Genomic DNA, 43,612 nt, shown 5'->3' on the forward strand with positions numbered 1-43,612 from the left:
CTTCGGTGGCGATAAACGCTTTTATCAGCTCAGGCGGCATTTGCTGCAGCGTGACGGGAATACGGCGTTTTTCGCCATATTGCGCAATCAGCTCGCCATCCGCGCTATAGACCTGCATCGGGATCTGCAGGCGCACATCCTTCAGGGTTGCGACGTCGGGGAGCTGCGGCTCTATATATTTATAGAGACCAAAAATCGAGCCTGCTCCCAGCAGTACGCAACAGACTGCAAGGATAAAAAGATACTTTACGAACTTCACCGGAGATTTCTCATTTAGTTTTCATTGGGCAGTTTATAAACAAACGCGCAGTAGTATAAAGGCAAGCCTGGAGCATTGATATAGCGAAGCATATCGGCGGATAAGGAGATCGTAGGCATGGCTTTTAGAAACTGGCGCATAGGAATGCATATTCAGCAGGACCATATTGCTATCGTCGCGTTATTACTCGAGCGTTCACGCTGGGCGCTACGTCGCTGGTGGAGTATCCCGCTGATGCCCGGCACCGTGCGGCAGGGCATCGTGGTGGACGTTGAGTCGCTGGCCCGCCAGCTGCAGCCCTGGCGGCGGGAGCTGCCTTTGCAGCATCAGGCGTGTATTGCCTTCCCGGCGGCGCGAACGCTGCAAAAGCAGCTTCCGCGCCCGCAGATTTCATTACGAGAAAGCGAGCAGGCGACCTGGATCGCCAGCGCGATGGCGCAGCAGCTGGAAATGCCCGCGTCATCGCTCTGCGTCGATTATGTGGACGCCAGAGCGGCCGATGGCTGGCGGGTCACCGCCGCGCAGCGCCTGGATATTAACGTCCTCGGCCAGCTGGCAAGCCGCCTTAAGCTGAAGGTGGTCGGAATTGTGCCGGACGCCAGCGCGCTTGGCGCCTTTTTCCCCTGGCTGCCCGTCGAGGTTCAGGGGCTGGCGTGGCGTGACGAAGCGAGCTGGCTTTGGGCGACCGCCGATAGCTGGGGATGCTGTCCATGCAGCGACGTACCCTCTTTTCCCGGCCTGGTTTCCCGGGTGAACGCCGGAGAGTTTCGCCTTTGCAACTCTGCCTCGCTCGACGAGCAGAATTTTGACGCATGGAGCGTCATTCATCGCCTGCAGCCCCCGCTCCCGGCCCGTGGCGATAGCTTTACCGTTGCCCTCGGCCTGGCGCTGGGAGCGGGTCAGCCATGAGCCACATCGTTAACTTCCTTCCCTGGCGCGAAACGCGTCGACGGCAACGTCTGCGGATGGCAGGACTGCTGATTGTGGGTTTGCTACTTATTCTGCTTGCGGCGATCCTCGCCTCACGGCTCAACAAACGGGCCAGCCACTCCCTTGAAACGGCGAGGATAAGCGCTGACGACCTGCTTTATAGCGCATTACAGCAGCGTGAACGCGCCATGCGCCAGCGCCTGCAGCAGCAGGAACAACGGCGCCTGCGCTATCTGCGGCGCGAGAGAACCGCAGCCTGGCAGCCAACGTTACAGGCGATAGCGTCGCGTATGCCGGAGCACGCCTGGTTAACGCTGCTGGAATACCGACAGAATACCCTGGTACTGAGCGGACTCACGTTGCATCTAAAGGGGCTGGCTGAGCTTGAAAAGGCGCTGGGGAGCGTTGCCGGCTTGCGTCCGCCAAAGGCGGGAGAAACGCACCGCGACAGCGAAGGGCGCTGGTTATTTCACTTTTCCATGGCCGAAGAGGACGACAATGCAGTGGGACGTTGAACGTTGGCTGACGGGGCGCAAATATCTGTTCATGATATCCGTCGCTCTGGTCCTCATCGCCGTAATCGGGTTCTGGCTACTGCTGCCTCTCCAGGCAGAAACGTCGGCGGGGCGCTCGCCGCAGGTACAGGCGCAGTGGCGAAAACTGCTGCCGCTGCGTAGCGCTTTACAGACCGCCGGCATGGAGGAAGACGCGACCCAGGTTTTTACGCCTATTGATCTTCCGATTGCCGGGGCGACGCTTATCGCCTGGCGGCCAGGGGGCTCCGCAGGCGAGATGCAGCTGGCGGTTGACTGGCAAGCGGTGCCCGCGCTCTTTTCCTGGCTGGCTCGCTGCGGGATGCGCGCTACGGCTTTCTCCCTGCAGCCGGAAAAGCAGGCGTTACGGTTGACCCTGCATCTGGAGGCGGAAGATGCGCCTTAAATGGTGGTGTTGGCTGCTGTTCCCGCTCCCGCTGCTGGCTGAAGAGCGCGATCCGTTTCAGCCCCCGGTGGACCGCTGCCGGACGGCGCAGCTTAGCCAGTGGCGCTACGGCGGTGCTATCGGCGATTCGCTGGCGCTTATGGGGATCGTGCAGGATAGCGCCGGGAAATGGCGTCGCGTGAGGGCGGAGGCGATTTTGCCCACGGGCTGGCGGGTGACGCGCCTGACGCCAGAGAAAATGACAATATCAACCGGTCCTGGGTGTGAACCCGCACAGTGGGTCTGGCTGCGAAAGGGAATAAAGAATAATGCGATGGACAAGCCTGCTGTTTCTGCTCCTGCCGCTGATGGTCGTCGCGGCCAAAAAGGATCTTCCCGTGTCGCTGGTCGTCGATGATGCGCCGGTGTCCCAGGTACTGCAAACGCTGGCGGAGCTGAAGCAAAAAAATCTCGTGGTGGCTCCTGACGTCAGCGGTACGGTATCTCTTCATCTGAAGGAGGTGCCCTGGTTACAGGCGCTGCGCTCGGTTATCGACAGCGCCGGTCTGGCCCTGACTCAGCAAGGTTCGGTCCTGTACGTGCACACTCAGGCGTGGCAAAAGGCGCAGCGGCTGCAGCTGGAAGCGGAAAAAGCAAAGCGCCTGCAGAATCTTCCTTTGCAGGGACATAGCGTGACCTTGCATTATGCGGATGCAGAAGATTTAGCGAAGGCGGGTGAAAAACTGCTCAGCGCTCGCGGGCATATGATGGTCGATAAGCGAACCAACCGCCTGTTGATTCGTGATGATGCCCGGCACCTCCCGGCGTTAAAAGCGTGGGCCCGGGAAATGGATGTGCCCGTCGGCCAGGTTGAGCTGGCGGCGCACATCGTCTCAATGAGCGAAACCAGCCTGCGCGAACTGGGCGTTAAGTGGAGCCTGGCCGACGCCAGCAGCCCGCCGGGCTCCGGTAAATTAACCACCTTGAGCAGCAACCTCGCGGTAGGGGATGCCAGCACGAGAGCCGGGTTTAACATCGGCCGCATCAGCGGGCGGCTTCTGGAGCTGGAACTTTCCGCGCTTGAGCAGAAGCAGCAGGTGGACATTATCGCCAGCCCTCGGCTGTTGGCTTCCCATATGCAGCCCGCCAGCATTAAGCAGGGCAGCGAGATACCTTATCAGGTCTCCAGCGGCGAAAGCGGGGCGACCTCCGTTGAGTTTAAAGAGGCGGTGCTGGGGATGGAGGTGACGCCGACGGTGCTGCATCACGATCGCGTGCGTTTAAAACTCAGGATTAGCGAAAATACGCCGGGCCAGGTGCTCAAACAGGAAAATGGTGAAGCGCTGGCTATCGATAAACAAGAAATAGAAACGCAGGTTGAAATGAAAAGCGGCGAGACCCTGGCGTTAGGCGGGATCTTTGCGCAGAAAAATAAAACGTCTCGCGATGGTATTCCTCTCCTTAGCGACATCCCCTGGCTTGGTCAGTTATTTCGCCGTGACGGTAAGGATAACGAACGACGTGAACTGGTTGTCTTCATCACTCCACGTATTCTGGCAGTGCATTAAGCGGGTTTTTCATGCTAAACACGTTTCAGGTGTTTGACGTGAGGACGGATTTAGCATACAAGGGGTACCGATTTGAGAGTCGGGTACGACATCAATCCTCCCTTTCTTGTCCGGTGATTTATTCTGTTGCCAAACCAGCCGGAGTATTGAGATAATTTTTAGTCTGACTCTCGCTCTAATTGCATATGAGGTTTCAGTTCATGTCCTGCTGCGCTGGGTGTCTGCGAAGCGGGTTTACCATTAACGAATAGTCTTAGTAGTACCGAAAAAATGGCAGAGAAACGCAATATCTTTCTGGTTGGGCCTATGGGTGCCGGCAAAAGCACTATTGGGCGCCAGTTAGCCCAACAGCTCAACATGGAATTTTACGATTCCGATCAAGAAATTGAGAAACGCACTGGCGCAGATGTGGGTTGGGTCTTTGATGTAGAAGGCGAAGACGGCTTCCGCGACCGTGAAGAAAAAATCATCAATGAGTTGACGGAAAAACAGGGAATCGTGCTGGCAACCGGCGGTGGCTCTGTAAAATCCCGTGAAACGCGTAACCGTCTCTCCGCCCGCGGCGTGGTGGTCTACCTGGAAACAACTATCGAAAAGCAGCTTGCCCGTACGCAGCGCGATAAAAAGCGTCCTTTGCTGCAGGTTGATGCTCCGCCTCGCGAAGTACTGGAAGCGCTGGCGGATGAACGCAATCCGCTGTACGAAGAGATTGCAGATGTCACTATCCGCACTGACGATCAAAGCGCGAAAGTGGTAGCAAACCAGATTATTCATATGCTGGAAAGCAACTGATTCTGGCTTAATAAAGTGCGTCAGAGTAAAAGCAACTGAGGTGGACGTCGCGTTATGGAGAGGCTTACTGTAACCCTCGGGGAACGTAGTTACCCGATTACCATCGCGGCTGGTTTGTTTAACGATCCAGCTTCCTTCCTGCCACTGAAATCAGGCGACCAGGTCATGCTGGTCACCAATGAAACGCTGGCGCCGCTTTATCTGGATACCGTACGCTCCGTACTTGAGCAAGCGGGCGTAAAAGTCGATAGCGTGATTCTTCCCGACGGCGAGCAGTTTAAAAGCCTGGCGGTGATGGATACCGTTTTTACCGCGCTATTGCAAAAACCACACGGCCGCGACACGACGTTAGTGGCGCTCGGCGGTGGGGTGATTGGTGATTTAACGGGATTTGCAGCGGCCAGCTACCAGCGTGGCGTGCGCTTTATTCAGGTTCCTACCACTCTGCTGTCGCAGGTGGATTCTTCGGTAGGCGGCAAAACGGCCGTCAACCATCCTCTCGGCAAAAACATGATTGGCGCCTTCTGGCAGCCGGTTTCTGTTGTTGTCGATCTTAACTGTCTCAAAACGCTGCCGAAGCGTGAGCTCTCTTCCGGCCTGGCTGAAGTGATCAAGTACGGCGTTATTCTTGACGGCGAATTCTTCGACTGGCTGGAAAATAATATTGATGCATTGCTGGCGCTGGATGAAAAAGCGATGGCGTACTGTATCCGTCGCTGCTGTGAGCTGAAAGCTGAAGTTGTCGCCGCCGACGAGCGCGAAACCGGGTTACGTGCTTTACTCAATCTTGGCCATACTTTTGGTCATGCTATCGAAGCTGAGATGGGCTACGGTAACTGGTTACATGGTGAAGCGGTCGCTGCCGGTATGGTGATGGCGGCGCGTGCATCCGAACGTCTGGGGCGGTTTAATCCGCAGGATACGCAGCGCATTATTCATCTGCTGCAGCGTGCTGGCTTGCCGGTAAGTGGCCCGCAGGAGATGGCAGCAGAGGCGTATTTGCCCCATATGATGCGTGATAAAAAGGTGCTGGCGGGCGAGATGCGGCTGGTGCTACCTCTCGCGATAGGGAAGAGCGAGATACGCGGCGGAGTCCCGCATGATGTTGTTCTTGGCGCGATTGCTGATACTCAGCAGGCGCAACAATAAGAAGGTCTGGCCGCGTTCGCGCGGCGTTATCATTTCGGGTGACGTGCAATAGTCGTGAGCATAAGCCTTTTAGTGGGGTGTTAAATGGATGAATTAAAACCAGAAGACGATATGAAAGCCGATCGCAGCGATCGTCGTACTGGTCGTTCTCGTCAGTCTTCAGAGCGTGATGCCGATCCGCAAATCAATTTTGATGATGTCGAACTTGATGATGCTGACGATGGTCGCCCGACGCGCGGCAGCAAAGCACGCCGTGAGCGCGATGAAGAACAGTATGAAGAATACGAAGAAGAAGTAGAGTCTGACGAAGACGATGACGAAGAGCGTCAGGTTGAGCGTCGTCCTCGTAAGCGTAAGAAGGCGCCTGCGAAACCGGCTTCCCGTCAGTACATCATGATGGGCGTGGGGATCCTCGTTCTGCTGCTGCTGATCGTTGGCGTGGGTTCCGCGCTGAAATCACCATCCTCATCCAGCGAGCAAACGGCTTCCGGCGAGAAGAGCATCAACCTGTCCGGCGAGCAGGACAATAATAATACCCAGCCTGCTGCTCAGGATTCATCAGCGGCAAACAACGCGCAGCCGCAGGATGTTTCTCTGCCGCCTATCGCGTCTAACCCGACTCAAGGTCAGGCGACGGCTGAACCCCAAGGCCAGCAGCGCGTTGAGGTTCAGGGCGATCTGAACAATGCGCTGACCCAGCAGCAGGGTCAGATTGATAGCGCGGTCGCGAATTCTACTCTGCCAACTGAACCAGCCACCGTTGCGCCAGTGCGCAATGGCACCGCGGCCCCGCGCCAGGCGACGACAGAGCGTCAGACGGCGGCGACACCGCGCCCGGCGGAGCGTAAGCATACGGTTATCGAACCGAAACCGCAGGCCACGGCGAAAGCGCCGACCCAGCCGAAGCCGGCAGCGGTCCAGCCTAAGCGTGTCGAAAACGTCGCGACCACGGCGCCGGCAGCCGCGCAGCCGACTAAGCCTGCCGCAACTGCCCAGGCCAAACCAGCCGCGACTACCGCGCCTGCTGCGACCGCGACCACCGCGCCAGCAGCAACTGCCGCTGCCGCTCCGGCTGCTACGGCCGCTGCGGGTAAAAGTGCGGGTGACGTCAGTTCGATGAAATCTGCGCCGTCCGGTCATTACACGCTGCAGCTCAGCAGCTCTTCTAACTACAACAACCTCAACAGTTGGGCGAAGAAAGAGAAGCTGGAAAAATATGTTGTCTATGAGACTACGCGTAACGGTCAGCCCTGGTATGTCCTGGTGAGCGGCATCTACGCTTCGAAAGATGAAGCGAAACGTGCTGTTGCTACGCTGCCAGCAGATGTACAGGCAAAAAATCCGTGGGCAAAACCGCTGCATCAGGTTCAGTCTGACCTGAAATAATGCCGCAGTGTAGTCTGAAGCGCAGGATGCTGTCGGAGCTTTCTCCACAGCCGGAGAATGTGTAATTAGTTAGGCAGCATGAAAAAGAATCGCGCTTTTCTGAAATGGGCAGGGGGTAAATACCCCCTGCTTGACGATATTAAGAAGCATTTGCCGCAGGGCGACTGCTTGATTGAGCCTTTTGTGGGCGCCGGGTCGGTATTTCTGAATACCGACTTTTCTCGTTATATCCTCGCTGATATCAATAGTGATTTGATTAGTCTGTATAACATCGTCAAGCTGCGTACCGATGACTATGTTACGGCGGCGCGTGAGATGTTTACGCCAGAGAACAACGTCGCAGAGCAGTATTATCGGTTCCGTGATGAGTTCAACCAGAGTCAGGAGCCGCTGCGTCGCGCGGTGCTGTTCCTGTATCTGAATCGTCATGGCTACAATGGCCTGTGTCGCTACAATCTGCGCGGTGAGTTTAACGTGCCGTTTGGTCGCTATAAGAAGCCCTATTTTCCCGAAGCTGAGCTGTATCATTTCGCGGAGAAGGCGCAGCATGCAGAGTTTCATTGTGAATCTTATGAAGAGTGCATGAAGCGGGCAGATAACCGCTCCGTTGTTTACTGCGATCCGCCCTATGCGCCGCTGTCATCAACGGCGAATTTTACGGCTTATCATACGAATAGCTTTAGCCAGGAGCAGCAGGAGCTGCTGGCTAAAAAGGCGGAATCGCTGATGAAAAAGCGCATTCCAGTGCTGATTTCAAACCATCGCACGCCGCTCACTGAGGAGTGGTACAAAAACGCCGCTGAGACGCATATTGTGAAGGTTCGACGCAGCATCAGCAGCAACGGTGGTACACGTAAGAAGGTGGACGAGCTTCTGGCTCTGTACCGTCCGCCCAAGACCAAATAAATTTCAAGGAGATGCGGATGAAGCAGTATTTGATTGCCCCTTCGATTCTGTCGGCTGATTTTGCCCGTCTGGGCGAGGATACCGCCAATGCGTTGGCTGCGGGTGCGGATGTTGTGCACTTTGACGTGATGGACAACCACTACGTGCCGAATCTGACCATTGGTCCGATGGTGCTTAAATCACTGCGAAATTACGGTATCACCGCGCCGATTGATGTGCATTTGATGGTCAAGCCCGTTGACCGCATCGTTCCTGATTTTGCCGCCGCGGGCGCCAGCATCATTACTTTCCATCCGGAAGCTTCTGAACACGTTGACCGCACGCTGCAGCTTATCAAAGAGCACGGCTGTAAAGCCGGTCTGGTGTTTAACCCGGCCACTTCCCTGAGCTACCTCGACTACGTGATGGATAAGCTGGATGTCATCCTGCTGATGTCCGTCAACCCAGGCTTTGGCGGTCAGTCTTTTATTCCGCACACCCTGGAAAAACTGCGTGAAGTTCGTCGTCGCATTGATGAATCCGGCTACGACATCCGTCTGGAAGTCGACGGCGGCGTAAAAGTCAGCAATATCGCTGAGATTGCCGCAGCCGGTGCGGATATGTTTGTTGCCGGATCGGCCATTTTCGATCAGCCTGACTACAAAAAAGTGGTCGATCAAATGCGTAGCGAATTAGCAAAGGTTAGCCATGGATAAGTTACAAAATATTCGCGGCGTGGCGTTCGATCTCGACGGGACGCTGGTAGACAGCGCGCCGGGATTGACCGCTGCCGTTGATAACGCCCTGTATGCGCTGGAACTGCCGATGGCGGGCGAAGAGCGCGTCGTGACCTGGATTGGCAACGGCGCTGACGTTCTGATCCAGCGGGCTCTGACCTGGGCCCGTCAGGAGCGCGCGGCGCTGAGAGCGGCGCAGGGTAAACCTTCCGTCGATCATGACGATATCCCGCAGGCTGAACAGCAGGCCATTTTGCGCAAGCTGTTCGATCGCTACTATGGCGAAGTGGCGGAAGAGGGGAGCTTTTTGTTTCCCGCCGTTGCCGATACGCTGGGCGCGCTGCACGCAAAGGGCCTGCCGCTGGCGCTGGTAACCAATAAACCGACGCCGTTTGTCGCGCCGATTCTGGCGTCGCTGGATATCGCGAAATATTTTACCGTTGTTATCGGCGGCGATGATGTAAAAAACAAAAAACCGCACCCGGAACCGCTGCTTCTGGTCGCGGAGAAACTGGGGCTGCCACCCGCGGATCTGCTGTTCGTTGGCGACTCGCGCAACGATATTCAGGCCGCGAAGGCCGCGGGCTGCAGCTCGATCGGTCTGACCTACGGCTACAACTACGGCGAGCCGATTTCGCTGAGCGAGCCGGATTATATCTTTGACCAATTTAATGAACTCTTGCCCGCTTTCGGGCTACCGTACAGTGAAACTCAGGAATAAAAAATGACTAAGCCCATCGTTTTTAGTGGCGCACAGCCCTCCGGTGAATTGACCATTGGCAACTACATGGGTGCGCTGCGTCAGTGGGTAAACATGCAGGACGATTACCACTGCATTTACTGCATCGTTGACCAGCACGCGATTACCGTTCGTCAGGACCCGCAGCAGCTGCGTAAGGCCACGCTGGACACCCTGGCGCTGTATCTGGCGTGCGGTATCGACCCGCAAAAAAGCACCATCTTCGTTCAGTCCCACGTGCCGGAGCACGCGCAGCTCGGCTGGGCGCTGAACTGCTACACCTATTTCGGCGAACTGAGCCGTATGACCCAGTTTAAAGACAAGTCATCGCGCTATGCGGAAAACATTAACGCCGGTCTGTTTGACTATCCGGTACTGATGGCTGCCGACATTCTGCTGTATCAGACTAACCAGGTCCCGGTTGGCGAAGACCAGAAACAGCACCTGGAGCTGAGCCGCGATGTCGCCCAGCGTTTCAACGCTATCTACGGCGACGTGTTTAAAGTGCCGGAACCGTTTATTCCAAAATCCGGCGCGCGCGTGATGTCGCTGCTGGAGCCGACCAAAAAGATGTCCAAGTCAGATGATAACCGCAACAACGTTATCGGCCTGCTGGAAGACCCGAAATCGGTGGTGAAGAAGATCAAACGCGCGGTCACCGACTCCGACGAGCCGCCGGTTGTTCGCTACGACATCCAGAACAAAGCGGGCGTCTCCAACCTGCTGGATATCCTCTCTGCCGTTACCGGTCAGAGCATTCCAGAGCTGGAGCAGCATTTTGAAGGCAAAATGTACGGTCACCTGAAGGGCGAAGTGGCTGAAGCCGTTTCCGGCATGCTGACCGAACTGCAGGAGCGCTATCACCGATTCCGCGGTGATGAAGCATTCCTCAATCAGGTCATGAAAGAGGGTGCGGAGAAAGCCAGCGCTCGCGCTTCCGTTACCCTGAAAGCGGTTTACGAAGCGATTGGTTTCGTCGCTAAGCCCTGAGCAATTTGTTGGTCTCAGCGCAATAAAAAGCCGGGTGCAATGCATCCGGCTTTTTAATTTGTGAGCGGTTTTGAGCTACATCAGCGTCATTAATGGTTGGAGAACCAGTTTAGCTTATCGCGCAGGCCGACCACGCGGCCGACAATAATCAGCGCCGGGCTGGCCATTTGCTGGGCCAGAATATCCAATTGCTCTAACGTGCCGGTGACAACCTTCTGCGTTATCGCCGTTCCGTTTTCAACGATGGCTGCGGGCATATCCGCCGCCATGCCGTGGGCAATCAGTTTTTCCCGGATCGCCGGAGCCTGGTTCAGGCCCATATAAAACACCAGGGTTTGCTTTTCAACCGCCAGGTTTTCCCAGTCCAGCTCGCCGCCGGTCTTAAGGTGGCCGGTAACCAGGCGCACGCCCTGGGCAAAATCCCGGTGGGTCAGGGGAATGCCCGAGTAGGCGGAACAGCCTGAGGCCGCGGTAATTCCCGGTACAACGGAGAACGGAATACCGGCATGGCACAAGGTTTCCAGCTCTTCGCCGCCGCGGCCAAAGATAAACGGATCGCCGCCTTTCAGTCGTACAACGCGTTTCCCCCCCTGGGCTTCGCGCAGCAGAATCTGGTTAATCTCTTCCTGCGGTACGCAGTGGTAGCCCGAGCGTTTACCCACGAAGACCCGGTCGGCATCGCGGCGCACCAGATTCATAATGTCGTCGGAGACCAGGCGGTCATAAACCACGACATCGGCCTGCTGTATTTGCTGCAGGCCTTTGAGGGTCAGCAGTCCGGCGTCGCCGGGGCCTGCACCCACCAGTACCACTTCACCGCGATGATCCAGCGGCTCGGTCAGCAGCTGCTCCGTGGCGTCAGCGACGGCCTGGCGGTCCTCGTTGGCCAGCGACTGCGCCAGCCTGTCGTTAACAAACAGTTTCTCCCAAAAGCGTCGGCGCTCGCCGACGGTGGCAAACTGTTTCTTTACTCTTGAGCGCAGCTGACCTGCGTAGTGGGCCAGCTGGCCTAAATGCAGCGGTAAAACTGACTCCAGCTTTTCGCGCAGCAGGCGCGCCAGAACCGGCGAGGTGCCGCCGGATGAGACGGCCACCATCAGCGGCGAGCGGTCGATAATCGACGGCATAATAAAGCTGGCCTGCTGAGGGGCGTCGACCACGTTACAAAATATTCGCCTTTCTTCCGCTGACGCGCTGACTCGTTGATTAACCGCTTCGTTGTCGGTTGCGGCAATGGCCAGCCAGCAGTTATCCAGCAGAGCAGGATTAAACTCGCCCTGAACCAGGGTCAGCATGTTTGCATCGGCCCATACCTGGAATTGCGGCACAAAATCCAGGGCATTGACCGTTAATCTGGCGCCAGCGTCCAGTAACAGACGAGCTTTACGCTCAGCCACATCGCCGCCGCCGACTAACAGGCAGTCGCGATCGCGTAATTGGCAAAATATAGGCAAATGGTCCACGACATTCCCTCTTAATTATTGGCAGCAGCCTTAGAATCTGGCTATCAGGCTATCTTATTTATCAGGTTGAATCTGGGCAATGTTCAACCTGCCTGCACCGATTACGTCTACTGAGCCAGACTCTTAGTCTCGTTAGTTTTTTCCGGGGCGGGGCGCTCCGATTGCGGCGTAGCATACCAATAACCCAATCCCATAAATACGACACCGGACAAAGTATTGCCGAGTGTTACCCATAACAGATTGTGACCGATTCCCGCAAGCGTGTAGGCATCGCTATGATGGCCAAACCAGGAGAGGGCAAACAGCGTCATGTTGGCGACGGAGTGCTCATAGCCGGACGCGATAAACGCCAGCAGACACCACCAGATAGCAATAAATTTTGCCGCGCCTTCGGTACGGATTGCCATCCAGATCGCCAGACACACCAGCCAGTTACACAGTGCGCCTTTGAAAAAGAGCGCCATCGCGGATTGGCTGGTTTTTGCCAGCGCGACGGTGTGGACGAGGCTGGTATCGACCGGCAGCAGGTTGCCGCCGCCCCAGCTATACAGCAGCGCCACGAAAACGGAACCCGCAAGGTTACCCATCCAGGTTTGCGGCAGAATCGCCCACATCTGCCCCTGGCTGATGGTCCCCGTCTTCACGCCCAGGGTCAGGAACATGGTGTGGCCGGTGAACAATTCAGAGCCGGCGATAATCACCAGCGTTAACGCAATGCCAAAGGTGGCGCCCATCACCAGCGGGCGAACGGCAGGGTCGAGCAGGTTGCCGAGGGTGAATATAAGGATGATACCGAGGCCGACGTAGGCGCCCGCCATCATGGCGCTGACCCAGAAGCTGAGTGGATGATTGGCCGAGAGGCGCGCAATGCGCCCGGCGTTGGCCGCGCACTTATTTATTGTGTCCGTAAACATAGGAGTTCCTTTAGCACCACATCCCTTGCGCTGGCTCTTGGTTAGCTGCCTTCGCGATGCAGTACAAATGACGTTGTGCCATCAATTGAAGAAAAAAATGCAAAAAAAGGGAGGCGTTGCGCCTCCCGTAAAGTGATTAACCGCGTAGCTGCACGACGCCGTCTTTCACTCGGGCTTCATAGTGCGCCACCGAATGGCTTTCATCTTCCATACACAGGCCGTCGCGCAGGCGGAAGCGCTGCTTTTTCAGCGGACTGGCAACCCACAGCTCGCCCTGATGCTCGGCGATCAGGCCGCGAGACAGGACGCTGGATTCAAAGAACGGGTCGATATTGCTAATCGCAAACACCTGGTCGCCGTGATAGGGGCGGAAAATCGCCACCTGTTTGTCGCCTAACAGCGCGCAGACGCCGGTTTCCGGCAGGATGTCATCGAGTTTGCAGATGTTTTTCCACTGGCTCATGCGTTTTCCTCCACCAGAGTTACCGGGATACGTTCGTAGGGCGCGGCCGGGCGATGCTGTTCACGCTCAGGGACCACCTGGACGTTTGGATCGCGCTTATCGCTGTTGATGAAGTGTTTAAAGCGCACCTGGGCCGCTGGGGTGTTAACGGTTTCCGTCCACTCGCAGACTACCGCTTCACGCAGGCGGGCCATCTCTTCTTCCAGATGTTCGTTCAGGCCCAGCTTGTCGTCGATGATGACCGACTTCAGATAATCGATGCCGCCTTCCAGGTTATCCAGCCACGGCGCGGTACGGGTCAGTTTGTCGGCGGTACGGATATAGAACATCATGAAGCGGTCGAGGTATTTCATCAGCGTTTCGCGGTCAAGATCCGCTGCCAGCAGATCCGCGTGGCGCGGCTTCATGCCGCCGTTGCCGCAGACGTAAAGGTTCCAGCCTTTCTCCGTGGCGATGATGCCGACGTCTTTACCCTGGGCTTCCGCACATTCGCGGGTACAGCCGGAGACGCCAAACTTCATTTTATGCGGCGTACGAATGCCTTTGTAGCGGTTTTCCAGCTCGACGCCGAAACCCACGCTGTCGCCTACGCCGTAGCGGCACCAGGTGCTGCCTACGCAGGTTTTCGCCATCCGCAGCGCCTTGGCATACGCGTGACCGGTTTCGAAGCCCGCGTCGATAAGTTGACGCCAGATTTCCGGCAGATCGTCTTTTTGCGCGCCGAACAGGCCGATACGCTGAGAGCCGGTGATCTTGGTGTACAGATTAAATTCGCGGGCGATACGGCCGACGGCCACCAGGCCTTCCGGCGTGATTTCGCCGCCCGCAGAGCGCGGGATAACGGAGTAGGTGCCGTCTTTCTGGATGTTGGCCAGGAAGTTGTCGTTGGTATCCTGCAGCGGGGTATGCTGCGGCTTGAGGATATATTCGTTCCAGCAGGAAGCCAGCAGCGAGCCCACGGTCGGTTTACACACTTCGCAGCCGTAGCCTTTACCGTGTTTCGCCAGCAGCTCTTCAAAGGTTTTGATGCCTTCCACCCGGATGAGGTGGAACAGTTCCTGACGGGAGTACGCAAAGTGCTCGCACAGGTTATTGTTGACTTCGATGCCCTGTTTCGCCAGTTCGGCGTTGAGCACCTGAGTCACCAGCGGGATACAGCCGCCGCAGCCGGTACCGGCTTTGGTTTCCGCCTTCAGCGCCGCCACCGTGTGGCAGCCTTTATTAATAGCGGCAATCAATGCGCCCTTGGTGACGTCAAAGCAGGAGCAAATTTGTGCGCTGTCCGGCAGTTTATCGACGCCGATGGACGGCTTACCGCTGCCCGCGTGCGCTGGGAGGATCAGCGAGTCCGGGTTTTCCGGCAGTTCGATAGCGTTCAGCACCAGCTGCAGCAGGTTGCCGTAATCGCTGGTATCGCCCACCAGCACCGCGCCGAGCAGGGTCTTGTTGTCAGGGCTGACGATAAGGCGTTTGTAGACCTCTTTGCTTTCGTCGAGGTAAACGTAGCTGCGCGCGCCCGGCGTACGACCGTGAGCGTCGCCAATGCCGCCGACGTCAACGCCCAGCAGCTTCAGCTTGGCGCTAAGATCCGCGCCTTCAAAGGCGTTTTCGGTCTGGAGGATATGGTCAACGGTAACCTGAGCCATTTTGTAGCCCGGGGCGACCAGGCCGTAAACGCGGTTATTCCAGCTGGCGCATTCACCGATGGCGTAGATATCCGGGTCAGAGGTCTGGCAGGCGTCGTTAATCACGATGCCGCCGCGCGGAGCGACTTCCAGACCGCACTGGGTGGCCAGCTTATCGCGCGGGCGGATACCGGTAGAGAAGACGATAAAGTCGACTTCCAGCTCGCTGCCGTCGGCAAAACGCATGGTTTTACGCGCTTCGGTACCTTCCTGAACGATCTCTTTGGTGTTTTTACTGGTGTGCACGCGCACGCCCATGCTTTCAATCTTGCGACGTAGCTGTTCGCCACCCATCTGATCCAGCTGTTCCGCCATCAGCATGGGCGCGAATTCAATCACGTGGGTCTCAACGCCGAGGTTTTTCAGCGCGCCCGCGGCTTCGAGGCCTAACAAACCGCCGCCGACGACCGCGCCGCGTTTGCTGCGGCGGGCGCAGGCTTCAATCGCGTTAAGGTCTTCAATGGTACGATAAACAAAGCAGTCCTGGGTTTCAGAACCTTTAATCGGCGGGATCCACGGATAGGAACCGGTCGCCATAATCAGCTTGTCATAGAAAACGGTACGCCCCGCGCTGGAGTGGATAACCTTCTCCTGGCGGTTGATGGTGATGGCGCGTTCGCCGACCAGCACCTTAACGCCGTGCTTCTCGTAGAAACCTTCCCGTACCAAAGAGAGTTCTTCGGCGGTATGGTGAGAGAAGTAGGAGGAGAGGTGCACGCGGTCGTAGGCGATACGGGGTTCTTCACAGAAGACGGTAATATCGAACAGGCTGGCGTCGGATTTATCAAGAAGGTCCTCAATAAAGCGGTGGCCGACCATACCATTACCAATGATAGCGAGTCTGACTTTGCTCATTTTTGCCTCGATTTCTTTTATATTACCGCCTACCTTAACGATTCAGCCGCGACACTTATTGATGCAAATCAATTACACCTTTACCTACTACTTAAGTGGTATGTTTATGATTTGTCAGTATTTTTATAAGTAACGGAAAACGCTGGCTTTTCCTTTTTGCTTTTTTTATGTACAAAATTAGCAACGGATACCCACGGCGGGTTGAGTAAAACTTCAGCAACAATTACGGGAGTCATCGATATGACAGCAGCGCCGCTTTGGTTAATTGAGAACGTTCGTCTGCCCGATCGCGAAGGGTTATGGCAGATAGCGATAGACAAGGGGCGCTTCGGGGATATCACCCCTATGGGGGAGGCGCGCAAAGAGAATTTTGAAGTGCTGAACGCCCGCGGCGGACTGGCCATCCCCCCTTTTATTGAGCCGCATATCCACCTTGATACGACCCAAACCGCCGGAGAGCCGAACTGGAACCAGTCCGGGACGCTGTTTGAAGGGATTGAGCGTTGGGCGGAGCGTAAGGCTTTATTGAGCCATGAGGACGTTAAAGCCCGCGCGTGGAAGACGCTGAAGTGGCAGATCGCCAACGGCATCCAGTTTGTTCGTACCCACGTTGATGTTTCCGATCCGACGCTGACCGCGCTCAAAGCCATGCTGGAGGTAAAACAGGAGGTCGCGCCGTGGGTCGAGCTGCAGATTGTCGCCTTCCCCCAGGAGGGCATTTTATCCTACCCCAATGGTGAGGCCCTGCTGGAAGAGGCGCTGCGTCTGGGGGCCGACGTGGTGGGCGCGATTCCGCATTTTGAATTTACGCGCGAATATGGCGTGGAATCCCTGCACATCGCTTTCCGTCTGGCGAAAAAGTATCAGCGGCCTCTGGATATCCACTGCGATGAAATTGATGATGAACAGTCGCGGTTCGTTGAAACCGTGGCGGCCCTGGCGTTAAAAGAGGGGATAGGTCCGCAAGTGACCGCCAGCCATACCACCGCGATGCACTCCTACAATGGCGCCTATACGTCACGTCTTTTTCGTTTGCTGAAGCTCTCCGGCATTAACTTCGTCGCTAACCCGCTGGTCAATATTCACCTCCAGGGACGCTTTGACGACTATCCGAAGCGTCGCGGTATCACGCGCGTGAAGGAGCTGATGGCGGCGGGCATTAACGTCTGCTTTGGCCATGACGATGTATTTGACCCCTGGTATCCGCTGGGGACCGGCAATATGCTGCAGGTGCTGCACATGGGTCTGCACGTTTGCCAGATGATGGGCTATCAGCAGATTAACGAGGGACTGAAGCTGGTCACGGAAAATAGCGCGCGCACGTTTGGCCTGAGCGATTACGGTATTGCGACGGGGAACACGGCGAATCTGGTGATTCTGCCCGCGGAAAACGGGTTTGAGGCCGTGCGTTGTCAGGTTCCGGTGCGTTGGTCAATCCGCCAGGGGAGAGTCATCGCCACCACGCAGCTGGCGCAAACCTGGGTTCAGATGGATCGGGGCGGTGAGGAGCTGTTCTTTACCCGAAATAGCCCCTTTGCCGGAACAAAGGGGCCTGAGGCTTAGTGCGATTCCGCTGCCGCGTTGTTCTGACGGTGGCGGGAGACGAAGCCGAGGATCAGACACATCACAAACACCACGGCATAGAGGCCGTTAGCGGTATGCAGCGCTGCCAGCGGACCGCTGGCGGCAACGATAGGGCCGGTCACGACGAAAGTCAGCATAGTACCCACGGTGCCGCAGGTCAGAATGAAGTTCACCAGCTTCGGCGACGACACTCGGGTTTGCTGTGAACCCAGGGTGATGATCGACGTATAGATGGCGCTGGAGAAGAAGCCGAGGGTCAGAATAAACCACGGCATATGCTCCGGCGAACCGTTGATAAACAGATACATCAGTACCGTCGCTACGCCCGCCAGCACGGTCAGAATACGCTGCAGGTCGAAGAAGCGCAGGATGAAGCTGAAAGACCACATGCCGATCATGTACGACATCCAGAAATCGCTTACCAGTTTACCCGCATCGCCAAGGCTCATGCCCAGGCCTTTGGCGTATTCCGGTACCCAGGAGATGAAACCCAACTGGCCGAGGATGTAGCACAGGGCGGCGATGGAGAGAAACAGCACGCCGATACCCCATTTCTCTTTCACGACCGGCTGGCTATCCTGCAGGGCTTTTTTGCCCAGGACCGGGAATTCGCAGCCGAAGGTCAGAATGAAAATAGCGACGTACACCAGGCCGATGCAGGCATAAACCCAGTACCATTCGATGCTGCGCGCCAGCAGATAAGCGGCCAGCATCGGGAAGATCATCCCCGCCATGCTGAAGAAGGAGTCGGTGAACAGCAGACGCGCCCCGCGCTGACGGCCTTCATACATATGGGTGATCAGGAAGGTACCTATCGACATGGTAATCCCGCTGACCAGGCCAAGCACGAACATCGACGCGGAAAACAGCGCCAGGCTGTGGCTGAACATTAAACCCGCGACGGCCAGAACCATCAGGATAAAGCCAAAACGCAGCTGGGTTTTCAGCGGAACAATTTCCATCAGCCAGGCGTTCAGGAAGATAGAGATCAGGATACCGGCATTAAGGAAAGTAAAGGTGTTGCTCATACTGGAAACGGGCAGATGAAAATAATCTGCGATATTTCCCATCACCATCCCGGTGACAATCACCAACGCGCCGGTCAGGGCGTAGGAGAAGAAGCTGATCCATGTGAGCTTGATACGATTGCTGTTAGTCATGACTGGCCTGTGAATAGAAATGTAAAGCGCGTTGACTCTGCGCCGGGCGGACAGATTTTATGCGTTAGCGTGATTCAAGCAAACGTTTATTCTGAAATTTATATCTTTTTGCAATTCTTAGTGTGACTAATATCACATTTATCTATTTAGCCGATCGCCAGGCCCACCGTTACAACTGTTTCAGCTAAGTAAAATTAGGTAAAAGGCTGGCCCAGGATGCAAAGGCTCTTTAGAATCAAAGCACTCGGTTTTTATTCTGCTCCGTTAAGGAATTTCCATGCTCAAATCAACTCTCGCGGCGGTGGCTGCCGTTTTCGCCATTTCAGCATTCTCCCCGGCCATGGCGGCAAAAGGGGATCCCCATGTGTTGCTGACCACGTCTGCGGGCAATATTGAGCTTGAGCTGAATAGCCAGAAAGCACCGATCTCGGTGGATAACTTCCTCAAGTACGTGAACAGCGGCTTTTATAACAACACCACTTTTCACCGCGTGATCCCGGGCTTTATGGTGCAGGGCGGCGGCTTTAACGAGCAGATGCAGCAGAAACAGCCTAATCCACCGATTAAAAACGAAGCCGACAACGGCCTGCGCAATACGCGTGGCACCATCGCCATGGCGCGTACCGCCGATCAGGACAGCGCCACCAGCCAGTTCTTTATCAATATTGCGGATAACGCCTTCCTCGATCATGGCCAGCGTGATTTTGGCTATGCGGTGTTTGGTAAAGTCGTTAAAGGTATGGACGTGGCGGATAAGATTTCTCAGGTGCCGACCCATAACGTTGGCCCGTATCAGAATGTACCGTCCAAACCTATCGTGATCCTTTCCGCAAAAGTTCTGCCGTAATCTTATTTTGCGCGGGTAACCCGTACCCGCGCAGCCCCCGCTTCCCTGCGAAATCGTTTTTTGCCGCTTATACTTGTGGCAACTGCGGACGCGTCAGGGAGGTGTTAAATGAAAAAGCTCACCGAAAAACAGAAATCCCGTCTCTGGGAGGATCGACGTAACGTGAATTTTCAGGCCAGCCGACGGCTGGAGGGCGTCGATGTTCCGCTGATAACCCTTACCCCCGAAGAAGCCCTGGCGCGCATTGCGGCGTTAAGGAGTCACTATGAGCGATAAATTCGGCGAGGGGCGGGACCCCTATCTCTACCCCGGTCTTAAGGTGATGCGCAACCGCCTGGGGATTCGCCAGGCTCAGCGACTTGAGCAGGCGGCGTGGGAGCTGACCGCATTACGCGCGGCAACCATTGAACTCGGGCCGTTGGTGCGGGGATTGCCTCATCTCTGCGCTATTCATCGCCAGCTCTATCAGGATGTCTTCGACTGGGCGGGGCAGCTGCGTGAAGTGGATATCTATCAGGGCGACACCCGCTTCTGCCATTTCGCCTATATCGAAAAAGAGGGGAACGCGCTGCTTCAGGATCTTGAAGAGGAAGGTTATCTGGTGGGTCTCGCGCAGGATAAATTCATTGAACGTCTTGCTCATTACTACTGCGAAATTAACGTCCTGCATCCTTTCCGTCTCGGTAACGGCATGGCGCAACGCATTTTCTTTGAGCAGCTGGCTATCCATGCGGGCTATACGCTGGATTGGCGCGATATTGCGGTCGATGCGTGGAACCAGGCCAACCAGAGCGGAGCGATGGGCGACCTTTCTCCACTGCGGACGATATTTCGCAAAGTGGTAAGCGAAGCGACGGAAACTGAGTAGAATAGCGCGGTTCTTTGTTCCCGGAGCCGCTATGATCCTGCTTATCGATAACTACGATTCTTTCACCTGGAATTTGTACCAGTATTTCTGCGAACTTGGGGCGGAAGTGCTGGTCAGGCGTAACGACGAGCTGACGTTAGCGGACATTATTTCCCTGGCGCCAGCGAAAATAGTTATCTCGCCGGGCCCCTGTACGCCGGATGAGTCGGGGATTTCACTGGCGGCGATCCGCCATTTTTCCGGCCAAACGCCGATCTTAGGCGTTTGCCTCGGCCATCAGGCCATCGCCCAGGTTTTCGGCGCCGCTATCGTACGAGCCGCCAAAGTCATGCACGGAAAAACGTCCCCCGTTAGCCATACCGGTCAAGGGGTGTTCCTTGGACTGAATAACCCGCTTACGGTGACCCGCTACCACTCCCTGCTCATTGATCCGCTAACGCTGCCTGAATGCTTTGAGGTGACCGCCCGCAGCGAAGAGGGGGAGATCATGGGCATTCGCCACCGCGTGTTCGATCTCGAGGGCGTGCAGTTTCATCCGGAGAGTATTCTCAGCGAGCAGGGCCACCAGCTGCTGGCAAACTTCCTCAATCGGTGATTTGTAGTTGCCATGGGTTGATTTTTTATGCATATTTTGTGATTAGATTATCATAATCATTGCTGCATAACGTAAAGGATGGGCACCACATGGCAACTGAACAACCGGCAATCACCCGCGCTACATTCGATGAGGTCATTTTGCCGATTTATGCACCGGCAGAATTTATTCCGGTGAAGGGTAAGGGAAGCCGGGTATGGGATCAGCAGGGTAAAGAGTACGTTGATTTCGCCGGTGGGATTGCCGTGACCGCGCTCGGTCATTGCCATCCGGCGCTGGTGGCGGCACTGCATGAGCAGGGTGAAAAGCTGTGGCATACCAGCAACGTTTTTACCAACGAACCCGCCCTGCGACTCGGGCGGAAGCTGGTGGATGCGACTTTTGCCGATCGCGTCGTGTTTATGAACTCCGGTACGGAAGCTAACGAAACGGCTTTCAAGCTGGCTCGCCATTACACCGTGACCCGCCATAGCCCGTACAAAACCAAAATCATCGCTTTCCATAATGCGTTTCACGGTCGCTCGCTTTTCACCGTCTCCGTCGGCGGTCAGCCGAAATATTCCGACGGGTTTGGGCCGAAACCGGCCGATATCGTTCACGTGCCGTTTAACGATTTACACGCGGTGAAAGCCGTGATGGACGATCATACCTGCGCGGTGGTGGTCGAGCCGATTCAGGGTGAAGGCGGAGTGACGGCGGCGACGCCGGAATTCCTGCAAGGATTGCGCGATCTCTGCGACCAGCACCAGGCACTGCTGGTGTTTGATGAAGTACAGTGCGGTATGGGGCGCACAGGCTCGCTGTTTGCCTATATGCACTACGGCGTGACGCCGGATATTCTGACCAGCGCCAAGGCGCTTGGCGGCGGCTTCCCTATCAGCGCGATGCTGACCACCCATGATATCGCCAGCGCTTTCCACGCCGGTTCTCACGGCTCAACCTACGGCGGTAACCCCCTGGCCTGCGCGGTTGGCGGAGCGGCCTTCGATCTGATTAACACGCCGGAAGTGCTGGACGGCGTCACCGCGAAGCGCGAGCTGTTTGTTGAGCACCTTCAGCGCATTGACGCGCGGTTCGATCTGTTCAGCGATATTCGCGGCATGGGTCTGCTTATCGGCGCCGAGCTGAAGCCGCAGTATCACGGGAAGGCGCGCGATTTCCTCTACGCCGCCGCAGAGGCGGGCGTCATGGTGCTCAATGCCGGACCGGACGTGATGCGCTTCGTACCGTCGCTGGTGATTGATGATAGCGATATTGCTGAAGGCATGGCGCGCTTTGCCCAAGCAGTTGAGCGGGTGCTTAGCGCTTAGTGGCGCGCAGCCAGATGCCATGATGCGGACGCTGACGCCATGCCACCGATGAAATGGTGTGCATGGTGTTCAGATGCCCGAGAATGCGCTGCAAATGCTGCTCCATCGTACTGAGCGGGCCGCGAGGAACCTCCGCATCCTGCGCCTCCATAATGTTCACATCCCCCGCGCTGCCCGGCCCGTCGGAATCCAGCCGCTGCTGGCAGCGCTGGAGCGCAATCTCGCAGGATTCCAGATAACGCTGCGCCAGATCCGGCGTCAGCATATTGTGCTCGCGCGCCAGAGTGGTCATCGCGTTAATATGCTCGACAATAAACTGGCTGTGGGTCACCCACAGCTTCATGTCTTCCAGATAGTGCGAGTTAAAGCCGGGTTCCTGCATCGCCTGATTCAGCGAGTTAAACAGCGCGTTATGCGCCTGATTAACGCGCATGCGCTGGTAGGCCAGCGCCGGGGCCTGATGATCGTCGCTGAGGATCAGCCTGATCGCTTCCTGATCGGCTTCCAGCGCATCGTGGGCATTTTTGCGCAGCAGCCCGCTTTGCCACTGCGGCCATAGCCAGACCATTCCGCCGAAGGCGATCAGACAGCCAATCAGCGTATCAATCAGTCTGGCGATGATAAACTGCTCGCCGTTCAGAGTGAGCAGCTGCAGAGTGTACACCGCCGTCACCGTAAACCCGACCATCGCCCAGCCGTAGTGCTTGCGGATAATCAGATAGCTTAACAGCGTGATGAACAGCATCGCGGTCAGCGTATAGCCTTCAGGAACGTGAAAGTGCAGCGTGAGCCCGGCAATGACCAGTCCCGCAATGGTTCCGGCAGCCCGATGGACGATACGTACCCGGGTTGCGCCGTAGCCGTTTTGCGTCACGAACAGCACGGTCATCAGGATCCAGTAGGGCTTAGGCAGATGCAGCGCGCTGCCCATCAGGCTGGCGACGCTCAGCATCACGCTGATACGCGCCGCGTTTCGTAACGCTGGCGACTTAAGCGACAGATAGTTTTTCAACGCGGGCAGCAGCGGCAGGCGGCGGGTTTTATCCGCCATCAGGTTACGCGCGTATAGCGGGCGCTGGGTGCGCAGAACCCTGGCAATGCGGCTGAAGTGCCAGGCGCAGAACTGGCCAACCGGATTATCCGGATGCTGCCAGGCGATTTTTTCCAGCGCGCCGATCTGTTTATCCATCTGAAAGCGCTGAGGATAACGGTGGTAGAGGAGATCGTCCGCCAGCTCCCGCAGGCGGGCGGCAACGGTTTGCGCGTTCCAGCGAATCACCGCTTCCGCGTGGCTGCGCTCCACCAGTTTCTGCACCTCTTCCGGCTGATGAAGACTGACGGAAATATGTTCCTGAAGGTCCAGTCCAACCTGGAAAGCGCGCAGCAGGCGTTTGTGATCGCTGCGCTGGTTAGCCGCCAACATATGCATCTGCTGATAGCACTGGGTAATCAGATCCACCACCTTCTGCTGGCGGTTGAGCAGCGGCGGCAGCGATGTGGCGGGGTCCGTATGCTGGGTAAGCAGACTGTATTTGGCCTCGCAGTAGTTGGCCAGCTCCCGGTAGAGCAGGCTTAATGATTCGCGCAGCGGCTGTTCGCGCCACAGCCAAAACCAGAACCAGTTAAACACGCCATACCATAAGGTGCCCATGGCGTAGATTAACAGCGGCTCCCAGATAGGCATATTGCCAGCGAGACTGAGGGTAAAAATAGCCGCGATAAGCGAGGCGGGCAGCAGCCGAGCGTGCAGGGAGCTGATTTCGGCGGTGACGCCGAGGATGAGCGCCAGACCCGTGAGGATCAGCGGCAAAGGGATGTCTCGCTGCAGAAGGAGCTGAACGATCAGGCTACAGCCGGCAAACAGGCTGCCGCCGATAATCAGGCGTTTAAAGAAGCGTTTATGCGGCGTATCCAGCCCGGCAACGTTGCAGCAGGCGGGAACAAGAGAAAACAGCAGCCCCTGCTGGAGATGACCGAGCAGAAGCCCAATCGCAACCGGCAGACACAACACCAGCGTTTGCCGCAGTGCATAGTTGACTTCCGGGTGGTAAATCAGCCTGCGCCACATGAGGGGAAAACAAAAACGGCGTATTGTCAGGCAATACGCCGTTTTACCGACTTAACGGGTACCGTAGACGACGATAGTTTTACCGTGCGCGGAGATCAGGTTTTGATCTTCCAGCATTTTCAGGATGCGGCCAACGGTCTCGCGGGAGCATCCGACGATCTGACCAATTTCCTGGCGGGTAATTTTAATTTGCATACCGTCCGGGTGGGTCATCGCATCCGGCTGTTTAGCCAGGTTCAGCAGCGTCTGAGCGATACGACCGGTAACGTCAAGGAAGGCGAGGTTGCCGACTTTCTCAGACGTGACCTGCAGACGACGAGCCATCTGCGAAGAGAGACGCATCAGGATGTCCGGGTTAACCTGGATCAGCTGACGGAATTTTTTGTAGGAGATTTCGGCCACTTCACATGCGGTTTTCGCACGTACCCAAGCGCTACGCTCCTGGCCTTCTTCAAACAAGCCTAATTCACCGATGAAATCGCCCTGATTAAGGTAAGAGAGGATCATCTCTTTACCTTCTTCATCCTTGATGAGTACAGCCACGGAGCCTTTAACGATGTAGTACAACGTTTCTGCTTTCTCACCCTGGTGGATCAGCGTGCTCTTTGATGGGTACTTATGAATGTGGCAATGAGACAAGAACCATTCAAGGGTAGGGTCTGTTTGCGGTTTGCCAAGCACCATGCGCGGTTATCCTCTGTTATAAGCTATCTCCGGGTGCCGACACTACACGGCATCCGGGCATGCAATCGTATTGAATCCCTATACCTGGGAATCCGGCTGAAAGTTTTCTGCAGCCTGTAATGTGAACTCCTCTGCATACATGCAGTACATCAATGTATTACTGTAGCATCCAGATTGTTTTAGCATAGCTTTCGCCGCATGTCTCCTGGTGTCTCGCTTCAGCATGACCCAGGTCGCCTTCCGTTGCGAGAATTGTTATGTACGCGTAATCTGTCAGGAAAATTACAGCCCTGGAGTTAAATTTATGCAAGCGCGAGTGAAGTGGGTTGAAGGGTTAACCTTCATCGGTGAGTCGGCTTCTGGCCACCAGATTCTGATGGACGGCAATTCCGGGGATAAAGCGCCCAGCCCAATGGAAATGGTACTGATGGCGGCAGGCGGATGCAGCGCGATTGATGTGGTTTCCATATTGCAGAAGGGCCGCCAGAACGTCACCAACTGCGAAGTTAAGCTGACCTCGGAGCGCCGCGAAGAGGCGCCGCGTCTGTTTACCCATATCAATCTGCATTTTATCGTGACCGGTAAAGAACTGAAGGACGCTGCCGTGTCTCGCGCGGTCGACCTGTCGGCGGAAAAGTATTGTTCCGTCGCGCTGATGCTTGAGAAAGCGGTAAACATTACCCACTCTTATGAAGTGATCGAAGGGTAAGCCGAACGCGCCCCGGCCGGCAATCGCGCCACCGGGGTTCTGGCTACTCGCTGATTTTCCGGCCTTCCATCAGCCGCTCAACCAGCGGCGCCATAATCAGTTCCATCGCCAGCCCCATTTTCCCGCCCGGTACCACCAGGGTATTCATATGCGAAATAAACGAGCCCTGCAGCATCGCCAGTAGCCAGGGGAAATCGATATTTTTTAGATTACGGAAATGGATAACGACAAAGCTTTCATCCAGTGAAGGAATGGCTTTGGCCGCAAACGGGTTGGACGTATCCACCGTCGGTACGCGCTGAAAGTTGAGGTGGGTGCGTGAAAACTGCGGGGTGATAAAGTTGATGTAATCTTCCATCGAGCGGACCACGGAATCCATGACCGCCTCACGAGAGTGTCCGCGCTCGCTTGTGTCGCGGATAAGCTTCTGGATCCACTCAAGATTGACGATGGGCACCACGCCGACCAGCAGGTCGACATGGTTTGCTACGTTATGCTGCGGCGTCACGACGCCGCCGTGCAGGCCTTCATAAAACAGGACGTCAGTCGGTTCCGGCAGCGGCTGCCAGGGCGTGAAGGTCCCCGGAACCTGATTCCACGGCACGGCCTCGTCATAGGTATGTAAATATTTGCGCGACTGGCCTTTGCCGCTTTGCCCATATTCGGCGAACGTGTGTTCCAGCAGGCCGAAGTCGTTAGCCTCGGGGCCAAAGTAGCTGATATGTTTGCCCTGATCGCGCGCTTTACGGATCGCCATGTCCATTTCCGGACGGGTATAGCGGTGAAAGCTATCGCCTTCAACTTCGGCGGCGTGCAGATTAAGCTGGGCGAAAATTTTGCGAAAGGCGAGGCTGGTGGTCGTGGTTCCCGCGCCGCTGGAGCCCGTGACGGCAATCACCGGATGTTTGGCAGACATAACAACTCCCAGAGTAAACGATAGTGTGTGCCGCCTTAGCCGTGAAACTGCTTGCGGGGCATGATATTCACCGTTTCGTGCAGTTCTGACCACACCAGCACGGCTTCTCCGCTTTTCAACTGCTGTTTAACATCCGCGACTTTATCCGTCAGCGAACGTTCATGTTCACCATAATCGGTGCCTTCACGTAATACAAAACTTTCGATCAGGTTATCCAGCGTTTCGGGATCGAGATCTTGCCAGGGAATGATCATATTTGCGCTCCTAGCCAACGGGTTAGCCAATCCGGGATGCGTTTTTCAAGCCACATTTCAGGCTTACGCAGCGTGCCGCCGACGAAGCCAACGTGCCCGCCGTGCTCCGTGAGCTGATATTCGACATTCGCCGGCAGCTGCTCCTGCGGGGGAATCGAGTGGTGATCCATAAAGGGATCGTCCTTCGCGTGAATAATCAGCGTGGGCTTAGTGATATCGCTCAGGCGCGGCATGGCGCTACACTGGCGATAGTAGTCCAGCGCATCGGCAAAACCGTGGATCCTGGCCGTAATGCAATCGTCAAACTCGCGGATACGGCGCATGCTTTTTAGCTGGCGTAAATCGACGGGCAGAGAGCCGGGATAGGCTTTTAGTTTACGCGCGGCGTTGGCTTTCAGCAGGTTGAGCAGGTAGCGCTGATAAACGCGGGAGAAACCTTTGTCCATATGATAGCTACAGGCTTCCAGCATAAACGGCGCCGAGACGATAACCGCGGCATCAACGGGAATAGCGTCGCCTTCTTTTGCCAGCAGGCAGCCCAGCATATTGCCCCCGAGCGAATATCCCACCGCGGCGGTGGGAACCGTGCCGTACTCGCGCTGGAGCCAGCGCAGAAACCAGGAGCCGTCTTCCGTTTCGCCCGAGTGGTAGATGCGGTTATTCCGGTTGGGTTCGCCGCTACAGCCGCGAAAGTGCATCACCACGCCCAGCCAGCCGCGCTGCATTGCCGCATGGATAAGTCCGTGTGCGTAAGGGCTGTGTAGGCTCCCCTCCAGGCCATGAAATACCACCAGGCGAGGTTTATGGCGCGCCTGAGAAGGGTCTTCACTCCATGCCAGATCGACAAAATCGCCGTCCGGCAATTCCAGACGCTGCCAGTGGGGAGTAAAGCGGAGTTTGCGACGGATTAGCCGCGGCAACATGGTTTGCAAATGACGATTGCCTACGCCGCGCATCGGATGAAACTGCTGCGAGTCGTCTTCAGGGGGCGTCATTTCTGTAGGAGTGATATCAACCATAGCACCAGAGCAATAAATAATCTTTATAACATACTATACCGCGCATGAAGTGCGCAGGTTAGCCCATATGTGGCCTTGCGGCTAATCGGCCAGCAGGTTACGTGAAAAGAGATGAAAATCGACGCCGGGTTTACGCCGCCATAGCCGCGCTTTCCGCGCGCCGGTTGCCGCTGTTTCACCGGTCTCTTCAAACATTCCGGAGGCTTCGAAGCGGCGAATCAGGCTTTTGCGTTGAATCGGCTGACCAAGGATGATTTCCGTGGCTTCCAGCAGCTGACCATGGGTAAAGGTCTCCGGCAGACAGTAAACCGGCAGTAAAGAGTACATCGTTTTTTGGCGTAAGCGATGCAGACCGGCGTCGATAATCTTTTGATGATCGAAAGCCAGCGAATAGCAATCCAGCTGCGCCACCGGCACCCAGCGGGCATCGCTGACGCTGGCGATATGCGGCTGACACTCTACCCACGAGATTAACGCAAACCAGGCGATAGTCAGGCTCCAGCCGCGCGGATCGCGATCCGGCCCGGAGAAGGTGTCGAGCTGCTCCAGCCATGACGGTGAAATCCCGGTTTTTTCCGTGAGCTTACGTAGCGCCGTGGCGCGGGTTGAATCATCGTGCGCCAGATCGATAAAGCCGCCGGGTAGCCCCCACGCCCCCTGCTGCGGTGGATTGGCGCGCTCAACCAGCAGAACGCACAGCGCCCCTTCATGCAGGGTAAACAGGACGCTGTCGACGGTCACCAGCGGCGAGGGAAAGCGGCTGGCATCGTATTGGCTGAGGTATTCGGCATCGTTGGTCATAGAGCGCTCGCAGCGGAAAAGAACGCTGACAAGTGTACCAGCCCCTTCCTGTGCAGCAAGCCTCCATTTTTATTATTGTTTTTCAATTGATTAGTCAAAATCTCCGCTTAAATGACATTTAACGCTTGCACAATATGTGTCTTAGGGACATTATTAATTGTGTCTTAGGGACACAATGTAATGAGCGGAGGTCATCATGAGCGAAAAATTTACCCTGGAACTGGATGATGAAGCGTTTACGCTTGCCAGCGGCGTCTTTCCCGATGGCGCTGTGTGGCTGAAGGTGACCGATCCACTACCGCCTTCCGCCCGTCTGATGCGCATCCGGGCGGTTGCTCTGCGCGACATGAACGATTTTATGCTACTGGCGCAGCTGGTGGAGGCCGTGCGTCATGTTACCGACGTGACGTTTAGCCATCTGGAACTGCCGTGGCTGCCGTGGGCGCGTCAGGATCGTCATATGGTGCCGGGAGACAGCTTTGCGCTGAAAGTCTTTGCCCGGCAGCTTAATACTCTTGGCTTTGACAAAGTCGTGGTGCTTGACCCGCACAGCGATGCGGCAGCGGCGGCAGTCAATAATATGGTCGCGGTGGCTCAACAGCACTGTCTTCTGCAGAGCGCCGGTCTGCGTCAGGCTATTGCTGCCGGGGAGCTGATGCTGGTGGCGCCGGATGCCGGCGCGCTAAAGAAGATTCATCCTGTGGCTAAAGCCTGCGGCGCCGGAGAGTTCGCGATCCTCGGTAAAGAGCGTGACCTTGCCAGCGGCGCGTTAACCGGTTTTTCCCTGCTGGCCGGTGATGTCGCGGGTAAAGCGGTGCTTATTGTTGACGACCTCTGCGACGCTGGCGGCACCTTTATCGGCTCGGCGCAGGTGCTGCGCGAGGCGGGCGCCCGCAGCGTGAGTCTGTACGTCACCCACGGTATTTTTTCCAAAGGCGTAGAGCATCTGTTGAATAACGGCATCGATGCCGTTTACGCCACCACCTCTTTGACTTCTCCTGCCCTGGCTCATCCGCAGCTGGAGCTTATCGATATTGACGCCATCTACCGCGCACATTGGGGATAACATGATGAAAATAAATCCGATTCTGGCCATTGATGGTTATAAAGTTTCCCATCGCGTGCAGTATCCGCAGGGGACAACGAAGGTTTACTCTAACTTTACCCCGCGCAGCGATCGTTTTTTCCAGTCGCCGCAGGCCGATGGCAAGCTGGTGTTTTTCGGCCTGCAGGGCTTTCTGCAGTGGTTCCTGGTCGATCTGTTTAACGAGGCGTTTTTCGCCCGCCCGGAAGAGGAGGTCGTGAACGAGTATAAGCAGGTGATGGACGGCTATCTGGGGAGCGATACGGTTGGGGTGGAGCCTATTCGCGCTCTGCATCGGCTTGGCTATTTACCGCTGCATATCAAAGCGCTGGATGAAGGCACCAAGGTGCCGATGAAAGTACCGGTGCTGACCATCACCAATACGCAACCTGAGTTCTTCTGGCTGGTGAACTATCTGGAGACGGTGCTTTCGGCGGAGCTGTGGAAAGTGTCAACCAACGCGACCATCGCCCACCACTATCGCCTGATTTGCGAACGCTGGGCGGAGAAAACCTGTAGCGATCTGACGCACCTTGATTTCCAATGTCACGACTTTTCGTTTCGGGGGATGTCCGGACTGCACGACACTGCGCAGTCGGGCTGCGGACATCTGGCCAGCTTCAAAGGGACCGATAGCCTGCCTTCGCTGCTGTATGCCCGTGATTATTACACTCGCGGTGAAGATGAGCTCATCGGCGCCAGCATTCCGGCTACGGAACACAGCGTGATGTGTATGGGCGAGCGCGAGCGGGAAATTGAAACCTTTCGCCGGCTGATTACCGAAGTCCACCCGCAGGGTTTCGTCTCTATCGTCTCGGATACCTGGGACTACTGGCAGGTGCTGACCGAATACACCCGCGAGCTGCAGGCAATAATTATGCAGCGTCAGGGGCGCGTGGTATTCCGTCCGGACAGCGGCGATCCGGTGGCGATTCTGTGCGGAACCGCAGCTGACGACGACACCCGCAGCGAGCGCAGCGCCGAGGAGAAAGGCTCCGTGGAGGTTCTGTGGGAAATTTTTGGCGGCACTATCAACGAAAAAGGATACAAGGTGCTGGATCCGCATGTCGGCCTGATTTACGGCGATTCCATTACTCTCGCCAGAGCGGATGAGATCCTGCGTCGCCTGGAAGCGAAAGGCTTTGCCAGCGCTAACGTGGTGTTCGGCGTGGGTTCATTTACCTACCAGTACAACACCCGCGATACCTTCGGCTTCGCGATGAAGGCAACCTGGGGGGAGGTGAACGGCGAGGGAAGAGCCCTCTTTAAGGAGCCGAAAACCGATAATGGTCTTAAACGTTCGGCGCGTGGTTTGCTGCGCGTGGAACGCGACGCCTTGGGGGAACTGCAGCTGTACGATGGGCAAACGCTGGAACAGGAGCAGCAGGGCGAGTTAAAAACGCGCTTTCTGGATGGCAAGCTGTACGGCTATGCCTCGCTGTCGCAGATCCGCGCCCGGCTGGCGGCGCAGCGCTAAGCCACGGTGCGGAGGATGAAAAAAGGCGGGTTAGCCCGCCTTCACGTATGGCATATTGCCGCTAGCCTTCCTGCAGCATCTGCTCCAGCTGCTCCTGGGCATCCAGCCAGGCCATTTCACACTCTTCCAGCCCGGACTTCGCGCTGGCCTGCTGCTGTAGACACGCGGTGAGCTCGGCTTTGCGGCTTTGATCGTACAATTCGCTGTCGCCCAGCTTCTCTTCCGCCTGCGCCAGCTGCGCGTTGAACTTCTCCATCTCTTTTTCCAGTCGGGCGATCTCTTTGCGCAGCGGCTGGGTCAGCGTACGCAGCTCGGCTTCCCGGCGTTTCTGATCTTTACGCGCCTGGGCGCTGTTGCCGTTTTCCTTTGGCTCTTCCGATGTCTGGCTTTCCTGCTTTTGCGAGTCGCTCAGCCACTGCTGATAGTCTTCAAGATCGCCATCGAAAGGTTCGACTTTGCTGTCGTGCACCAGATAAAGGTCATCGGTGGTGGAGCGAATCAGATGACGGTCGTGCGAAACCACCACCAGCGCGCCTTCAAAATCAATGAGCGCTTCGGTTAGCGCCTGGCGCATATCGAGATCGAGGTGGTTGGTGGGTTCATCAAGCAGCAGCAGGTTAGGCCGCTGCCAGACGATTAACGCCAGCACCAGGCGCGCTTTCTCGCCGCCGGAGAAACGCTTTGTCTCTTCGTTGACTTTATCGCTCTGGAAGCCGAAACCGCCCAGATAGTCGCGCAGCTTCTGCTCCAGCTCCTGCGGCGCAATACGGGCAAGATGCTGCAGCGGGGATTCGTCGGCGCGCAGAAACTCCAGCTGATGCTGAGCGAAGTAGCCAAGCTTGATGCCTTTCGCCAGACCAATTTCACCCTGCAGCGGCTGTAGCTCGCCGGCCAGCAGTTTTATCAGCGTCGATTTACCGGCCCCGTTACGCCCCAGCAGACCGATGCGCGAACCGGGAACCAGATTCAGCTTGATTGAGTCGAGAATCACGCGCTCGCCATAACCGGCGCTGACCTTTTCCATTTTCAATAGGGGATTGGGCAGGCTTTCCGGCGCGCGGAAGCTAAAGTGAAACGGGTTATCAACGTGGGCAGGGGCGATGAGCTCCATACGCTCGAGCATTTTGATACGGCTTTGCGCCTGTTTAGCTTTGGTGGCTTTGGCGCGAAAACGATCGATGTAGCTCTGCAAATGCGCGACGCGCAGCTGCTGGCTCTCATACATCGACTGTTGCTGCGCAAGACGGGTCGCGCGCTGCACTTCAAATGAGCTGTAGTTGCCGGTGTACTCGAACATCGTTTGCTGTTCGATATGGATAATTTTGTCGACGATCGGATCGAGAAAATCGCGATCGTGGGAGATCAGTATCAGGGTCCCCGGATAGCCTTTGAGCCACTTCTCCAGCCAGATGACCGCGTCGAGATCGAGGTGGTTCGTCGGTTCATCAAGCAGCAGCAGATCGGAACGGCAAATCAGCGCCTGCGCGAGGTTGAGACGCATACGCCAGCCGCCGGAAAAGTCGCTCACCGGTCTTTCAAGCTGTTCGTTGCTGAAACCGAGCCCGTGGAGCAGGCTGGCCGCACGCGAGCGGATGGTCCAGGCGTCGATGGCGTCCAGCTTACCGTGGACCGTCGCGATGGCATGGCCGTCATTACGTTCGTTGGCTTCGTGCAGGTCCGCCTCCAGCTTGCGGAATTCGCGATCGCCATCAATAACATAGTCAATAGCCGGCTGCGCAAGCGCAGGTGTTTCCTGATTAACCCAGGCCAGCTGCCAGCTGCCGGGGAAGGTCATTGAGCCGCCGTCGGCGCTAATCTCGTTTTTCAAAAGCGAAAGCAGCGTGGATTTACCGCAGCCGTTTTTACCCACCAGGCCGACTTTTTGCCCTGGGTTGATGGTGGCGGTAGCGTTGTCCAGCAGGACGCGTACGCCGCGACGAATTTGTAAGGAGGAGAAAACAATCATAAGGCGCCGTATGTTCTGACTATGTTAATTTGTCATTATGATAATGTAGTGTCGAGCGAATCGCTCAACCGGGCCGCAATGGTAGCCCAAAATGAAGATGATACACAAAGTCATTCTGGTTGCGTCGGGACGCAGCCGCTGCACAGGCCGCCAGAAGACGTTCGGGAGGGGAAAGATGTCTCAGACAGCGAAAGTTTTGCTGCTGTATGCCCACCCAGAATCTCAGGATTCCGTGGCCAACCGGGTTTTGCTTGAACCGGCCTTACAGTTGTCGAATGTTACCGTGCACGATCTCTACGCGCACTATCCGGATTTTTTTATCGATATCGCCTGCGAGCAGGATCTCCTGCGCCAGCATGAGGTGATCGTTTTCCAGCATCCGCTCTATACCTGGAGCTGCCCGGCGCTGATGAAAGAGTGGCTGGACAGGGTGCTCAGCCGCGGCTTTGCCAGCGGGGCGGGAGGGAATCAGCTGGCGGGAAAGTACTGGCGTAGCGTCATTACTACCGGCGAGCCGGAGAGCGCCTACCGGCGCGATGCCCATCGTTATCCGATGAATGATATTCTCCGCCCTTTCGAACTGACCGCCGGTATGTGCCGCATGCACTGGATGAGCCCGATCATCGTCTACTGGGCGCGTCGGCAATCACCCGACGATCTGAAAAGCCGCGCTCGCGCCTACCGCGATTGGCTGGCTAACCCTGTAACGGCGGGAGGTCCAAATGGCGGGAGCTGATTTACTGCTGGCCGGGGTGTTATTTCTGTTTGCCGCCGTAGTGGCGGTGCCGCTGGCGGCGAGGCTGGGTATTGGTGCCGTGCTCGGGTATCTGCTGGCCGGTATCGCCATCGGCCCCTGGGGATTAGGCTTCATCAGCGATGTGGATGAAATTCTTCACTTCTCAGAATTAGGCGTCGTCTTTCTGATGTTTATCATCGGACTGGAGTTGAATCCGTCCAAGCTGTGGCGGCTGAGAAGCTCCATTTTCGGCGTCGGGGCCGCTCAGGTCGCCTTCAGCGCGCTGATACTTGGCGGTTTGCTCATGCTTAGCGACTTCTCATGGCGCGCTGCGGTGGTTGGCGGGATTGGACTGGCGATGTCTTCCACCGCGATGGCGCTGCAGCTGATGCGGGAGAAAGGCATGAGCCGCAGCGAGTCCGGGCAGCTGGGCTTCTCCGTACTGCTGTTTCAGGATCTGGCCGTGATCCCGGCCCTGGCGCTGGTTCCCCTGCTCGCAGGGTCAGGTGACGACCATTTTAACTGGCTCACCATCGGGATGAAGGTGCTGGCCTTCGGCGGAATGCTGGTTGGCGGTCGTTATCTGCTGAGGCCGGTATTTCGGTTTATCGCCGGATCCGGCGTGCGGGAGGTCTTCACCGCGGCGACGCTACTGCTGGTTCTCGGATCGGCGTTGTTTATGGATGCGCTCGGTTTGTCGATGGCGCTGGGGACCTTTATCGCCGGCGTCCTGCTGGCAGAGAGCGAGTATCGCCACGAGCTGGAAATCGCCATTGAGCCGTTTAAAGGGCTTCTCCTCGGGCTGTTCTTTATTTCCGTTGGCATGGCGCTGAACCTTGGGGTGCTCTATACCCATTTACTGTGGGTTGTGGCCAGCGTCGCGATACTGGTGACGGTAAAAGGTCTCGTCCTGTATCTTCTGGCACGGGTTTATGGCCTGCGCAGCTCTGAACGGGTGCAGTTTGCCGGCGTGCTGAGCCAGGGGGGAGAGTTTGCCTTTGTGCTGTTCTCACTCCCCGCTTCGCTTCGTCTGTTTCAAAACGATCAGATGGCCCTGCTGCTGGTGACGGTGACATTATCGATGATGACCACGCCGCTGCTGATGAAGCTCATCGATAAAGTCCTTTCGCGGCGATTGAACCAACCTGAAGAGGAGGGCGAGGCTCCGTGGGTTGAAGATGACAAACCGCAGGTGATCATCGTTGGTTTTGGACGTTTCGGCCAGGTGATTGGCCGTCTGCTGATGGCGAACAAAATGCGTATTACGGTACTGGAGCGCGATATCAGCGCGGTCAATCTGATGCGTAAATATGGCTATAAAGTTTATTTTGGCGATGCGACGCAGCTGGAGCTCCTGCGCTCGGCGGGAGCCGAAGACGCGCAGTCGATCGTTATCACCTGCAACGAGCCGGAAGATACCATGAAGCTGGTGGAGATGTGTCAACAACACTTTCCACATCTCCATATTCTGGCGCGAGCGCGGGGACGCGTTGAGGCCCATGAGCTGCTGCAGGCGGGAGTGGCGCAGTTTTCCCGCGAAACCTTCTCCAGCGCGCTGGAGCTAGGACGAAAAGCGCTTATCTCGCTCGGCATGCATCCCCATCAGGCGCAGCGCGCCCAGCTGCATTTTCGGCGCCTCGATATGCGGATGCTGCGTGAGTTAATGCCGGTGCATAGTGATACCCTGCAGATATCCCGCGTGCGGGAAGCCAGACGCGAGCTGGAGGAGATTTTTCAGCGCGAGATGCAAAAAGAGAGCAGGCAGTTAGACGGCTGGGATGAATTTGAATAAAGGTAAATGATATGGCTGTGCGTAAACGTTTTATCGCCGGTGCGAAATGCCCGGCGTGCCAGGCCCAGGATTCGCTGGCGATGTGGCGTGAGAATAATGTCGATATTGTTGAGTGCGTTAAGTGCGGTCATCAGATGCGTGAGGCGGATAAAGAGGTCCGTGAGCATGTTCGCAAAGAAGAGCAAGTGATAGGCATTTTTCATCCGGACTAGCGTTATCTATCGGCTTTTTTTAAGCTAGAGGGTACACGGGTGCAGAATTCCGCTACAATCTGCGCCACTATTCTTCCCATGCTCAGGAGATATCATGAAAGTAGCAAAAGACCTGGTGGTCAGCCTGGCCTATCAGGTACGTACAGAAGACGGTGTGTTGGTTGATGAGTCTCCGGTAAGCGCGCCGCTTGACTACCTGCATGGTCACGGTTCCCTGATTTCCGGCCTGGAAAACGCGCTGGACGGCCACGACGTTGGCGACAAATTTGACGTCGAAGTCGGCGCTAACGACGCATACGGTCAGTACGACGAAAACCTGGTTCAGCGGGTTCCTAAAGACGTATTTATGGGCGTTGATGAACTGCAGGTTGGCATGCGCTTCCTGGCGGAAACCGATCAGGGTCCGGTACCGGTAGAAATAACCGAAGTGGGTGACGAACACGTTGTTGTTGACGGTAACCACATGCTGGCTGGTCAGAATCTGAAGTTCAACGTTGAAGTTGTCGCGATTCGCGAAGCAACGGCGGAAGAGCTGGAGCATGGTCATGTACACGGTGCTCACGGGCACGATCATGGCCACGACCACGATCATGATGGTTGCTGCGGTGGCCACGGCCACGGCCATGACCACGAACATGGCAAAGGCGGCTGCGGCGGCAACGGCGGCTGCGGCTGCCACTAATTCCGCTGCGCTCGCGTCGCGGAATAGAAAAAAGCGGGGAAACCCGCTTTTTTTACGTCTTAATAGTGCGGCGGGGGCGTTTCTTCCGCCTGTGAAGCCATATGCGAAGGCTGAGTGGCTTTCAGTTTTTCGACCATCAGGCGCATATGTTCGCGCATCCTCGCCATTTCTATCTCGTGGGCGGTGACGGTCTTATTGAGGTCTTCAATAGTGATTTCCTGAAACGCCAGTCTGCTCTCCAGCTCCGCAAGGCGAGTCTCTAAAGTGCTATTGTGCATGAGTAACCTCTTCTGTCTTATCCTGCGGGCGGATTCTACTGAAGTTTCAGCATCCGCGCAGCATCGTTACGTCTGACAGGAAACTAATTTATACAAAAATAGTCCTAAATGAGGCGATATTCAGGTACGTCTGTATGTTGATTTGTTCTGCAACGTTCTATAGTACGTTTTTTGTTTTTTACGATAACCCTGGGGTGAGATGCCCCGGCCCTGGAGAAATGGATGAAATCACTGTTTAAAGTAACGCTGCTGGCGACCACTATGGCCATCGCCCTGAATGCACCGCTGAGCTTCGCTGCTGAGACTACAGCGAAAGCGGCACCCGCAACGGACAGCAAATCGGCATTTAAAAATGACGATCAGAAATCTGCTTATGCGCTGGGTGCATCGCTGGGACGTTACATGGAAAACTCCCTGAAAGAACAAGAAAAGCTGGGCATCAAATTAGATAAAGATCAGCTGATCGCCGGCGTTCAGGACGCTTTTGCTGATAAGAGCAAACTGTCCGATCAGGAGATCGAACAGACTCTGCAGACGTTTGAAACACGTGTAAAAACTGCTGCTCAGCAGAAAATGGAAAAAGACGCCTCTGAGAATGAAGCAAAAGGCAAAGCTTACCGTGACGCCTTTGCCAAAGAGAAAGGCGTAAAAACGTCTAAATCTGGCCTGCTCTACAAAGTCGAGAAAGCGGGTACCGGCGAAACGCCGAAAGACAGCGATACCGTTGTCGTCAACTACAAAGGTACGCTGATCGACGGTAAAGAGTTTGATAACTCTTATACCCGCGGCGAGCCGCTTTCCTTCCGCCTGGACGGCGTGATCCCGGGCTGGACCGAAGGCCTGAAGAACATCAAGAAAGGCGGTAAAATCCAGCTGGTCATTCCACCGGATCTGGCTTACGGCAAAACTGGCGTACCGGGTATCCCGGCAAACTCTACTCTGGTATTTGATGTAGAGCTGCTGGATATTAAACCGGCGCCGAAAGCGGACGCCAAGCCTGAAGCCGCTGCTGAAGCGCCAGCCGCTGACGCTAAGAAGTAATCGGTTTTAAGCCGCCGCCTCCAGGGGCGGCGGTTTTTTTATTGCGGGCAGATATAATTAAAACTGGAAAGAACCTCAGGCGCTGTATTACTTTAGATAGATTAATAATGATGATGAGCCTGCCCTGACGATAACGACAGGCTCCTGAAAAGGAGTGCTTTTTTTCATGTCCAGGTCGCTTTTAACCAACGAGACCAGTGAGCTTGATTTGCTGGATCAACGTCCTTTTGACCAGACCGACTTCGATATCCTTAAATCCTATGAAGCGGTAGTGGACGGGTTAGCGATGCTCATCGGTTCCCACTGTGAAATCGTATTGCACTCATTGCAGGACTTAAAATGTTCCGCTATTCGTATCGCCAACGGTGAACACACCGGCCGTCAAATCGGCTCGCCAATTACCGACCTTGCGCTGCGCATGCTGCACGATATGACTGGAGCCGATAGCAGCGTTTCCAAATGCTATTTTACTCGCGCCAAAAGCGGTGTGCTGATGAAATCGGTCACTATCGCTATCCGCAACCGTGACCATCGGGTCATTGGCCTGCTGTGCATCAACATGAACCTTGATGTCCCTTTCTCACAAATCATGAGCACCTTTATTCCGCCGGAAACGACGGAGGTGAATTCCCAGGTCAACTTTGCTTCATCGGTTGACGATCTGGTGGCCCAGACGCTTGAGTTCACAATTGAAGAGGTGAACGCTGACCGTAACGTTTCTAACAACGCTAAAAATCGGCAGATCGTCCTGAACCTCTATGAGAAGGGGATTTTTGATATCAAAGATGCCATCAATCAGGTGGCCGATCGGCTGAATATCTCTAAGCACACGGTATATCTCTACATTCGTCAGTTCAAAAGTGGAGATTTCCAGGGGCTGGATAAGTAATGCGCTTTGCCATTACGGTAACGGGGCCCGCCTATGGTACCCAGCAGGCCAGCAGCGCACTACAGTTTGCCCGCGCCGTTTTGCAGGAAGGCCACGAGTTGCTCAGCATCTTTTTTTATCGTGAAGGCGTCTATAACGCGAATCAGCTCACGGCGCCCGCCAGCGACGAATTTGATCTGGTTCGGGCCTGGCAGACGCTGCATGACGAACACGCCGTTTCCTTGCATATCTGTGTAGCCGCAGCGTTACGGCGTGGAATCACTGATGAACAGGAGGCCCGGCAGCTGAATTTGCCTGGGTATAATTTGCAGCCGGGCTTTACCTTGAGCGGATTGGGCGCGCTGGCGGAAGCCGCGTTAACCTGCGATCGCATGGTGCAGTTCTGATGAAGCGCGTAGCCTTTGTTTTTTCGTCTGCGCCTCATGGTTCTGCGTCGGGCAGGGAAGGGCTGGACGCCCTGCTGGCAACCTCAGCGCTGACGGAAGAGATCGGCGTTTTCTTCGTGGGTGATGGCGTCTTTCAGCTTCTTCCCGGGCAGCGCCCCGCAGCGGTGCTGGCGCGCGACTATATCTCCACCTTTAAGCTCTTATCGCTATACGATATCGAACAGTGCTGGATTTGCGCTGCTTCAGCACGGGAGCGCGGTCTGAATTCTGCCACGCCGTGGGTTGTTGATGGCGAATGGCTGGAGCCAGAGGCTTTGCGCGCCCGGCTTGACGATTTTAACGTGATACTGCGGTTCTGAGGCTCGAATGCTCCACACGCTAAGCACATCTCCCTGGCACGCCGATATGGCGGCTATGCTCCGTTTGCTAAAAGAGGGCGACGATCTTCTGCTGCTGTCGGACGGCGTTATCGCCGCTCTCGCGGAAGGCCGTTTCCTTGAAATCCTGCAATCTGCCCCCATATCCCTCTACGCTCTGCAAGAAGATATCGAAGCCCGCGGGCTGGCTGGTCAAATTGCGGACAGTGTCGTCAGGGTTAGCTATACTGATTTCGTCAGACTTTCAGTCAAACATGCAGGTCAGTTGTCCTGGTAATGGCGGGATCGTTGTATATTTCTTGACACCTTTTCGGCACCGCCCTAAAATTCTGCGTCCTCATATTATATGAGGCGATTTATTACGTGTTTACGAAGCAAAAGCTAAAACCAGGAGCTATTTAATGGCAACAATTAACCAGCTGGTACGCAAACCACGCGCGCGCAAAGTTGCAAAGAGCAACGTGCCGGCGCTGGAAGCCTGCCCGCAGAAACGTGGCGTATGTACTCGTGTATATACCACCACTCCTAAGAAACCGAACTCCGCACTGCGTAAAGTTTGCCGTGTGCGTCTGACTAACGGTTTCGAAGTCACCTCCTACATCGGTGGTGAAGGTCACAACCTGCAGGAGCACTCCGTGATCCTGATCCGTGGCGGTCGTGTTAAAGACCTTCCGGGTGTTCGTTACCACACCGTTCGTGGTGCGCTTGACTGCTCCGGCGTTAAAGACCGTAAGCAAGCTCGCTCCAAGTATGGCGTGAAGCGTCCTAAGGCTTAATGGTTCTCCGTTAAGTAAGGCCAAACGTTTTATATTAATGTCAAACTAAACTCTTAGAGTTTTGGACAATCCTGAATTAACAACGGAGTATTTCCATGCCACGTCGTCGCGTCATTGGTCAGCGTAAAATCCTGCCGGATCCTAAGTTCGGATCAGAACTGCTGGCTAAATTTGTAAATATCCTGATGGTAGATGGTAAAAAATCTACTGCAGAAGCAATCGTATACAGCGCGCTGGAGACCCTGGCTCAGCGCTCTGGTAAAAATGAACTGGAAGCTTTCGAAGTCGCTCTCGACAACGTGCGCCCGACTGTAGAAGTTAAGTCTCGCCGCGTTGGTGGTTCTACTTATCAGGTTCCAGTTGAAGTCCGTCCGGTTCGTCGTAATGCTCTGGCAATGCGTTGGATCGTTGAAGCTGCTCGTAAACGTGGTGATAAATCCATGGCTCTGCGTCTGGCGAACGAACTTTCTGATGCTGCAGACAACAAAGGTACTGCAGTTAAGAAACGTGAAGACGTTCACCGTATGGCAGAAGCCAACAAGGCGTTCGCACACTACCGTTGGTAATCCCTTCGGAGTATTAGTCACCAGGCGGGCGCTTCAGATAAGTCGCCCGTTTTGGATAACTTAACTGAACGCCTAAAGAAATAAACGAGGAATCAAATGGCTCGTACAACACCCATCGCACGCTACCGTAACATCGGTATCAGTGCGCACATCGACGCCGGTAAAACTACTACTACCGAACGTATTCTGTTCTACACCGGTGTAAACCACAAAATCGGTGAAGTTCATGACGGCGCTGCCACCATGGACTGGATGGAACAGGAGCAGGAGCGTGGTATTACTATCACCTCCGCAGCGACTACTGCATTCTGGTCAGGTATGGCTAAGCAGTATGAACCGCATCGCGTAAACATCATCGACACCCCGGGGCACGTTGACTTCACCATCGAAGTAGAACGTTCCATGCGTGTGCTTGATGGTGCAGTAATGGTTTACTGCGCAGTTGGTGGTGTTCAGCCTCAGTCTGAAACCGTATGGCGTCAGGCAAACAAATACAAAGTTCCGCGCATTGCGTTCGTTAACAAAATGGACCGTATGGGTGCGAACTTCCTGAAAGTTGTTGGTCAGATCAAAACCCGTCTGGGCGCGAACCCTGTTCCGCTGCAGCTGGCGATTGGCGCTGAAGAAGCGTTCACCGGTGTTGTTGACCTGGTGAAAATGAAAGCCATCAACTGGAACGAAGAAGACGCAGGTGTAACCTTCACTTACGAAGATATCCCGGCAGACATGCAGGAACTGGCCGAAGAATGGCACCAGAACCTGATCGAGTCCGCTGCTGAAGCTTCTGAAGAGCTGATGGAGAAATACCTGGGTGGTGAAGAACTGACTGAAGAAGAGATTAAAACTGCTCTCCGTCAGCGCGTTCTGAACAACGAAATCATCCTGGTAACCTGTGGTTCTGCGTTCAAGAACAAAGGTGTTCAGGCGATGCTGGATGCGGTAGTTGACTACCTGCCATCCCCGGTTGACGTACCTGCGATCAACGGTATCCTGGACGATGGTAAAGATACTCCGGCTGAGCGTCACGCTAGCGATGATGAGCCGTTTGCTGCTCTGGCATTCAAAATCGCTACCGACCCGTTCGTGGGTAACCTGACCTTCTTCCGCGTATACTCTGGTGTGGTTAACTCTGGTGATACCATCCTGAACTCCGTGAAAGCTGCACGTGAGCGTTTCGGTCGTATCGTACAGATGCACGCTAACAAACGTGAAGAGATCAAAGAAGTTCGCGCGGGCGATATCGCTGCTGCTATCGGTCTGAAAGACGTAACTACGGGTGACACTCTGTGCGATCCTAATGCGCCGATCATTCTGGAGCGTATGGAATTCCCTGAGCCGGTAATCTCTATCGCTGTTGAACCGAAAACCAAAGCTGACCAGGAAAAAATGGGTCTGGCTCTGGGCCGTCTGGCTAAAGAAGACCCGTCTTTCCGCGTATGGACTGACGAAGAATCTAACCAGACCATCATCGCCGGTATGGGTGAGCTGCACCTCGACATCATCGTTGACCGTATGAAGCGTGAATTCAACGTTGAAGCGAACGTCGGTAAACCTCAGGTTGCTTACCGCGAAGCGATTCGCGCGAAAGTTACCGATATCGAAGGTAAACACGCTAAACAGTCTGGTGGTCGCGGTCAGTACGGTCACGTCGTTATCGACATGTACCCACTGGAGCCGGGCTCTAACCCGAAAGGTTATGAGTTCATCAACGACATCAAAGGTGGTGTAATTCCTGGCGAATACATCCCGGCCGTTGATAAAGGCATCCAGGAGCAGCTGAAAGCAGGTCCTCTGGCTGGTTATCCGGTAGTTGATCTGGGCGTGCGTCTGCACTTCGGTTCTTACCACGACGTTGACTCCTCTGAACTGGCGTTTAAACTGGCCGCTTCTATTGCCTTTAAAGATGGCTTTAAGAAAGCGAAACCAGTTCTGCTTGAGCCGATCATGAAGGTTGAAGTAGAAACTCCGGAAGAGAACACTGGTGACGTTATCGGTGACCTTAGCCGTCGTCGCGGTATGCTGCGCGGTCAGGAATCCAACGTGACTGGCGTTGTGATCCACGCTGAAGTTCCGCTGTCTGAAATGTTCGGATATGCAACTCAGCTGCGTTCTCTGACCAAAGGTCGTGCTTCTTACTCCATGGAGTTCCTGAAGTATGATGATGCGCCGAACAACGTTGCTCAGGCCGTAATCGAAGCCCGTGGTAAATAAGCCGCAGGGTTAAAACCAAAGTCCCGTGCTCTCTCCAGAAGGGGAGAGCACTATAGTAAGGAATATAGCCGTGTCTAAAGAAAAATTTGAACGTACAAAACCGCACGTCAACGTCGGTACTATCGGCCACGTTGACCATGGTAAAACTACTCTGACCGCTGCAATCACTACCGTTCTGGCTAAAACCTACGGTGGTTCTGCTCGCGCATTCGACCAGATCGATAACGCGCCGGAAGAAAAAGCTCGTGGTATCACCATCAACACTTCTCACGTTGAATATGACACCCCGACTCGCCACTACGCGCACGTAGACTGCCCGGGCCACGCCGACTATGTTAAAAACATGATCACCGGTGCTGCGCAGATGGACGGCGCGATCCTGGTTGTTGCTGCGACTGACGGCCCGATGCCGCAGACTCGTGAGCACATCCTGCTGGGTCGTCAGGTAGGCGTTCCGTACATCATCGTGTTCCTGAACAAATGCGACATGGTTGATGACGAAGAGCTGCTGGAGCTGGTTGAAATGGAAGTTCGTGAACTTCTGTCTCAGTACGATTTCCCGGGCGACGACACTCCGATCGTTCGCGGTTC

The 43,612-nt window shown here is 55.6% G+C and carries 48 protein-coding genes (1 of these 48 running past the window's edge); 34 read left to right on the forward strand and 14 right to left on the reverse strand.

The features are described 5' to 3' along the window. On the reverse strand, positions 1 to 259 hold the 5' end (the start) of the coding sequence (gene mrcA, locus ACESQ2_RS04480) for a peptidoglycan glycosyltransferase/peptidoglycan DD-transpeptidase MrcA (protein WP_009654857.1). Its footprint begins 2,300 nt before the window's first position; the window shows 259 of its 2,559 coding nt (coding positions 1–259); the start codon lies at positions 257 to 259; its stop codon lies off the left edge, out of view. Between the two features lie 117 nt (positions 260 to 376). Between mrcA and ACESQ2_RS04485 the strand changes: the two genes are divergently transcribed. The 12 genes from ACESQ2_RS04485 to trpS all read left to right on the forward strand — a co-directional run bounded on the left by ACESQ2_RS04485 (position 377) and on the right by trpS (position 10,353). Further along, a complete protein-coding gene (locus tag ACESQ2_RS04485; protein ID WP_373170184.1) occupies positions 377 to 1,168 on the forward strand; it encodes a pilus assembly protein in 792 nt (263 codons plus the stop codon). Then, the gene (locus ACESQ2_RS04490; protein ID WP_014227060.1) at positions 1,165 to 1,704 is read left to right on the forward strand and encodes a PilN domain-containing protein; all 540 of its coding nucleotides are present in this window, start codon (positions 1,165 to 1,167) and stop codon (positions 1,702 to 1,704) included. The genes ACESQ2_RS04485 and ACESQ2_RS04490 overlap by 4 nt, the downstream gene beginning before the upstream one ends. After that, positions 1,688 to 2,128, forward strand: coding sequence for a hypothetical protein (locus ACESQ2_RS04495; RefSeq protein WP_025107843.1), 441 nt, complete (start codon positions 1,688 to 1,690; stop codon positions 2,126 to 2,128). The genes ACESQ2_RS04490 and ACESQ2_RS04495 overlap by 17 nt, the downstream gene beginning before the upstream one ends. Beyond that, entirely contained in the window at positions 2,118 to 2,525 is a 408-nt protein-coding gene (locus tag ACESQ2_RS04500; RefSeq protein WP_014839685.1) for a HofP DNA utilization family protein, read from the forward strand. Before ACESQ2_RS04495 ends, ACESQ2_RS04500 begins: the two co-directional genes overlap by 11 nt. Continuing rightward, entirely contained in the window at positions 2,434 to 3,675 is a 1,242-nt protein-coding gene (gene hofQ / locus ACESQ2_RS04505) for a DNA uptake porin HofQ (protein WP_162934534.1), read from the forward strand. Before ACESQ2_RS04500 ends, hofQ begins: the two co-directional genes overlap by 92 nt. 270 nt (positions 3,676 to 3,945) lie before the next feature. After that, on the forward strand, positions 3,946 to 4,467 hold the full coding sequence (aroK, locus tag ACESQ2_RS04510; protein ID WP_004106441.1) for a shikimate kinase AroK: 522 nt from the start codon (positions 3,946 to 3,948) through the stop codon (positions 4,465 to 4,467). A gap of 54 nt (positions 4,468 to 4,521) precedes the next feature. Then, positions 4,522 to 5,616, forward strand: a complete 1,095-nt coding sequence (aroB, locus tag ACESQ2_RS04515; protein ID WP_004854923.1) for a 3-dehydroquinate synthase — start codon at positions 4,522 to 4,524, stop codon at positions 5,614 to 5,616. Positions 5,617 to 5,700: 84 nt separating this feature from the next. Beyond that, positions 5,701 to 7,002: a cell division protein DamX gene (damX, locus tag ACESQ2_RS04520; protein ID WP_049070367.1), complete on the forward strand. Its 1,302-nt coding sequence runs from the start codon at positions 5,701 to 5,703 to the stop codon at positions 7,000 to 7,002. 78 nt (positions 7,003 to 7,080) lie between these two features. After that, positions 7,081 to 7,908 carry an adenine-specific DNA-methyltransferase gene (dam, locus tag ACESQ2_RS04525; protein ID WP_025107840.1) on the forward strand — a complete coding sequence of 276 codons (828 nt, stop codon included), beginning with the start codon at positions 7,081 to 7,083 and terminating at the stop codon, positions 7,906 to 7,908. Positions 7,909 to 7,925: 17 nt separating this feature from the next. Beyond that, positions 7,926 to 8,603: a ribulose-phosphate 3-epimerase gene (gene rpe / locus ACESQ2_RS04530; RefSeq protein WP_004126039.1), complete on the forward strand. Its 678-nt coding sequence runs from the start codon at positions 7,926 to 7,928 to the stop codon at positions 8,601 to 8,603. Then, positions 8,596 to 9,345, forward strand: coding sequence for a phosphoglycolate phosphatase (gph, locus tag ACESQ2_RS04535; protein ID WP_224259856.1), 750 nt, complete (start codon positions 8,596 to 8,598; stop codon positions 9,343 to 9,345). Before rpe ends, gph begins: the two co-directional genes overlap by 8 nt. A 3-nt stretch (positions 9,346 to 9,348) precedes the next feature. Then, complete coding sequence (gene trpS, locus ACESQ2_RS04540) at positions 9,349 to 10,353, forward strand: tryptophan--tRNA ligase (protein ID WP_004854910.1); 1,005 nt, start codon at positions 9,349 to 9,351, stop codon at positions 10,351 to 10,353. Between the two features lie 89 nt (positions 10,354 to 10,442). Here trpS and cysG read toward each other — a convergent pair whose 3' ends face one another. The 4 genes from cysG to nirB all read right to left on the reverse strand — a co-directional run bounded on the left by cysG (position 10,443) and on the right by nirB (position 15,733). Continuing rightward, positions 10,443 to 11,816, reverse strand: a complete 1,374-nt coding sequence (gene cysG, locus ACESQ2_RS04545) for a siroheme synthase CysG (RefSeq protein WP_004854905.1) — start codon at positions 11,814 to 11,816, stop codon at positions 10,443 to 10,445. 107 nt (positions 11,817 to 11,923) lie between these two features. Next, on the reverse strand, positions 11,924 to 12,730 hold the full coding sequence (gene nirC, locus ACESQ2_RS04550) for a nitrite transporter NirC (RefSeq protein WP_046877913.1): 807 nt from the start codon (positions 12,728 to 12,730) through the stop codon (positions 11,924 to 11,926). 136 nt (positions 12,731 to 12,866) lie between these two features. Further along, entirely contained in the window at positions 12,867 to 13,193 is a 327-nt protein-coding gene (nirD, locus tag ACESQ2_RS04555) for a nitrite reductase small subunit NirD (RefSeq protein WP_004854898.1), read from the reverse strand. Beyond that, the gene (nirB, locus tag ACESQ2_RS04560; protein ID WP_032751535.1) at positions 13,190 to 15,733 is read right to left on the reverse strand and encodes an NADPH-nitrite reductase large subunit; all 2,544 of its coding nucleotides are present in this window, start codon (positions 15,731 to 15,733) and stop codon (positions 13,190 to 13,192) included. The genes nirD and nirB overlap by 4 nt, the downstream gene beginning before the upstream one ends. 240 nt (positions 15,734 to 15,973) lie before the next feature. Here nirB and ACESQ2_RS04565 point away from each other — a divergent pair, with 240 nt between their 5' ends. Beyond that, on the forward strand, positions 15,974 to 17,296 hold the full coding sequence (locus ACESQ2_RS04565) for a cytosine deaminase (protein WP_009654835.1): 1,323 nt from the start codon (positions 15,974 to 15,976) through the stop codon (positions 17,294 to 17,296). On the opposite strand, the gene tsgA is transcribed toward ACESQ2_RS04565, so the two are convergent. Further along, positions 17,293 to 18,477 (reverse strand): MFS transporter TsgA, encoded by a 1,185-nt coding sequence (gene tsgA, locus ACESQ2_RS04570; protein WP_004854892.1) that lies wholly within the window; start codon positions 18,475 to 18,477, stop codon positions 17,293 to 17,295. The two genes, ACESQ2_RS04565 and tsgA, sit on opposite strands and share 4 nt — an antisense overlap. 277 nt (positions 18,478 to 18,754) lie before the next feature. On the opposite strand from tsgA, the gene ppiA reads away from it, so the two are divergent. From ppiA to ACESQ2_RS04595, 5 genes are all read left to right on the forward strand, one after another. After that, positions 18,755 to 19,324, forward strand: coding sequence for a peptidylprolyl isomerase A (gene ppiA / locus ACESQ2_RS04575; protein WP_004854889.1), 570 nt, complete (start codon positions 18,755 to 18,757; stop codon positions 19,322 to 19,324). 108 nt (positions 19,325 to 19,432) lie between these two features. After that, positions 19,433 to 19,600 carry a YhfG family protein gene (locus tag ACESQ2_RS04580; RefSeq protein ID WP_004854887.1) on the forward strand — a complete coding sequence of 56 codons (168 nt, stop codon included), beginning with the start codon at positions 19,433 to 19,435 and terminating at the stop codon, positions 19,598 to 19,600. Next, positions 19,590 to 20,192, forward strand: coding sequence for a putative adenosine monophosphate-protein transferase Fic (locus ACESQ2_RS04585; RefSeq protein ID WP_009654847.1), 603 nt, complete (start codon positions 19,590 to 19,592; stop codon positions 20,190 to 20,192). Before ACESQ2_RS04580 ends, ACESQ2_RS04585 begins: the two co-directional genes overlap by 11 nt. A gap of 31 nt (positions 20,193 to 20,223) precedes the next feature. Then, positions 20,224 to 20,787, forward strand: coding sequence for an aminodeoxychorismate synthase component 2 (gene pabA, locus ACESQ2_RS04590; protein WP_014227049.1), 564 nt, complete (start codon positions 20,224 to 20,226; stop codon positions 20,785 to 20,787). Between the two features lie 89 nt (positions 20,788 to 20,876). Further along, the gene (locus ACESQ2_RS04595; RefSeq protein WP_009654856.1) at positions 20,877 to 22,097 is read left to right on the forward strand and encodes an aspartate aminotransferase family protein; all 1,221 of its coding nucleotides are present in this window, start codon (positions 20,877 to 20,879) and stop codon (positions 22,095 to 22,097) included. On the opposite strand, the gene ACESQ2_RS04600 is transcribed toward ACESQ2_RS04595, so the two are convergent. Both ACESQ2_RS04600 and crp read right to left on the reverse strand, forming a co-directional pair. After that, positions 22,087 to 24,165, reverse strand: a complete 2,079-nt coding sequence (locus ACESQ2_RS04600; protein WP_014839675.1) for a YccS/YhfK family putative transporter — start codon at positions 24,163 to 24,165, stop codon at positions 22,087 to 22,089. The two genes, ACESQ2_RS04595 and ACESQ2_RS04600, sit on opposite strands and share 11 nt — an antisense overlap. Before the next feature lie 51 nt (positions 24,166 to 24,216). After that, positions 24,217 to 24,849: a cAMP-activated global transcriptional regulator CRP gene (crp, locus tag ACESQ2_RS04605; RefSeq protein ID WP_000242758.1), complete on the reverse strand. Its 633-nt coding sequence runs from the start codon at positions 24,847 to 24,849 to the stop codon at positions 24,217 to 24,219. Between the two features lie 304 nt (positions 24,850 to 25,153). On the opposite strand from crp, the gene ACESQ2_RS04610 reads away from it, so the two are divergent. Beyond that, positions 25,154 to 25,558 carry an OsmC family protein gene (locus tag ACESQ2_RS04610; RefSeq protein WP_004854875.1) on the forward strand — a complete coding sequence of 135 codons (405 nt, stop codon included), beginning with the start codon at positions 25,154 to 25,156 and terminating at the stop codon, positions 25,556 to 25,558. 43 nt (positions 25,559 to 25,601) lie between these two features. Here ACESQ2_RS04610 and ACESQ2_RS04615 read toward each other — a convergent pair whose 3' ends face one another. The 4 genes from ACESQ2_RS04615 to ACESQ2_RS04630 all read right to left on the reverse strand — a co-directional run bounded on the left by ACESQ2_RS04615 (position 25,602) and on the right by ACESQ2_RS04630 (position 28,548). Continuing rightward, positions 25,602 to 26,474: a phosphoribulokinase gene (locus ACESQ2_RS04615; RefSeq protein WP_004854874.1), complete on the reverse strand. Its 873-nt coding sequence runs from the start codon at positions 26,472 to 26,474 to the stop codon at positions 25,602 to 25,604. A 35-nt stretch (positions 26,475 to 26,509) separates the two neighbouring features. Next, on the reverse strand, positions 26,510 to 26,728 hold the full coding sequence (locus tag ACESQ2_RS04620; protein WP_004125965.1) for a YheU family protein: 219 nt from the start codon (positions 26,726 to 26,728) through the stop codon (positions 26,510 to 26,512). Beyond that, positions 26,725 to 27,684 (reverse strand): hydrolase, encoded by a 960-nt coding sequence (locus tag ACESQ2_RS04625; protein ID WP_231719137.1) that lies wholly within the window; start codon positions 27,682 to 27,684, stop codon positions 26,725 to 26,727. The genes ACESQ2_RS04620 and ACESQ2_RS04625 overlap by 4 nt, the downstream gene beginning before the upstream one ends. Positions 27,685 to 27,828: 144 nt before the next feature. Beyond that, positions 27,829 to 28,548: an NUDIX domain-containing protein gene (locus tag ACESQ2_RS04630; protein ID WP_046877912.1), complete on the reverse strand. Its 720-nt coding sequence runs from the start codon at positions 28,546 to 28,548 to the stop codon at positions 27,829 to 27,831. Positions 28,549 to 28,744: 196 nt separating this feature from the next. On the opposite strand from ACESQ2_RS04630, the gene prs reads away from it, so the two are divergent. Continuing rightward, complete coding sequence (gene prs / locus ACESQ2_RS04635) at positions 28,745 to 29,614, forward strand: ribose-phosphate diphosphokinase (protein ID WP_014839673.1); 870 nt, start codon at positions 28,745 to 28,747, stop codon at positions 29,612 to 29,614. 4 nt (positions 29,615 to 29,618) lie between these two features. Further along, entirely contained in the window at positions 29,619 to 31,109 is a 1,491-nt protein-coding gene (locus tag ACESQ2_RS04640) for a nicotinate phosphoribosyltransferase (RefSeq protein ID WP_046877935.1), read from the forward strand. Positions 31,110 to 31,170: 61 nt separating this feature from the next. On the opposite strand, the gene ACESQ2_RS04645 is transcribed toward ACESQ2_RS04640, so the two are convergent. Then, positions 31,171 to 33,075 (reverse strand): ABC transporter ATP-binding protein, encoded by a 1,905-nt coding sequence (locus tag ACESQ2_RS04645; protein ID WP_004854860.1) that lies wholly within the window; start codon positions 33,073 to 33,075, stop codon positions 31,171 to 31,173. 175 nt (positions 33,076 to 33,250) lie between these two features. Here ACESQ2_RS04645 and kefG point away from each other — a divergent pair, with 175 nt between their 5' ends. The 4 genes from kefG to slyD all read left to right on the forward strand — a co-directional run bounded on the left by kefG (position 33,251) and on the right by slyD (position 36,497). Further along, positions 33,251 to 33,811 (forward strand): glutathione-regulated potassium-efflux system ancillary protein KefG, encoded by a 561-nt coding sequence (kefG, locus tag ACESQ2_RS04650; RefSeq protein WP_004854856.1) that lies wholly within the window; start codon positions 33,251 to 33,253, stop codon positions 33,809 to 33,811. Beyond that, a complete protein-coding gene (gene kefB, locus ACESQ2_RS04655) occupies positions 33,798 to 35,603 on the forward strand; it encodes a glutathione-regulated potassium-efflux system protein KefB (protein WP_014227043.1) in 1,806 nt (601 codons plus the stop codon). Before kefG ends, kefB begins: the two co-directional genes overlap by 14 nt. An 11-nt stretch (positions 35,604 to 35,614) precedes the next feature. Then, positions 35,615 to 35,815, forward strand: a complete 201-nt coding sequence (locus tag ACESQ2_RS04660) for a YheV family putative zinc ribbon protein (protein WP_004106389.1) — start codon at positions 35,615 to 35,617, stop codon at positions 35,813 to 35,815. Positions 35,816 to 35,909: 94 nt separating this feature from the next. Next, positions 35,910 to 36,497 (forward strand): peptidylprolyl isomerase, encoded by a 588-nt coding sequence (gene slyD / locus ACESQ2_RS04665; protein WP_004854848.1) that lies wholly within the window; start codon positions 35,910 to 35,912, stop codon positions 36,495 to 36,497. 59 nt (positions 36,498 to 36,556) lie between these two features. Here slyD and ACESQ2_RS04670 read toward each other — a convergent pair whose 3' ends face one another. Continuing rightward, the gene (locus ACESQ2_RS04670; protein WP_014227041.1) at positions 36,557 to 36,775 is read right to left on the reverse strand and encodes a protein SlyX; all 219 of its coding nucleotides are present in this window, start codon (positions 36,773 to 36,775) and stop codon (positions 36,557 to 36,559) included. Between the two features lie 222 nt (positions 36,776 to 36,997). Here ACESQ2_RS04670 and fkpA point away from each other — a divergent pair, with 222 nt between their 5' ends. The 9 genes from fkpA to ACESQ2_RS04715 all read left to right on the forward strand — a co-directional run. After that, on the forward strand, positions 36,998 to 37,816 hold the full coding sequence (fkpA, locus tag ACESQ2_RS04675; protein WP_004854844.1) for an FKBP-type peptidyl-prolyl cis-trans isomerase: 819 nt from the start codon (positions 36,998 to 37,000) through the stop codon (positions 37,814 to 37,816). A gap of 166 nt (positions 37,817 to 37,982) precedes the next feature. Beyond that, positions 37,983 to 38,705, forward strand: a complete 723-nt coding sequence (locus tag ACESQ2_RS04680; protein ID WP_004106380.1) for a transcriptional regulator — start codon at positions 37,983 to 37,985, stop codon at positions 38,703 to 38,705. Next, complete coding sequence (gene tusD / locus ACESQ2_RS04685) at positions 38,705 to 39,091, forward strand: sulfurtransferase complex subunit TusD (RefSeq protein WP_004854840.1); 387 nt, start codon at positions 38,705 to 38,707, stop codon at positions 39,089 to 39,091. Before ACESQ2_RS04680 ends, tusD begins: the two co-directional genes overlap by 1 nt. After that, positions 39,091 to 39,450, forward strand: coding sequence for a sulfurtransferase complex subunit TusC (tusC, locus tag ACESQ2_RS04690; protein ID WP_004854839.1), 360 nt, complete (start codon positions 39,091 to 39,093; stop codon positions 39,448 to 39,450). Before tusD ends, tusC begins: the two co-directional genes overlap by 1 nt. Positions 39,451 to 39,457: 7 nt before the next feature. Beyond that, positions 39,458 to 39,745 carry a sulfurtransferase complex subunit TusB gene (tusB, locus tag ACESQ2_RS04695; protein ID WP_025107828.1) on the forward strand — a complete coding sequence of 96 codons (288 nt, stop codon included), beginning with the start codon at positions 39,458 to 39,460 and terminating at the stop codon, positions 39,743 to 39,745. A 124-nt stretch (positions 39,746 to 39,869) separates the two neighbouring features. Next, entirely contained in the window at positions 39,870 to 40,244 is a 375-nt protein-coding gene (rpsL, locus tag ACESQ2_RS04700) for a 30S ribosomal protein S12 (protein ID WP_002920115.1), read from the forward strand. 95 nt (positions 40,245 to 40,339) lie between these two features. After that, a complete protein-coding gene (gene rpsG / locus ACESQ2_RS04705; RefSeq protein ID WP_004106370.1) occupies positions 40,340 to 40,810 on the forward strand; it encodes a 30S ribosomal protein S7 in 471 nt (156 codons plus the stop codon). Positions 40,811 to 40,906: 96 nt separating this feature from the next. After that, the gene (gene fusA / locus ACESQ2_RS04710) at positions 40,907 to 43,021 is read left to right on the forward strand and encodes an elongation factor G (protein WP_004115957.1); all 2,115 of its coding nucleotides are present in this window, start codon (positions 40,907 to 40,909) and stop codon (positions 43,019 to 43,021) included. 70 nt (positions 43,022 to 43,091) lie between these two features. Further along, positions 43,092 to 43,612 (forward strand): GTP-binding protein (locus ACESQ2_RS04715; protein ID WP_004171504.1); only part of this gene is annotated, 521 nt, incomplete at its 3' end.

The organism is Klebsiella sp. Q11, assembly GCF_964241505.1.
Classification (GTDB): Bacteria; Pseudomonadota; Gammaproteobacteria; order Enterobacterales; family Enterobacteriaceae; genus Klebsiella; species Klebsiella michiganensis.

Bases quoted from the DNA above. Each gene is read 5' to 3' on its own strand.
- ACESQ2_RS04485 (WP_373170184.1), top strand. From the start codon at position 377: ATGGCTTTTAGAAACTGGCGCATAGGAATGCATATTCAGCAGGACCAT.
- ACESQ2_RS04490 (WP_014227060.1), top strand. From the start codon at position 1,165: ATGAGCCACATCGTTAACTTCCTTCCCTGGCGCGAAACGCGTCGACGG.
- ACESQ2_RS04495 (WP_025107843.1), top strand. From the start codon at position 1,688: ATGCAGTGGGACGTTGAACGTTGGCTGACGGGGCGCAAATATCTGTTC.
- ACESQ2_RS04500 (WP_014839685.1), top strand. From the start codon at position 2,118: ATGCGCCTTAAATGGTGGTGTTGGCTGCTGTTCCCGCTCCCGCTGCTG.
- aroK (WP_004106441.1), top strand. From the start codon at position 3,946: ATGGCAGAGAAACGCAATATCTTTCTGGTTGGGCCTATGGGTGCCGGC.
- aroB (WP_004854923.1), top strand. From the start codon at position 4,522: ATGGAGAGGCTTACTGTAACCCTCGGGGAACGTAGTTACCCGATTACC.
- damX (WP_049070367.1), top strand. From the start codon at position 5,701: ATGGATGAATTAAAACCAGAAGACGATATGAAAGCCGATCGCAGCGAT.
- dam (WP_025107840.1), top strand. From the start codon at position 7,081: ATGAAAAAGAATCGCGCTTTTCTGAAATGGGCAGGGGGTAAATACCCC.
- rpe (WP_004126039.1), top strand. From the start codon at position 7,926: ATGAAGCAGTATTTGATTGCCCCTTCGATTCTGTCGGCTGATTTTGCC.
- gph (WP_224259856.1), top strand. From the start codon at position 8,596: ATGGATAAGTTACAAAATATTCGCGGCGTGGCGTTCGATCTCGACGGG.
- trpS (WP_004854910.1), top strand. From the start codon at position 9,349: ATGACTAAGCCCATCGTTTTTAGTGGCGCACAGCCCTCCGGTGAATTG.
- nirC (WP_046877913.1), bottom strand. From the start codon at position 12,730: ATGTTTACGGACACAATAAATAAGTGCGCGGCCAACGCCGGGCGCATT.
- nirD (WP_004854898.1), bottom strand. From the start codon at position 13,193: ATGAGCCAGTGGAAAAACATCTGCAAACTCGATGACATCCTGCCGGAA.
- nirB (WP_032751535.1), bottom strand. From the start codon at position 15,733: ATGAGCAAAGTCAGACTCGCTATCATTGGTAATGGTATGGTCGGCCAC.
- ACESQ2_RS04565 (WP_009654835.1), top strand. From the start codon at position 15,974: ATGACAGCAGCGCCGCTTTGGTTAATTGAGAACGTTCGTCTGCCCGAT.
- tsgA (WP_004854892.1), bottom strand. From the start codon at position 18,477: ATGACTAACAGCAATCGTATCAAGCTCACATGGATCAGCTTCTTCTCC.
- ppiA (WP_004854889.1), top strand. From the start codon at position 18,755: ATGCTCAAATCAACTCTCGCGGCGGTGGCTGCCGTTTTCGCCATTTCA.
- ACESQ2_RS04580 (WP_004854887.1), top strand. From the start codon at position 19,433: ATGAAAAAGCTCACCGAAAAACAGAAATCCCGTCTCTGGGAGGATCGA.
- ACESQ2_RS04585 (WP_009654847.1), top strand. From the start codon at position 19,590: ATGAGCGATAAATTCGGCGAGGGGCGGGACCCCTATCTCTACCCCGGT.
- pabA (WP_014227049.1), top strand. From the start codon at position 20,224: ATGATCCTGCTTATCGATAACTACGATTCTTTCACCTGGAATTTGTAC.
- ACESQ2_RS04595 (WP_009654856.1), top strand. From the start codon at position 20,877: ATGGCAACTGAACAACCGGCAATCACCCGCGCTACATTCGATGAGGTC.
- ACESQ2_RS04600 (WP_014839675.1), bottom strand. From the start codon at position 24,165: ATGTGGCGCAGGCTGATTTACCACCCGGAAGTCAACTATGCACTGCGG.
- crp (WP_000242758.1), bottom strand. From the start codon at position 24,849: ATGGTGCTTGGCAAACCGCAAACAGACCCTACCCTTGAATGGTTCTTG.
- ACESQ2_RS04610 (WP_004854875.1), top strand. From the start codon at position 25,154: ATGCAAGCGCGAGTGAAGTGGGTTGAAGGGTTAACCTTCATCGGTGAG.
- ACESQ2_RS04615 (WP_004854874.1), bottom strand. From the start codon at position 26,474: ATGTCTGCCAAACATCCGGTGATTGCCGTCACGGGCTCCAGCGGCGCG.
- ACESQ2_RS04620 (WP_004125965.1), bottom strand. From the start codon at position 26,728: ATGATCATTCCCTGGCAAGATCTCGATCCCGAAACGCTGGATAACCTG.
- ACESQ2_RS04625 (WP_231719137.1), bottom strand. From the start codon at position 27,684: ATGCGCGGCGTAGGCAATCGTCATTTGCAAACCATGTTGCCGCGGCTA.
- ACESQ2_RS04630 (WP_046877912.1), bottom strand. From the start codon at position 28,548: ATGACCAACGATGCCGAATACCTCAGCCAATACGATGCCAGCCGCTTT.
- prs (WP_014839673.1), top strand. From the start codon at position 28,745: ATGAGCGAAAAATTTACCCTGGAACTGGATGATGAAGCGTTTACGCTT.
- ACESQ2_RS04640 (WP_046877935.1), top strand. From the start codon at position 29,619: ATGAAAATAAATCCGATTCTGGCCATTGATGGTTATAAAGTTTCCCAT.
- ACESQ2_RS04645 (WP_004854860.1), bottom strand. From the start codon at position 33,075: ATGATTGTTTTCTCCTCCTTACAAATTCGTCGCGGCGTACGCGTCCTG.
- kefG (WP_004854856.1), top strand. From the start codon at position 33,251: ATGTCTCAGACAGCGAAAGTTTTGCTGCTGTATGCCCACCCAGAATCT.
- kefB (WP_014227043.1), top strand. From the start codon at position 33,798: ATGGCGGGAGCTGATTTACTGCTGGCCGGGGTGTTATTTCTGTTTGCC.
- ACESQ2_RS04660 (WP_004106389.1), top strand. From the start codon at position 35,615: ATGGCTGTGCGTAAACGTTTTATCGCCGGTGCGAAATGCCCGGCGTGC.
- slyD (WP_004854848.1), top strand. From the start codon at position 35,910: ATGAAAGTAGCAAAAGACCTGGTGGTCAGCCTGGCCTATCAGGTACGT.
- ACESQ2_RS04670 (WP_014227041.1), bottom strand. From the start codon at position 36,775: ATGCACAATAGCACTTTAGAGACTCGCCTTGCGGAGCTGGAGAGCAGA.
- fkpA (WP_004854844.1), top strand. From the start codon at position 36,998: ATGAAATCACTGTTTAAAGTAACGCTGCTGGCGACCACTATGGCCATC.
- ACESQ2_RS04680 (WP_004106380.1), top strand. From the start codon at position 37,983: ATGTCCAGGTCGCTTTTAACCAACGAGACCAGTGAGCTTGATTTGCTG.
- tusD (WP_004854840.1), top strand. From the start codon at position 38,705: ATGCGCTTTGCCATTACGGTAACGGGGCCCGCCTATGGTACCCAGCAG.
- tusC (WP_004854839.1), top strand. From the start codon at position 39,091: ATGAAGCGCGTAGCCTTTGTTTTTTCGTCTGCGCCTCATGGTTCTGCG.
- tusB (WP_025107828.1), top strand. From the start codon at position 39,458: ATGCTCCACACGCTAAGCACATCTCCCTGGCACGCCGATATGGCGGCT.
- rpsL (WP_002920115.1), top strand. From the start codon at position 39,870: ATGGCAACAATTAACCAGCTGGTACGCAAACCACGCGCGCGCAAAGTT.
- rpsG (WP_004106370.1), top strand. From the start codon at position 40,340: ATGCCACGTCGTCGCGTCATTGGTCAGCGTAAAATCCTGCCGGATCCT.
- fusA (WP_004115957.1), top strand. From the start codon at position 40,907: ATGGCTCGTACAACACCCATCGCACGCTACCGTAACATCGGTATCAGT.